Here is a 45,577-nt window from a genome sequence, read left to right as displayed (position 1 = left end):
GTTCTGCTTGTTTCTGCTTCGTGCTGAACCTTATCAGGCACTCTTTCGCTTTCGCAATTCGCCGCTCTCGCGTTTCCTTGCCAGCTCCAGAAGCCTTTCTTCCGGTCCTGCCCCGCAGACTTTATCAGAGCCACTCTCGCTTTACCAACTCGGCGCTTTCGCGCTTTCCGCTGGATTAGCAGCTGTGTTTCTGCTTTGTCTTTCAGTACTTTAGCGGAGCTATTCTCGCTTTCGCAATTCGGCGCTTTCCGCGCTTTCCTGCTGAAAGTTTGAAGCCTTATCCGCCTCAGTCCTGGAGGACTTTAGTGGCTTTCGCTCTAATCACCAATTCGGGAAACCCGCGGTGTTTATCGCTTCAACCGGTCCCACCCATGGCCGTGCTGGTCTGGTTGAACCAGACCCTGAGGTTCTTTCGCCGATTCGAAGATCAACATCTAGAACACCCTGGCTCGAGCGATGCTCGAAGAGTGGAGGTGGCCGCTCCGGGGCCGGAAGCCCGCCCGAAGACTCGCGCTTGCTTCCCGCCGCACCCTGGCGACTCGGAGAACACTACACACACCCTGACGCCGTTTCAAATCGCCAGGGCAACTTTTTTCGTGCGATGTTCTGGGCCCCACTCTAGACCCCCGACACAAGGCCCCGTGAGCCGTTTGCTCCACCCGGCACCAGGGGCCTCGTGAGCACCGGTCAGGCGGGCGTGAAGAGCTCGATCGGGTTGCCGGCCGGGTCCTCGACCACGGCCTGGGCGCCGCCCCGGCCATCGATGCGGCTGGTGCGTACCCGAGCTCCGGCCTCACTCAGACGACGGAGCTCCTGGTCGACATCGGCCACCTCGAGCTGGATACGGCTCCAGCCCCCGGGGCTCGGAACCTTGCCGTCGTCAGCGGCCTGCCCGGCGCCGCCGGCACCAGGGGTGTTCAGCATCAGCCGCAGCCCGTGACCCTCGAGCATCGCGAAGCCGCCGGCCCGCGGACCGACGTCCTCGAATCCGAGCTCGCGGTAGAAGGCGACGGCGGCGGTGATGTCGTCGACGATGTAGCGGAATCCTGGAATCATCTGTCTCTCCTCTCTGCAACACTACTGTTGCATAGTAGGCTCCGCACATGGCTTCTCGTCAAGGGCGTACGGATCCCCGAGTGGTGCGCAGCCGGGAGAGGGTGCTCGAAGCGGCGCTCGCGGAGCTCGCCGAGCGGGGATACGGCGGCTTCAGCATCGACGGGGTGGCGACCCGCGCCGGCGTCGCCCGGAGCACGATCTACCGACTGGGGCACGACCGACTCAGCCTGGTCGCCGCGGCCATGGAGACGCTCAACGTGCAGCCACGCCCGGAAGCCGGCGGGCAGGACCCTCGCGCCGACGTGGTCGCGATCGTCGCCCATCTCGCCTCTGCCATGCAGTCGTCACTGATGTCCGACTGCCTCCCCGCCGTGCTCGACGGCGCCGAGCGCGACCCGGGCCTACGGGAGCTGCACCACCGGTACAGCGCGCAGCGGCGTACGCGGCTGGTCGATGCACTCACCCGGCTGCGGGAGTCGGGGCAGGATGTCGGGGATCCGGAGCGGGCGGCGGAGGCGTTGGCCGGCGCGGTGTTCTATCGGCGGCTGATGACGCCGGTGCCGCTGCGTACGGAGGAGGTCGAGGGACTCGTCGCGACCGTTCTCGGGGAGAAGTGAACCGGCGGCCGGCTCAGCCGACGCCGATGTGCTGGTAGTCGAGGTCGATCAGGGCGACGGCACGGTCGCCGTACGCATCGACCTCGCGAGGATAGGGCGCGCCGGTGTATCGGGTGGCGAGCTCGTCGATGATCTCCCAGCGCGTGTCGTCCTCGACCCAGCCGACGACGCGGCCGCGGAGGATCACCGGCATGAAGTCGTTCTCCGGCGGCGCCAGGGAGAGCGCGATCCGCGGGTCGGTATGGAGATTGCGGTACTTGCGGCCGCGGTTTCCGGTGAGGAAGACGACGTGGTCGCCGTGGGTGCCGATCCAGACCGGGGAGGTGCGCGGGGCGCCGTCGGGTCCGATGGTGGCGACATGGGCCAGGGCGGTCCCCTCGAGGAAGGGGCGTACGTCGGGGTTGATCATCGGTCTTCTCCTTGCTGTGGGTCAGCGGATGACGCGGTAGTGGAGGTGGGTGACGCCGGGTGCGGGGACGACGTCGACGATCTCGAGCGAGATGTGCTCGGGGAGCTCGTTGAAGAAGCGGCGGCCGGCGCCGAGGAGCACCGGGACCTGGTGGAGGACGATCTCGTCGACGAGGCCGGCTCGCAGTGCTTCAGTCACGACGCCACCGCCCATGAGTCCGACGTCCTTGCCGCCGGCCTGCTCCTTGGCGAGGGCGATCGCGTCCTCGATGGTGGTGGCGAAGGTCTGCCGGGCGTGGGTCGCAGGCGCCGGACGATGGGAGAGGACGACCAGCGGAGCGGTGGGATGCGGTGCTCCTCCCGTGTCCCAGCCGGAGTCGTCGTAGGTGTTGCGGCCGGCGAGGCTGACCCCGTCGCGAACGGCCAGGGCGTCGAAGACGCGGGCGCTCTGCTCGGAGAGCTTGAAGCCGTCGAAGACCTGACTGGGGGTGTCACCGTCGAAGTACCAGTCGAAGAGGACGCCACCGTCCCCTAGGCCGCGACCGGGGCCGGGGCCACGTCCGGTGATGAAGCCGTCGACTGAGACCGAGAGTGCTGCGAGGACCTTGCTCATGATCGCTCCCTGAGGTCGGAGTTTCCTGAAGAGACTCTGTGACCGTAACACTCTGAGTTCCTTCAAGGAACCCCAAATGGTAGATTCGGGTCATGCAACGTACGAACTTCGGTGACATGGCCTGCTCGATCGCGCGGACGCTCGATGTAATCGGGGAGCCGTGGTCGCCTCTCGTGCTGCGCGACATCTGGGTCGGTATGAACCGCTTCGACCAGATCCAGGCGGATCTCGGGATCTCGCGGAAGGTGCTCACCGAGCGACTCGGGCATCTGGTCGAGCACGGGGTGCTGGAGAAGCAGGCGTACGACAACCGGCCGCGCTATGAGTACGTGCTGACGGAGAAGGGGCGCGAGCTCGTCGACGTACTGATGGTGATGGTCGGGTGGGGTGACAAGTGGCTCGCGGGCGAGGCCGGGCCGCCCGTGCTCTACCGCCATCACGCGTGCGGTGAGATCGGGCGGGTCGATCTGCGGTGCTCCCACTGCGGCGAGCCCATGCATGCCGATGACATCGACGTGCTGCCCGGGCCGGGCGCTGCTGCTCCGGAGCCGGCCTCAGCGGGGTAGCGGACCGGTGTAGGCCTGCCGCGCCGTCTCCACGGCCGGCATGTTCGCCTCCGACCAGTTGCCGACGGCGGCGAAGACCGGCTGGAGGCTGCGGCCGAGGTCGGTGATGTCGTACTCCACCCGGGGTGGCACCTCGGCGTGGTAGCGGCGCTCGACGAGGCCGTCGCGCTCGAGCTGGCGCAGGCGCTGGGTCAGCACCTTCGAGGAGATCGTGCCGAGGCGGCGCTCCAGCTCCACGAAGCGCTGGGTCCCGAACTCGTGCAGCGTCCACAGGATCGGGGTGGTCCATCGGCTGAAGATCAGCTCGACCGCCGGGGTGATCGGACAGGCCGCCACCGGCTCGTCAGTGCTCGGACGCCAGGTCATCTCGCTCCAATACTTACCTTGGGGAACCCACTGTATCGAGGGATCTAACGTCGTTCCATCACCAGATCCCAATCACGAATGGAGACCTCGATGATCGTCATCACCGGAGCGACGGGGAATGTCGGGCACCCGCTCGTCGAGCTGCTGGCCGACGCCGGGCACGCCGTCACGGCAGTCTCGCGCGCGACGTCCGCTGCACTGCCCTCCCGTCCCGGAGTCGTCACCGCGGTGGCCGACCTCTCGGACGTCGCGACCCTGGCGCCGGCCCTCGCGGGTGCCGAGGCGCTGTTCCTGCTGGTCAGCGGCGCCGGCGCTCACGTCGACGGGCCGGCGCTGATGAAGCATGCCGAGGCTGCAGGCGTACGCCGTGTGGTGCTGTTGTCCTCGCAGGCCGTCGGCACCCGACCGGGGACGCCGTCGCACGCACCGCTCGCCGAGCTCGAGGAGGCGGTGCGGGGCTCGGCGATGGAGTGGACGATCCTGCGCCCCGGCGGCTTCGCGAGCAACGCGCTCGCGTGGGTGCCGATGATCAAGGAGATGAACGCCGTCCACGCGCCGTACGGAGATGTCGCGCTTCCCGTCGTCGATCCCCTCGACATCGCCGAGGTCGCCGCGGTGGCTCTGACCGAGGACGGTCACTCGGGGCGGATGTACGAGATCACCGGTCCCACCGCGACCACGCCGCGGCAACGGGTCGAGGAGATCGCCGCGGCGACCGGGCGTCCGCTGGAGTTCGTCGAGCTGTCCCCGGAGCAGGCACGCCGCCAGATGTCGGCGTTCATGCCGCCGGAGGTTGTCGAGGGGACGCTCGCCATCCTCGGGCACCCCACCGCCGACGAGCAGGCGGTCAGCCCGCACGTCGAGGAGGTGCTGGGCCGGCCGGCACGCGGTTTCGGGGAGTGGGCTCGGCGGTTCGCCGCTGCGTACGCCTGAGGTCAGCTACCGCCGGCGGCGCTCAGCTCCTTGAGCGCAGCGCCGTCGATGCGGTGGACCTCCCACTCGTTCTGCGGGACCGACCCGAGGGAGCGGTAGAAGGCGATCGACGGTTCGTTCCACGTCAGCACCCACCACTCGAGGCGGCGCCAGTCGTTCTCGACGCAGATCTCGGCGAGGCGTACGAGGAGGGCCTTGCCGGCGCCGGCGCCGCGGTGGGCGGGGTCGACGAAGAGATCCTCGAGCCAGATGCCGTTGCGGCCGGTCCAGGTGGAGAAGGTGACGTACCAGACCGCCATGCCGATGATCGTGCCCTCGACCTCGGCGATGAGGCAGCGGGTGGTCGGGGTGCCGGACTCGGGGAAGAGCGCCGCGGTGAAGTCGGCCTCCGTGGCCTCGACGGCGTCGGGCTCCTTCTCGTAGACGGCCAGGGCATGGACGAGGCGGAGGATCTCGGGTACGTCGGCGGGAGCTGCATCGCGGATGGTGACGGTCACGGATCGATCCTAGGACTACTCGCCAGTTCAGGAATGCGCATTCCAGTGAGACGCAATCGCAATCGCGGTGCAACAAAGGCTTCCTACGTTTCGGGGCGTCCCCAACAGATTGGATACCCCCACATGACGCAGACTCAGTCACGTCGGAACTTCCTGCGCAATGTCGGCCTCGCCGGTGGCGCGGGAGTCATGTTGCACAGCATGGGTGCTCTCGGGCTCACCTCGGCTCACGCCGCGGAGACCCCCAGCTTCACTCCTCCCAAGCCTTCCGATCTCGCCCGGGCCGGCAGCAAGTCGGTGGTCATCCTCGGCGGCGGCATCGCCGGGCTCACCGCTGCGTACGAGCTGCTCAAGGGTGGCTACAAGGTCACCGTGCTCGAGGGGCGCGAGCGGCCGGGCGGTCGCAACTTCACCGTGCGCGGCGGGACCCGGGTGACCGATCTGAACGGGGTCACGCAGGTGGCCGGGTTCTCCAAGGGTCAGTACATGAACGCGGGGCCGGGGCGGCTGCCGCAGAGCCACATCACGCTGGACTACTGCAAGGAGCTGGGCGTCCCGATCGAGGCGTTCACCAACCAGAACGCCAACGCACTGCTCTACTACCCCGGCGACCACGGCATCGGCGCGGTGCAGATGCGTCACGCGAAGGCGGACACGTACGGCTATGTCTCCGAGCTGCTGGCGAAGGCGACCGACAAGGGTGCCCTGGACGAGGAGCTGACCGCCGCCGACAAGGAGGCGCTGATCGCCTTCCTGAGGAACTTCGGCGACCTCGGCTCCAAGGCGGAGGGGTACGCCTACACCGGCTCCAGCCGCGCAGGCTACACGGTCGAGCCCGGGGCCGGGCAGGAGTCGGGCACCGAGGTCGCACCGAACTCGATGAGTGCCGTCCTCGCCGCCGGGCTGGGTCAGTACTTCTCCTTCGAGTTCGGCTACGACCAGGCGATGATGATGTATCAGCCGGTCGGCGGCATGGACGCGATCCCCAACGCCTTCGCCCAGGCCATCGGGGCGCGCAACATCCGCTACGGGGCCGAGGTCATCGAGTGGAACAACACCTCGACCGGCGTCTCGGTGGCCTACAAGGCTCGCGGCAGGACCGAGACCATCAAGGCGGACTTCGCGATCAACTGCATGCCGCCGAACATCGCGGCCAAGGTCCAGCACAACCTCGGCGCCGACATCACCGCGAGCCTGAAGTCCTTCGGGCCCTCGAACGCCGGCAAGATCGGGATCGAGTACGACCGGCGCTGGTGGGAGGAGGACTTCCGGATCTACGGCGGCATCACCAACACCCGCCTCGACCTGCGCAACCTGTGGCACCCGTCGTACGGGTTCAACGGGGACAAGGGCACGATGATCGGCTACTACAACACCGGTAGCGCGGCCGACACCTACGGCGCGCTCAGCCCCGCCCAGCGGCTCTCGCGAGCGGTGGACATGGGCAAGCAGATCTTCGGGGACGTCTACGGCAAGGGCATCACCGCCTCCTACAGCCAGGACTGGAAGTCGCAGAAGTTCTCCGAAGGAGCCTGGGCCTACTCGACGACGGCCGACACCGATCCGCTCTACACGCGGCTGCTGGACGCCACCGGCAACACGTACTTCGCCGGTGACCACCTCAGCCACTCCGTGGCCTGGCAGCACGGCGCGATCACGGCCGCCCGGGCAGCCGTCGAGAAGCTGCACGCGCGGGTGACGGCATGATGTCGCCGCGTACGAAGGTGGTGGCTGTGGTCGGGTTGACCGCGGCTCTGGTCGCTCCGACGGCGGCTGTCGCCGGGAGCAAGTGGTCGGATTTCCCGCCGCGTGGTGGGGAGACGATCTCGGTGCTGCCCGCAGGGCAGGACAACCCGTCGATCGCCAACGGCGTCGCGATCGGGCCGGAGGCCGCGATCTACAAGACGAGCGGGCTCGGTCCGTCCCGGCTCAACACCACGGCGAGCGGCGAGGCGGCCTACATCGACACCGCGGTGTTCCCGGGTGGCGAGCTGCCGCCGGGCGTGACCATCACCGAGGCCCAGGGGATCAACGTGCTGCGCCGGATCGGGGAGAACCTCGAGGCGGCCGGGCTCTCCTACGACGACGTGATCACGATGCGCGTCTTCCTGCAGAACCCCGCGGGCGAGGCGAAGATGGACTTCGCGGGCTGGAACCGGGCCTACCGGCAGTTCTTCGCGAACACGTCGGTCTCGACCGGCGAGGCGATCCCGGTGCCGTTGGGCACAGCTGCGCCGGCGGCTCCGATGGTCGTCAATCCTGCCCGGCCGTCGCGGTTCGCGCTCGAGATCGAGAACCTGCCCGTCGACGGATGGCTCGTCGAGGTCGAGGTCGACGCGGCCTACCCGGCGAAACGGAGGTAGCTCCTCCACAAACGAGATCGCCCTCTCCGAGCAATGCTCGGGGAGGGCGATTCTCGTGCAGCTCAGACCGTGGTCAGAGCTTGGAAAGCTTGGGGAAGGGGCTGGCAATACGCACCAGTCGGGGACCGAAGTCGACAGTGACTGCGGCCGTTTCTTTGTTGACGACCCGACCCAGGCCGAAGGAGTCGTGGGAAACCAGGTCCCCTGACTCGAACTGCTCAATGACCGGCTCGGGATCTGCCTTGAAAGGACTCGCGGCGAAGTGTCGCCGCCGGGGGGTTGAGGTAGTCATCCCTTCGAGTATGTGGCCTCAGACACGAATTAGGGAATGCACAAGATGGTCACAATGACCCATCAGATCGTTTCAGGCCGGCGTGTAGTCGGCCTTGTCGTAGCTGGCGCTGCGGCGGTAGTGGGCCGAGATGCTGGGCCAGTTGGTGGTGATGCGGCCGTTCCGCTCGCGATACCAGGAGGTGCATTTGCTCCAGACGCTGTCGGCCAGCTTGTCCTGGATCCGCGCGTCGTAGGCCTCCTCGACCTCCGCGCGCACCTCGAGCGGGCCGGCGTCGGCGACGTGGTCGGCGTACCGGCCGAGGTAGCGGGCCTGGGTCTCCAGGAAGAAGATGATCGAGCCGCCACCGGTGTTGGTGTTGGGGCCGTACATGATCAGCAGGTTGGGGAAACCCGGGACGGTCATGCCGTGGTAGGCGTGGGCGCCGTCCTTCCAATGGGTGTGCAGGTCGCGGCCCTGGGTGCCGGTGATCGTCATCGGGGCGAGGAAGTCGGTGGCCTTGAACCCGGTGCCCCAGATGATCACGTCGACCTCGTGGTGCTGCCCGTCGGCGGTCGTCACGCCGGTCGGGGTGAGCTCGACGATGTCGTCGGTGATCACGTCCACGTCGGGCTGGGCGAGGGCCGGCAGGTAGTCGTCGGCGAAGAGGATGCGCTTGCAGCCGAACGGGTAGTCGGGCCAGACCTTCTCGAAGAGGCCGGGCTTCGCCGCGGTCTGCGCCTTCATGTGGCGCTTGGACCAGGCCCGCATGACCGCACCGAACGGCTTGACGTGGAAGGACGTGGTGAGCCACTCGGCCTGGACCCAGATCTTCGCGCGGTTGAGGAGCTGCGGGATCGGACTGGCGGCGTCCGTGCGCTCGAAGTCCTTGCGCGGGACGATGTAGGGCGCCGAGCGCTGGAAGAGGAGCACCTGCGCCGCGTCCTTGCGCACCTCGGGCACGAACTGGATGGCGCTGGCGCCGGTGCCGATCACCGCGACCCGCTTGTCGTGGAGGCTCACGTCGTGGTTCCACTCGGCGGAGTGGAAGGCCTCTCCCCGGAACGTGTCGGCGCCGGGGATGTTCGGGATCGAGGGACGGGAGAGCTGGCCGACGGCGGGGACGAACAGGTCGACCGTCTCCGTCTCGCCCGTGCTGAGCTCGAGCTGCCAGGTCTTCGACTCGTCGTCCCAGCGGGCGGCGGTCACCTCGGTGTGGAACCGGATGTGGCGGCGTACGTCGTACTTGTCGACGACCCGGTGGATGTAGTCGAGGATCGCAGGCTGGCGGGAGAACTTGTGGGGCCAGTGCGGGTTGGGCTCGAAGGAGTAGGAGTAGAGGCTGGAAGGTACGTCGCAGGCGGCGCCCGGGTAGGTGTTCTCGCGCCAGACACCGCCGACGTCTCCGGCCTTCTCGAACACGACGATGTCGTCGTGGCCGCGCTTCTTGAGCTCGATCGTGGCGGCCAGGCCGCCGAAGCCGGTGCCGATGACTGCGATGCGCAAGAGATCCTCCGAGGGCGGGAGCGACGGTGTGACCTGGACCATACCGGGAGAATGTGAATCTGCGCGACAGGACCGAAAGGTAAGAAGTGGGACGCCCGCTCGTCTTCCTGATTAGGTTCGGCTAACCTAATCGCATGATCGTCTGCCAGTGCCGAGTCGTCACGGACCGTGACGTCGACGCCGCGCTGGCCGACGGGGCGCGCACGGTCAGTGCGATCTGCCGCTCGACGGGAGCCGCTCAGGACTGCGGCTCGTGCATCTTCTCGGTGAAGAAGCTGGTCAGCCAGCATCTCGAGCAGGAGTGCTCGCACCTCGTGGCCGACGGCGCCGCGAGCTGACGTACGCAACCGGTCACAAACTGAGTCTGTCCTCACTCCCGGGGTGCCGTGCGAGTATCGGGACAGATCCCGTTACCGGAGGTACGTCATGCAGCCAGTCGATCCACGCGTCGTCGAGCTCCTCAACGAGGCGCTCACATTCGAGCTCACGGTCACCAACACGTACTTCCTGCATGCTCGGATGCTCGACAACTGGGGCCTGCCCAAGCTCGGCAAGGTCTTCTACGACCTCTCCATCGACGAGATGCGCGACGCCGACGACATCATCAACCGGATCCTGATGTTCGACGGCCACCCCAACGTGCAGCGCCTCAACGCCATCCAGGTCGGTGAGACCGCCGAGGAGATGCTCTCCCTGGCCCTGGCGAGCGAGCGCGCCGCGGTCGCGCAGTTCAACGTCGGCGCCAAGGAATGCCACGAGCTCGGCGACCACGGCACCGCTGCCGTCTTCGAGGAGATGGTCCGCGACGAGGAGAAGCACGCCGACTGGTTCGAGGCCCAGCTCGACGCGATCGATCGCGTAGGGCTCCAGGCCTTCCTGGCTCAGCACGTCGGTGCGGGCGAGGGACCCGGCTGAGCCGAGCCCCTCTGTCCCTCTGCCATCCGGTCAGGCAGGCACCGCGTCGTCGATGCAGAGGATGTTGTCCTCGCTGTCCTTGAACCAGGCGGCATGCCCCGCCTCACCGAGGCCGGCGACGTCACCGTCCCAGGTCATTCCGGGCATGTCGTAGTGCTCGAAGCTGACCCCCTTGGCGCGAAGGGCTTCGGTCTCCTTGCGGACGTCGGCCACGTGGAACTGGGCGATCGTGTGCCCGGCCTTGCCCGCCTGCTCGGTCTCGTAGAGGTGGAAGGACGTCCCGCCGGCCGTCGTGTAGACCAGCCAGCCGTCGCTCTCCTCGCTCGGCTCGAGCCCGAGCTTGTCGGCGTAGAAACGGCGTGCCCGCCCGAGGTCGGCGGCCGGGATGTTCGCCCTCACACTGCTGTCGGTCAACATCGCGGGCCTCCTCAGGCGCTCTCGAACCAGGGGCGGTGGAGGTCGTAGTAGGTCGCGCCCTGCATCGCGTAGTCGAGCTCGCGGCGTACGTCTTCCGGGGGCTCGATCTGCTCGCCCTTGCGGGCCTCGGCCTCGCTGGTGAACGCGATGGTCTCGACGAAGCTGCCGTCCGCCTCGATCGCGAGGGTGCCGCCGAGGATCTCGGGGCGCATCTCGTGCAGCTGGGTGGTGTCGGTCGTCATCATCGCCTTGAGCCGGCTCGGGTCATCGACCTTGCCACGGATGATCTGCACGAACCCGGCGTCGTCGGAGCCGCCGTCGAAGAGCAGCGTGACGTCGTCGCAGTCATGGAACTCCATCGGCCCGTCCATGACCTCGGCCATCTTCGCGGCCCACTCCCCCTGCTCGGGGCGGTCTGAGTTGGCCATCGCCGCCTCGCGGGACTCGAAGCGGACCACCCCGATGAGCTGGCCGTCGTCGGTGAATCCGTAAGTGCCGCCCAGCCACCCGGTCGCGCCCGGCGCCAGATCGCGCCGCCACTCGTCGAGCAACTGGTGGGCCTCGTCCTGCTTGGTGCAGGGGCCCTGAATCATCTGGATGAACATCGCTGCCTCCTCGGTCGTCGTGTGCCAACAGACCGGTCGAGGCAGGTCTTGGGCCCCGGCCGGGCCCACTCGCAACGTACGTCCGAAGAGTCGCCCCGCACATACCCCAAACAGGCGGTTTTGAAACGACGCCGTCAGTCGACGTCGACCCAGTCGAGGGTGCGGTCGACGGCCTTCCGCCAGCCGGCGGTCCCCGCCTCGCGCTGCTCCTCGCTCCAGGCCGGCGTCCAGCGCTTGGACTCGTTCCAGTTCTGGCGGAGCTCGTCGGTGTCCTTCCAGAAACCGACGGCGAGCCCGGCGGCATAGGCGGCACCGAGGGCGGTGGTCTCGGCGACGACCGGACGGCTGACCTCGACGCCGAGGACGTCGGCCTGGATCTGCATGCACAGCTCGTTGGCGGTGATGCCGCCGTCGACCTTGAGGACCTCGAGGCGTACGCCGGAGTCCTTCTCCATCGCTTCGGCGACGTCACGGCTCTGGTAGCAGATCGCCTCCAGGGCCGCGCGGGCGATGTGGCCGCTGTTGTTGAACCGGGACAGGCCGACGATCACGCCGCGGGCGTCCGAGCGCCAGTAGGGGGCGAAGAGACCGGAGAAGGCCGGGACGAAGTAGACCCCGCCGTTGTCCTCGACCGTCTTGGCCAGCGCCTCGACCTGCGTGGCGTTGCTGATCACCCCCAGCTGGTCACGCAGCCACTGCACGGCGGAGCCGGTGACGGCGATCGAGCCCTCCAGGGCGTACGTCGGTGGCTGGTCGCCGAACTGGTAGCAGACCGTCGTGAGGAGGCCGTTCTGGGAGCGTACGAGCTCCTGGCCGGTGTTGAGGAGGAGGAAGTTGCCGGTGCCGTAGGTGTTCTTGGCCTCGCCGGCGTCCAGGCAGACCTGGCCGACCATCGCTGCCTGCTGGTCGCCGAGGATGCCGGTGATCGGGACCTCTCCGCCGATCGGACCGCTCTCCAGCGTGGTGCCGTAGGCGTTGTGATCGGAGGAGGGCCGGATCTCGGGGAGCATCTGGCGCGGGATGTCGAAGAAGCCGAGGAGCTCGTCGTCCCAGTCGAGGGTCTCGAGGTCCATCAGCATCGTGCGGCTGGCGTTGGTGACGTCGGTGACGTGCACTCCCCCGGCAGGGCCACCGGTCAGGTTCCAGACGATCCAGCTGTCGGTGGTGCCGAAGATGGCGTCGCCGTTCTCCGCTGCCTCGCGGACACCGTCGACGTTCTCCAGGATCCACTGGATCTTGCCTCCGGCGAAGTACGTCGCGGGCGGGAGCCCTGCCTTGCGGCGGATGATGTCGCCACGCTCGTCCTTGTCGAGGGCGGAGGCGATCCGGTCGGTACGGGTGTCCTGCCAGACGATCGCGTTGTAGTAGGGCCGTCCGGTCCTCTTGTTCCACACCACGGTGGTCTCGCGTTGGTTGGTGACGCCGAGCGCGGCGATGTCCTTGTCCGTCAGGCCCTTGCTCCCGAGCGCGATCTGGACCACCGCCCTGGTGCGCTCCCAGATCTCCACCGGGTTGTGCTCGACCCAGCCGGCCTTCGGCAGGATCTGCTGATGCTCCAGCTGGTGGCGAGCCACCTCCTTGCCGCCGTGGTCGAAGATCATGCAGCGGGTGCTCGTGGTGCCTTGGTCGATGGCTGCGACGTAGTCGGGCATATCGTCGGTCCTCTCTGCGTCGGGAGATCTTCCCTATCCTTTCACCCTCCTGCTCCGCGGCCCTGAAAACGCGAGTTCGACACCGGCGAGGCGCAGGTCGCGCTCCGGGGCCGGTGGCGTCACCCGGGTGAACAGACGAACCGTCGCGTACGCAGCGGCGAACCAGCCCACCAGCAGCCCGAGCATCGCGAGTCCGGCGCCGACTTCGAAGAGCGCCAGGCCGGTTGCGGAGGCGAGGGCGCTGCTGCCCGTCGCGACGGTTCCGATCGGGAACGTGAATGACCACCAGGTCGGTGCCATCGGGAGACCGTCGCGGATCTGACGTACGGTCAACGCGAGCGCCAGGATGGTCCACAGCACCGTGAAGCCCCAGACCGGGACGCCGTAGCAGACCGCGAGCATGCTGAGCGAGTGGCCGTAGTCCGGCACCACGGCGGGCGCGAGCTCGCCGAGATGGTGGACCGCCGTGGTCGACTGGCCGAGGAAGCCCAGCACGATCCAGACGGTGGGCAGTGTCGCGGGGGCGAGGGCACCGTGGCGGACGAGTCGCTGCCAGAGCTGGTTGAGCACGAGGAACCCGGCGACGACGGTGAGACCGAAGAAGGCGTAGCAGACCATGAGGAGTGTCTCGCGTGCCTGGCCTGCCGCGAGGTGCGGCACCAGGGCAGCGCCGGTCGTCGCCGACACCATCGGCGGTACGACCGGCATCAGCCAGCCTCCCGTGGCGCTGTCGTCGCCGACCTGGTGCCGGGTGATCGCCCGGTAGGGCACCGCGATCGCGGTCCAGAGGCCGAGCACTGTGCCGGCGGTCCACAGCACAGCCGCCAGGCACAGCGCGATCGAGTCACCGAGGACCTCACGACCGACGCCGACCGCGCCGGCGCCGACCGTCATGAGCGCCATGGCCGGGGCGCCGTAGAAGTGGGACAGCACCGGGTCGTCGTACTGGCGGCGGAGCAGCGAGCGCTCCTTCCGGATCGCGGTCAGCATCACCGTCGCCGTCGTCACCAGGAGGAGGCACGCTGCCAGCCAGAACACCAGCGCGACCGGCGTCGCCCCCGGCACGTGAAAGGGCAGACCGGGAAGGACGAGGGCGACGATGCCGGTGCCCATGGTGGCGGTGTACCAGTTCGGGCCATAGGGGATGCTCATGAATCCATGCTCGGCGCCGCGGCCGGACGCCGGTAGAACCCCTTTCGCTGTGGAGTCACAGGGATATCCTGTGACCATGCTGCCCGATCTTCCGTCACTCCGCCTGCTGGCCGACCTCGCCCGCCTCGGGAGCATCGGGGCCGCCGGACGCGCGGCGGGGATCTCACAGCAGTCCGCCTCGCAACGGCTGCGGGCGATGGAGACGCAGGTCGGCCTGGTTCTCGTGCAGCGGGCCCATCGAGGATCAGAGCTGACCCAGGCCGGGAAGCTGCTGGTCGAGTGGAGCGGTGACCTGCTCGAACGCGCCGACGAGATCGAGATCGCCCTGCAGACGCTGCGCCGCGGTCGCTCCGACGAGCTGCACGTGCACGCGTCGATGACGACCGCGGAATACCTGCTGCCGCGCTGGCTCGTCCGCCTGCGCCAGCAGCGGCGGGTGGCGGTGAGCCTGCGCGCCGCCAACTCCGAGGACGTCGTGGCCGCCGTACGCCACGGCGAGGCGGACCTGGGCTTCGTCGAGGGCCCGGTCGCCACCGACGGCCTCTCGACGGCCCTGGTGGGGAACGACGACCTCGTGCTGGTCGCGGCGCCCGACGATCCCTGGGCACGACGCCGTTCGGGGATCAGCGCACGCGAGCTCGCGACACGTCCGCTGACGTGTCGCGAGCTCGGTTCGGGCACCCGCGCGGTCGTCGAGTCCGCGCTGGCCGCCGTCGGTGAGCGCCTGGCCGACCCGGAGGTCGAGTTCGCGACGAACGCCGCCATCCTCGCCGCGGTACGTGCCGGTGGGTCCCCGGCGTTCGTGTCGAGCCGGGCGACCCAGGCCGACCTCGACCTCGGCATCCTCGTCAGCGTCCCAGTCGCGGAGCTCGATCTGTCCCGGGAGTTCCGGGCTGTGTGGATCGGCGGCTCGCGCCCTCCCGCCGGTCCCGTTCGCGACCTGCTCGGGATCGCCGGCGCCTGAGCCGGGTCTCGTGGCTGTTCAGGCCATGGACCGAGGCTGGTCCTCGACCACGTTGCCGGCCCGGCGCGAGGCCAGCTCCTCGGCCAGGATCGGCACCCCGACGTTGCACGAGTGAATGCCGACCACGGTGGCGAGCTTGAGCACCTCGAGGATCTCCTCGCCGGTGACGCCCAGCTCCAAGGCGGCCCGGATGTGGCGACGTACGCCGGGGGCGTACATGTGTGTGCAGGCAGCGTCGACCGCGATGCAGAGCAGCTCGACGACCTGCGGTGAGAGGACGCCGTTGCGCCAGGACCGGGTCGCCAGTGCCAGATAGTCCTCGGTCCACTCCGGATCGAGCTCGGCCAGCTCGTCCCACAGGGCATTCCACTGCCCGGATGCACGCATCGCCGATGCCACACCGTTCGGAGGCAGCTCGTCGGGTCGGCCCTCGGGCCGCTTCCCCGATCCGCTCACGACCGCACCAGCTCGGTCCCGCCCGCCCGAGCGGAGCGATGGATCAGGTCCGCCACGAAATCGTCGACCTCGGGCCATGGGCCGTAGCCCGAGGCGGGATTGAGGTGACCGACCTCGCCCAGGTCGACGAGGCGCGAACCCCAGGTCTCGGCCATACCGGCAACCCGCCGAAAACCGGCCAGCGGATCGTTCCGGCTTGCTGCGACCGTGGTCGGGAAGGGCAGCCGACGTCGTGGCACCGGGGCCCAGCCGTGGGCACGGAGCTCCGGCAACGTGGGATAGCCGTTGGGCAGCGGCACCTCGAAGTCGGGTGGCGCCGCCAGCAGCGCGGCCCGGACGGGCCGCGTCGCGGTCTGCGCCCAGTGCACCGCGATCAGGCAGCCGGCGCTGTGGGCCACGAGGACCACTGGTTCGTCGATCTCGTGGAGCACCTCGTCGAGGGCGGCCACCCGCGCGGCGAGACTCAGCTCGTCGCGCTCGAGGGGCGGCACGATGCGTACGTTGTCGAGCCTTTCGGCGTACAACGTCTGCCAGTGGTCGGCAACGTGGTCGCGGAGCCCGGGGACGATCACGATCGTCGGGGAGTTGGCAGAGGTCATGGGTTGCTCCTCACGGTTCGGAGGTGAGTCAGGGGGTGGTCGTGGCCGTCACGGCCTGCAGCCGTCGTACGCCTGAGGGGTGCAGGCGACGGCCGAGCAGGAGCACCGCGATGGCGGGCAGGTAGACGACCGGGGCGAACTGCAGGGCGGAGAGCAGGCCGAGCCGATCCGCCAGGACGCCCACGACGAACGGCCCGAGGGCCAGGCCCAGAAGGTTGTTGGAGAGGGTCAAGGTGCCCATCGCGGTGGCCCGCACGGAGGCGTGGGTGAGGCTTGCGACCATGGCGGCGGTCGGGCCGGAGGAGCCGGCCGCGAAGAAGGCGCCCACACCGACGAGCACCGACGACGCCGTCCCGGCCTCGAGGTGGAAGCCGATCGGGAGACAGACCAGCGAGATCGTGCAGAACGCGACCGCGGCGAGCCATTTGTGGGTGACGTCGCGGCGGCCCACCCGGTCGGTGATCATCCCGCAGACGACCATGCCGCTGCCGATCAGCAGGACGAAGACCGCGGCGGCCGCGGCGGCTCGGTCGGTGGCCATGTCGTGATAGCGGTTGAAGTAGCTGGGCATCCAGGCGAGCATCACCGCGGCGGTGAACATCTGCAGGCCGCCACCGACGTACGCGCACAGCACCGCGGGATTGGTGTAGAGGCTCGACAACGGTGCCCGCAGCCGAGGCGCGGACGTCTCCGGTTCGGCGGCCTTCTCCGCACTGTGCGCGGCCACCCTTCGCTCGGTCACCACGAGCCGGAAGACCGCGACCAGCAGCAGCCCGAAGACGCCCATGGCGACGAAGGACCATCGCCAGCCGACCTGGACGGCGATGACGCCGCCCAGGACGACCCCGACGACGGAGCCGAACGAGCCGCCGGCCATGAAGGCACCGCTCAGGGTCGCATGCAGCCGCGGCGCGAAGACACTGAGCACCAGCGCGATGCCGACGCTGCCGTAGGCGGCTTCGCCGACGCCGACCAGGAACCGCGCGCCGAGCATCTGCTCATAGTTGGCGGCCAGCGCGCAGAGCAGGGTGGCCACGCTCCACAGCACCGCCATGATGACCAGGCTCCGAACCCGGCCCCAGCGATCCGCGACGATGGACAGCGGCAGCGTGAGCAGCCCGACCATGAGCGCGACGACGCTGCTCAGCGAGGCGAGGTGCGAGTCGGAGAGAGCCCATTCGGCCTTGAGCACAGGAAACACCGCGCTCAGAACCTGGCGCGACATGTAGTCCGAGAGCAGCAGCCCGAAGGCGAGGGCGAACACGATCCAGGCGTACGTGGTCGTCCGGGTCCGGCCCGAGGCCGGCGCCGGGACGCTCACATCATTCTGCGTCGTCATGGCCTGTCCCTACGCGTGCTGGGTGAAGCCGACCTGGCCGGGACGGCGGTTCGGCGCGTAGCCCAGCTTGGCCAGGGTCTCGTCGGCATCCGCGTACGTCTGGCCGATCCGGTAGATGTCGTGAGCGTCCTTGGCGTCGGCGACCTCGCGGCCGAGCTCGTCGGCGATCCGCACAAGCTGCCTGATCTGCTCGACCGAGGTGTGCTTCTCCCCCTTGCGGCCCCAGATCGTGTCCTCGTTGCCGCACCGGGTGTGCAGCCCCATCGCGATAGCCATCGCGTTGACCGGAAGTACGCTGCGCATGAGCGTCTCCAAGGTCAGGCACGCACCGTCGGGGACCCGCTGGATGAAGTTCATGATGTTGTAGGGGTTGGGGCCGTCGAAGCCGCCGCCGATGCCGACCCAGGTCAGGTTGAGCGGCCCGGTGTAGACGCCGCGGCGGATCAGTCGCTCGACGGTCTCCAGCTGGGGGATGCTGGAAAGCTGAAAGTGCGGCTGGATGCCGTTGGCCTGCAGTCGTCGCAGGTGCTCCTCGACCCAGGCGGGACCGGCCGGGACCGTCATCTCGCGGTAGGCCTCGGCGAGCTCGGGGCGCTCCATGGAGGTGCCGGCGATGTCGTCGGCGGTCATCAGCTCCATGATGTTCATCTGGCTGGTGTTGATCGCGATGGTGACCTGGTCGGGCTTCGGGTCCAGCTCGGCGAGCATGTGCCGGGTGTCGTCGGAGAGCCACTTGGCGTCTGCACCCTCGCCCTCGGGGGCGAACGAGATCGAGCCGCCCACCTGCAAGATCATCTCCGGGACGGCCTCGCGCAGGCCGGCGAGCAGCTCGTTGAACTTGGAGAGGCGCTTGGAGCCCTTGCCGTCGAGCTCGCGGACGTGGATGTGGAGGACGGTGGCACCGGCCTCGAAGCAGTCCACCGCCTGCTGGATGTGCTCCTCCATGGTCAGGGGCAGGTCCTCGCGGAAGTCGTCCGGCTCCCACTCGGGGCCGTACGGGGCGGCGGTGATGACCAGCTTGTCCTGGAGCTCGGGGAACAGGGCGTCGTCGTGGAAGTGCATGATCGGTCTCTCTTTCGGGTGAGGTGGTGTCGATTCGGGCAGAGCTCGGAGGAGCTCAGAAGGGGCGGTCGCCGACGATCCCGGCGCGCTCCATCCGCCGGACGGCGGGCCAGTAGTCCTGGACGGCGTAGTGCTGGGTGGACCGGTTGTCCCAGATCGCGAAGCTGTTCTTGGTCCAGCGCCAGCGCACCTGGTACTCGGGAATGCCTGCCCGGCTGGTGAGGTAGCGGAGCAGCTCGCCGGCGCCCGGCGCGTAGTCGATGCCGGTGCGTACGTTCTCGGCGGTGTGGAAGTTGGTCAGGTGTGTGGTGAAGCTGTTGACGAACAGGATCTTTTCGCCGGTCTCCGGATGGGTGCGCACCACCGGATGCTCGGCGTCGGGAAACCGTTCCTTGAGCGCGAGCCGGTCCTCGATCGGCAGGCGGGCGCCGAAGGTCGCCTCGATGCTGTGCCGCGCCCGGAGGCCGGCGATCTTGGCCTTGACCTCCTCGGGCAGCTGCTCGTAGGCGAGCGCCATGTCGACCCAGATCGTGTCCCCGCCGACCTCGGGTCCCTCGATGCAGCGCAGGACTGCTCCCATCGGCGGGTTCATCCGCCAGGTGGCATCGCAGTGGTAGGCGTTCTCGAACCGCTCGGGCGGGCTGTCGAGGTCCTTGTAGATCCGGACCAGGCCGGGATGGTCAGGGTCGGAGCCGACGACCGGGTGGTCCTCGAGCCGCCCGAACCGCTCGGCCAGTGCGACGTGGTCGGCGCGAGTGATGTCCTGCTCTCGGAAGAAGACGACCTTGTGGCGCAGCAGCAACGCCTTGAGCTCGCCGAAGAGGGCGTCGTCGTGGGCGACCTCGGCGAGATCGACTCCGGACAGCTCCGCGCCGATGCTGCAGGTCAGCGGCTCGACCGCGAACCTGGAGCCGGGCTCGTCGGCCGTCGCGAGGCGGTCGGGGTAGGTGGTGGACATGGTTTCTCCCCTGTCTGTGGGTAGGGCTGTCTGTGGGTAGGGCTGACCGCCGGCGTGGCGGGGCCACGTCGTGTGCGGTGTGGATGGATGTCGGCCAGGGCCTCAGACCTTGAAGACCGAGGAGCCGACGGTGCGGCCGGCCTCGAGGTCGTGGTGGGCCTCGACGCAGTCGGCCAGGTCGTAGCGCTGGTTGATCTCGACGCGGATCCGGCCGGATCCGACGTGGTCGAAGAGCTCTCCGGCCAGCGCGGCGCGCTCGGCCGAGTCGGCGATGTAGTCGGCCAGCGCCGGCCGGGTGACGAACAGGGATCCCTTGACGGCGAGCTTCATCGCGTCGATCTGGGGGATCGGGCCGGAGGCCGTGCCGAAGCAGACCAGTAGGCCCCGGCGGGCCAGCGAGTCCAGGGATGTCTCGAAGGTGGTCGCACCGATGCTGTCGTAGACCACCGGCACGCCCGCGCCGTCGGTGAGGCGGCGTACCTCGGCCGCCACATCCTGCTCGCGGTAGACGATGACCTCGCTGCAGCCGTGGGCGCGAGCGACCTCGGCCTTCTCGTGCGTCGAGACGGTCCCGATCACCCGGATCCCGAGCAGCGCGGCCCACTGGCAGAAGAGCAGACCCACCCCGCCGGCCGCGGCGTGGAGCAGGACGGTGTCCCCGGCCTCCAGCGGATGGATGCGACGAAGCAGGTAGGCGGTCGTCAGGCCGCGCATCGTCATCGCCGCCGCGGTCTCGAAGTCGATGTTGTCGGGAAGCCTGATCAAGGAGTCGGCCGGCATCACCCGCTCGGTGCTGTACGCACCCAACGGGCTGCCGGTGTAGGTCACCCGGTCGCCCAGCTCGAAGTCGGCGACCCCCGGCCCCACGGCCTCGATCACCCCGGCGCCCTCGACACCGAGGCCGTTCGGGAGCGGAGCCGGGTAGAGCCCGGTGCGGAAGTAGGTGTCGGCGAAGTTGAGCCCGACCGCTGCATGGCGGATCCGGACCTCGCCCGGCCCGGGGTCGCCCACCTCGACGGGCACCCAGCGCATGACCTCGGGGCCTCCGGTGTTCTCGATCCGTACGGCATGTTCCATGTGAAACCTCCTCCGACCAGCAATGTGACGCACGCAACACTAGGGATCGAAGTCGGTCGTCGCTTATCCTGACGGGACATGTTGCTTGTCATTCAGGGACACCCGGAGGACGTGTGAAGCCACTCGCTCGCTATGCAGCCCTCAACGGGTACGCCGACCTCAGCAGGTCGCTCGGGCTCGATCCGAGCGACCTGCTCAGGCGCTGCGGCCTCGACCCGGCCGGGCTCGGAATGCCGGACCGGTGGGTTCCCGCGGTCGCCGTCGCCACGCTCCTGGAGCTGTCGGCGCGGGAGTCGAACCACGCCGACTTCGGGCTACGGCTCGCAGAGCTGCGCCGATTCTCCAACCTGGGACCGGTCAGCCTGGTCGTCCGGGAGGAGCCGGACGTACGCAGCACCCTGCGCATCCTGAGCCGCTACGAGCACATGTACAACGAGTCGCTGCGCACCCGGCTCACCGAGTCCGGCGGGACAGCGACGATCCGGGTCGACCTGGACCTCGGGGAGCCGGGGGAGTCACGCCAGGCGATCGAGCTGGCCGTCGCTGTGCTGCACCGTCTGCTGAGCGGATTCCTGGGTTCTGGGTGGCGCCCGCTCGCGGTCTGCTTCGCCCACCATCCGCCGGCTGACATCGCGACCCATCGGCGCATGTTCGGCACGGCGGTCACCTTCGACCACGAGTTCCACGGCCTGGTCTTCTCCGCGGCGGACCTCTCGACCCCGAACAGGATGGCCGATCCGGGCCTTCACCAGTACGCCCACCAACTCCTGGAGTCGCTCGAACCCTCGCGCGTGGGGACGGTGCCGGACCGGGTTCGCGAGCTGATCGAGGTCTTGCTACCGACCGGACGATGCTCGATCGAACAGGTAGCGCGCAGTCTCGGAGTCGACCGCCGCACGGTGCATCGGCGGCTCGCGGCGTACGACCTGACCTTCTCCTTACTGCTCGACGAGACCCGCTCAGCGCTCGCCGAGCGGATGCTCGCCGGCGGGCGCTACACGCTGACCGAGATCTCCGAGCTCCTGTCCTTCTCGGCCCCGAGCAACTTCACCCGGTGGTTCCGCGGCAGGTACGGCTGCAGCCCGAGCAGCTGGCGCTCGGACCAGTCGCGGCGTACGTCGCCTATTCCTTGATGCGCTCGAGCTTGGTCCAGCCGGTGTAGCCACGCTTCTCGACCAGGCGCATGAGGTCGCGGGCGACGGGGACCTGCTCGACGAACATGGCGTCGAGCAGGGCGGCGAGCTCGTCGGGCATGGCCTGGTCGCCGTCGACGTAGGCGGCCCAGTCCTCGTCGGATACCGCGTCCATCTGAGCGACGATCTGGTCGGCGATGGTCTCCAGACGGGGGTCGCCGGGCTCCCAGTCGAGCATGGCCTCCATCTCGCGATAGGTCTCCACGACGGAGGGGTCGTCGAGCTGGCCGACCTTGTTGCGGATGAAGGCCTCCATGCTCTGCGGCTGCTGGGCGGCGACGAGGATCCAGGCGTCGCGTTCACCCTCGATCATCCGCTCCGGGATGCCGAGCTCCCGCATCCGTTCCAGGTAGGCGACCGCCTCGGGCGGGAGGGCCAGCCCGTCGCCGTGGACGAGCCGGGCGATCCGCTCGCGGTGGCCCTGGCGCTCGCGGATCTCGAGCCGAAGGCGCTTGTCGATCTCGGCGACCGCGGTCTTGAAATCGTCGTCGCCGGCGTCCAGCAGCTCCTTGACACGGGAGAGCGGGACGCCGGCGTCGGCGAGGATGCGGATCTTGATCAGGTCGACCACAGCAGCGGCGTCGTAGCGTCGGTAGCCCGAGTGGTCGCGCTCGGGCTCCACCAGCAATCCTTTGGCGTGGTAGTGGCGCACGGCCCGAACGGTGACCCCGGCGTAGGACGCCAGCTGGCTGATCGTGAGCATCCCCGAATGGTGCCCTCGACCAGCCGTCGCTGTCTTATGAATTTGTCGGATAGTTCGGATGGTTCGGATCGGTCAGGCGAACTTGCGGCGGTAGGCGCTGGTGGCCAGGACGTACGCGACGACCAGGAGGCCGACGCACCAGGCCAGTGCGATCCAGAGCTCGTTGCCCAGCTCCTGACCGGAGAAGATCGCCCGGATGGAGTCGACGATCGAGGTGACCGGCTGGTGCTCGGCAAAGGCTCGCACCGGGCCGGGCATGGTGTCGGTCGGCACGAACGCCGAGCTGAGGAAGGGCAGGAAGATCAGCGGGTACGAGAACGCGCTGGCTCCCTCGACCGTGCCGGCGGTCAGGCCCGGGATCACCGCGAGCCAGGTCAGCGCGAGGGTGAACAGGGCCAGGATGCCGACGACCGCGAGCCAGTCGAGCACGCTCGCGCCGGTGCGGAAGCCCATCAGCAGGGCGACCAGCACCACCACGACCAGCGAGATCATGTTCGCGACCACGGAGGTGAGCACGTGACCCCACAGCACCGCGGACCTGGCGATCGGCATCGACTGGAACCGGTCGAACATGCCGCCGTTCTTGTCCTGGAACAGACGGTAGGCGGTGTAGGCGATGCCGGAGGCGATGGTGATCAACAGGATGCCGGGTAGCTGATAGCTGACGTAGCTCTCGTGCGAGCCGGTGTCGATCGCGCCGCCGAAGACGTACACGAACATGAGCATCATCGCGACCGGTGTGATCGCGGTGGTGACGATGGTGTCGGGGCTGCGGCCGATGTGTCGCAGGGAGCGGCCGAGCAGGACGGCGGTGTCGCCGAAGAATCGGGTGGTCATCGTGACTCCTTCACGTTGTTCGTGCTGGCGGACGTGCCGTTGGACTTGCTGGTGATGGCGAGGAAGATCTCCTCGAGGGACGGCTGCTTCTCGACGTACTCCTGCTTGGCCGGCGGGAACATCGCCTTGAGCTCGGCGAGGGTTCCGTTGGCGATGATGCGGCCCTCGTGGAGGATCGCGATCCGGTCGGCGAGCTGCTCGGCCTCTTCGAGGTACTGGGTGGTGAGCAGGACCGTCGTGCCGCCGTCGGCGAGCTCCTTGACCGCCTGCCACACCTCGATCCGGGCCTCCGGGTCGAGACCGGTGGTCGGCTCGTCGAGGAAGATCACCGGCGGGTTGCTGATCAGGCTCATCGCGATGTCGACCCGGCGGCGCATGCCACCGGAGTACGTCGCGACCTTGCGGTTGCCGGCCTCGGTGAGCGAGAACCGGGCGAGGAGCTCGTCGGCGATCGCGCCCGGGTTCTTCTGGCGGAGCAGCTTGGCGATCAGGATGAGGTTCTCGCGACCGGTCAGGATCTCGTCGACGGCGGCGAACTGGCCGGTGAGGCTGATGGAGCCACGTACGTCGTTCGCCTGAGTCGCGACGTCGAAGCCGTTGACCGTCGCCTGGCCGCCGTCCGCCTTGAGCAGCGTGGCCAGGATCTTCACGGTCGTGGTCTTGCCGGCGCCGTTGGAGCCGAGGAGGGCGAAGATGCTCCCCTTCTCGACGCTCATGTCGACGCCCTGGAGGACGTGTACGTCGCCGTAGGACTTGGTCAGTCCGGCGATCTGGATTGCTGGTGTCGGGTTCATGTCGAATAGCGTCGAGGGTTGACGCTGGGTCAAGGTCAAGCGGAAGTTTCGATCTTTTTCCGCTGGGACTGATCGGACCCGACAGGAACGCGAAATGCGCTGGTCGCGGGGGGTCAGCCCTTCTGCAGGCGGCGCCAGCCGCCGGCCCGGTTGTTGGCGACGATGGCGCGCAGCAGCTCGGTCAGCGCCGGACGGTCGATCGGGTCGTCCCGGTAGATCTGGATGGCTCGCCCGGTGGCGTTGCCGTGGCCCTGGTTGATGATCCCCGCCGGATCGGGGACGGTCGGGTCGTAGAGGAACAGGTTGACGTGGTCCTTGGTGGCGAGAAGCGCGCACACGTTGCCCTGCAGCACGAAGTAGGGCTGGACCGTCCGCTTGATCGTCTCCTCGATCTCGGGGTCGGCGTCGTGGATGATCTCGCGCAGCTCGCGGCAGATGTCGCGCTGCCACTCCGGCAGACCGTCGAGGTAGCTGTCGACGCCGGCATGGGTGCGGATGGCCATGATCGCAATGTACGCCCGGCTCTCGGGCGCCCGGCAAGCCAAATACACATGTCGATAAATCATCCCTTTGACTTCAAGTACTTGAAGTTCTTAGCGTCGTTGGCGTGACTGCATCAACGACTCGGACGTACACGATCCGAGAGGTGGCGACGCTGACCGGACTGCCGGCCAGCACCTTGCGCTACTACGAGACGATCGGGCTGATCTCGCCGGTCAGCCGCGGCGCCAGCAGCGGCCACCGGGTCTATGACGAGACCGACCTGGACCAGCTGACCGGCGTCGCCTGCCTGGCCGCGATCGGCCTCTCGATCGACGACATGAGGACGTACGTCACCAACAGCCGCCTCGGTCGCGACGGTGCCGCCGAGCAGATCGACATGCTCACCGAGCACGCCGCTCACCTCGCCCGCGAGGCCGAGAACCTCGAGCTGCGTCGGACGTACGTCGGTCTCAAGACCGACTACTGGCGAGCCGTCGCAGCCGGCGACGAGGCACGCGCCGAGGAGATCGGCGCGCAGGCACACACGCTGGCCGATCAGATCCGCGGCCGCGAGAACCACTGATCCACACCCATCTCAGACTCAGGAGAACCTCCATGCGCGTCAACGCGTACGCAGCACCTTCCGCCGGCGAGCCGCTGGCCCCGACCACCATCGAGCGCCGTGAGGTGGGCGCCAACGACGTCCTCATCGCGATCGAGTTCGCCGGCATCTGCCACTCCGACATCCACACCGTCAACGGTGACTGGGGCCCGCAGCCGTTCCCGGTCGTCCCGGGCCACGAGATCGTCGGTCGCGTCACCGAGGTCGGCTCGTCGGTCACCAACCACCAGGTCGGCGACCGCGTCGGCGTCGGCTGCTTCGTGAACTCGTGCCGCGAGTGCGACAACTGCCGCAACGGCGACGAGCAGCACTGCTCGACCCCGGGCGGCGGCGTCGGGACGTACGCCGCGAAGGACCGCGACGGTTCGTTCACCCAGGGCGGCTACTCGACCCACGTCGTCGTCGACGCCCACTTCGCGCTCAAGGTGCCCGAGGGCATGGACGCGGCGGCCGCGACGCCGCTGCTGTGCGCCGGCATCACCACGTACGCGCCCCTGAAGAAGTGGGGCGCCGGCCCCGGCAAGAAGGTCGCGATCGTCGGTCTCGGCGGGCTGGGCCACATGGGCGTCCAGATCGCCCACGCGATGGGCGCCGAGGTCACCGTGCTCTCGCAGTCGCTGAAGAAGCAGGAGGACGGGCTGCGGCTCGGCGCGGACCACTACTACGCCACCTCCGACCCGGCGACCTTCGAGCAGCTGGCCAGCTCGTTCGACCTGATCGTGAACACGGTCAGCGCGAAGATCGACCTCGACGCCTACCTCGGCCTCCTCGCCGTGGACGGCACGATGGTCAACGTCGGCGCCCCCGCGGAGCCGCTGAGCGTCAACGTGTTCTCGCTGATCACCAACCGGCGCAACTTCGCCGGCTCGATGATCGGCGGCATCGCGCTGACCCAGGAGATGCTCGACTTCTGCGCCGAGCACAACATCGGCTCCGAGATCGAGGTGATCTCGGCAGACCAGATCAACGAGGCGTACGCCCGGGTCCTGGCCTCCGACGTGCGCTACCGCTTCGTGATCGACACGGCCACGCTGGCCTGATCCGTCACGACCACGCGAGAGCGGCAGCCGGATCCAGGCTGCCGCTCTCGCCCGTTTTCCAGGGTGTCGTCTATCTCCAGTGCGCCGGGCGGGCGAGGCCGTCCGGCAGGCGCGTGCTCGCGTCTCCACGCATGGCGTTGACCTGCGCCTGGCCGAGGAAGAGCGCGCGGGTCAGGTCCGCACCGGCGACCGCGGCATCGCGGAGGTCGGCGCCGAGCAGGTCGGCATCGGCCAGGTCCACGCGGCTCAGGTCGGCGGAGATGAGGAGAGCGCTCCGCAGGTCAGCGCGCCGCAGGTCTCGCCGGCGCAGGTCCCGGCCGACGAGATCGGCACCGCTCAGCGCAGGGCCGGCGGGGCGGCGTACCTCCGCACTCACCTGCCGGAGCGCAGTCCCGACGACCGTGCGGAGCGCAGGGATGTCGGTGGCGAGGACCTGCTCGGCGGCGCCGCCCGCCGCCGCGGACACCAGCTCGGTCGCGTCGGAGAGGTCGGTCGCGGTGCCGCGCCATGCCGCCTCCTCGAGCAGGGCCAGCATCTCGTGCAGCTGCCGCATCACGTCGAAGACGTCGAACATGCTCTGCCGCAGGTCTGGCTCCGTACGCCAGTCCGCGCCGCCGAAGGTCACCTGGGTGACCTGCTGACCAGCGCCGGAGCACTCGAAGACCGTGCACCCGGTGTACCCGCGGTCGCGCAGCCGGTCGTGGATCCCGCACCCGAAGTCGGGGCCGAGGTGACGGCACGGATCGCCGGCCGCCTTGTCCTCGGGGAAGTCCGCCGAGCGGGTGAAGGACAGTGCGACGCAGCACAGGCCAACGCATCGTGAGCAGTCCGAGCGGTACGCGGAGTCGGGGCGGGTCACCTCCCCATCCTCCCTCAGCGCCGGTCCGGCGGTGACACGGCCGCGATGCCACGGACCGCGTGCTCGAGGGCGTGCCGAGCAAGCGGGTCGGTGATGCGGTCGGCGTTCAGCAGCAGTGCCCCGGGCAGGGTGACCACGCAGTGGCGCACACTCGTGACGGCGGCACGGTCGTGCCGCTCCCACAGCGCGGAGGCGAGCTCGACGAGGAGCGCACCGAGCTCCTTCTGGAGGCCGAGCAGCTGCGTACGTCCCTCCTCGTCGAGCTCCGAGGTCAGCAGATCGTCCGCGGTCGCGGCCAGCAGGAGCCGGGCGCCGTCCTCGTTGTCCGTCGCGTACGCCGCGGGGGCGAGTGCGGCCGCGACAAGCGCCTCGGTCGCATCGCCCTCCCGCATCGCCTCCGCCACACGGTCGCGCTGGAACGTGAGGAAGCGGCCGGCTTCCTCGGCCCAGACCCGGGCCAGGAGGCCGTCGCGCGACCCGAACGCGTGGTAGACCGCTCCGTTGGACGCACCCGACGCCGCGCTCAGCGCTCGGATCGTCAGGCCGTCGACGCCTCGCTCGATCCAGAGATCCCGGGCATGCGCGAGAAGGTCGGCGAGGTCGTACTGCCGTGGACGCCCCATGCCGGGATCAGACAGGGTCGCCGTTGCCGGCGCCGAGCGCCGTGACGACATCTGCGAACATCCGGGCCTTGATCGTGCCGAGGGTGGCGCGGTCCTTGCCCGCCAGATCGCGTACGAAGCCGGCGGCCGCCTCGAACAGCTTCTCCGACGAGGCGGTGGCGTCGACTATGCCAACCGCCGCAGCGTCAGCTCCGCCGTAGCGGCGCCCGGTCGCCATCGCGTCGAGCGCCGTGCGCGGTGTCAGCTTGCTCGTGACGAGGGCATTCATCCCCACGGTGAAGGGGATGTGGATGTCGACCTCGGGGAAGCAGAAGTAGCCGCGGTCCTCACGCATCACGCGGTAGTCATGGGCCATCGCCAGCATGGCACCCGCGCCGAACGCGTGTCCGTTGACCGCGGCGACCGTCGGGACCGGCAACGTGAGGATGCGCGCGAAGAGGTCCTGGACCCGGGCGACGTACGCATCGTGCTGGTCGAAGTTCTGCCCCAGCCACTCCAGGTCGAGCCCATTGGAGTAGAACTTGCCGCCGCCGATCGTGACCAGCACCGCCGGCTCGGTCGCCGACTCGATCTGGTCGAGCGCCGAGCCGACCGCCTCGAGCCAGTCGGGCGAGAAGCGGTTCTCGTCGTCCCCGAGGTCGAGTGTCCATACCGGTCCGTCGCTGGAGATGGTGACCACGATGCTGCTCCTTCGTTCGAGACCCGTACGTCATCCCGCCGGGTTGGGCTGCTCCGACAGTAACAGAGCAGCGCTCTGAAATCCCCCTCGGGACTAAGGTGAGAGACATGAGCATCCCGGTCGCGCTGCCCGATCTCGCCTCGACCCTCGAGCGGTTCGGCAGCGGCTTCCTGCTGACCACCGCGGGCGAGCGGATCAAGGTCGTGGTCGTCGACCCGGTCGTCGAGGGCTCGACGCTGCGGATCTCGGATCCCGGCGGCGGCACCCGTGCCAACCTGGCCGCGAACCCGGTCCTGACCCTGACGTACGCCCCGCTCACGCCGCGCGACCATGCGCTGATCGTCGACGGCACCGGCCGTGTCGAGGGATCCGACGTCCTCGTGACGCCGACCGGCGCCGTGCTGCACCGGCCGGCATCGCACGCCTCTGGACCCGTGCCCGAGGACGGCTGCGGACAGGATTGCCGACCGGTCGACCCGTCGCGTCCGTAGGCTCGACCCCATGGAGACCTCGCCCACCGTGCTCGTCACCGGCGCGACCGGCTTCATCGGTCAGCGGCTGGTCGCGGAGCTGACCCGACGCGGCACCACGGTGCATGCGATGACCCGGCGCCCGGACGACTACGACGGCCCCGGCGTACCGGTGGGGGCCGACGTCAACGACCCCGCCACCCTGACGACCGCGCTCGACGGTGTCGATGTGGCGGTCTATCTGGTGCACTCGCTCGACCACGACGACTTCGAGGAGCGCGACGCCCGGGCCGCACGGTCCTTCGGGGCCGCCGCAAAGCGGGCCGGGGTGCGCCAGATCGTCTACCTCGGCGGCCTCGGCGACGATGACGGGGACCTCTCTCCCCATCTGCGCTCGCGCCGCGAGGTCGAAGCCCTGCTCGGCGAGGCCGGCGTCCCGGTCACGGTGCTGCGGGCCGCGATCGTCGTCGGGCACGGCGGCGTCTCCTGGGAGCTCACCCGGCAGCTGGTCAAGAACCTCCCCGCCATGGTCGTGCCGAGGTGGACCGCCACCCGGACCCAGCCGATCGCCGTCGACGACGTGATCCGCTACCTCGCGGGTGTCATCGACAACGAGGACGCGGTCGGCGAGATCTTCGAGATAGGTGGTCCCGAGGCGATGACCTACGTCGACATGCTGACCGTCGCTTCCGAGGTGGCCACCGGCCGAACGACCCCCATCGTCCCGGTGCCGGTGCTGACGCCTCGACTGTCGTCGTACTGGCTGGCGCTGGTCACCGACATCGACCTGACCACCGGGCGCAACCTGATCGACTCGATGAGCACCGAGGTGGTCGCGCGGGACCGGCGCATCCTCGAGGTCGTACCCGGCGAGCCGTTGCCCTATCGCGAGGCCGTGCGACGCGCCCTGGCCGAGCGGCTGGCCGAGGGCAAGGGGGTCTGAGTCCTCAGCCGAAGAGCAGCGGCAACGCCAGCAGCATCGACAGCGACCACGCACAGTGGGTGAGGATCGGCGCGAGTACGCCGCCGGACGCGCGCCGTTCGAGCCCGACCACGACCCCGAGCAGGATCGCGGCGAAGGCCAGCATCACGTTGCCCGTCGCGAGCGTCGCGATCACGTAGGCCACCGACGTCCAGGCGACCGGATGGCGAGGTAGGGCGGCGTAGACCGCGCCGCGGAAGAACAGCTCCTCGGCCACCCCGTTGACGGCCGTCACCACGACCAGGATCGGGAGCGAGCCCTGGTCGGCGAAGTCGAGCACCGAGCGGACCTGCCGGTCCAGCCACGGGATCTCGCGCACGACCAGGCCGCCGATCACGAAGACCCCGGCCAGACCGAGGCCTAGCAGGATCGGTGGCAGCACGGGGCGTACGAACCGGCGCTCTCCCTGCCCCCGCCGGCGCCAGGCATCGATCCGGCCGAGATGGAGCGGCCCTGACGCGAAGGCACCGACGGCCCACACCCCGGCGAGAGCGAAGGTCGCCGGGTAGAACCAGACGCTGCCCGGCTCGATCCGCAGCGAGACCCCGAGCACGACCGCGCCGAGCAGGACGAAGCCGACCGTCACCAGCTGGCGGCGACGTAGCGCGGCGTCACCCTGCCGGTGATCGCGCGGGACGACGTCCCACAAGGACCTGCGCACCCAGCGGCGCACGGCACTCCCCTCGCTCCGGTGACGGCTGCGTTCACCGTCCAACCTAGCGGGCGATCGAAGCACCGATCAGATGATCGCGACGGCGTTCGCGGGTGAGCCGGTCGCGCCGGTGACGTTGAGCGGCTTGACGCTGAGGAAGGCCTCCCACCGCTGCAACGCGTCCATGCGGCGGGCCAACGGGCCGAGCCGCCACAGCTCCCCGAGCGGCATGCCGAGCTTGGCCAGGAACTCCTGGTGCATCATGCCGCGGTCGTTCGGCGCCGACTGGACGAAGGGCGAACCCGGCACGGGCGGCAGGCACTCGACGGCGAACGTGTCCGCCGCGAGCAGGGCGAGACCGGAGTCCCAGGCCCAGTCGAGCACCTCCTCGCTCTGCTCGATGCCCGTGGCGCGGCCGAGGGCCTGCTGAGCCAGCTTCTGCTCGGCGGTGAGCTCGAGGAACCACTCGCACCACCCGGTGTGGAGCATGACGATGTCACCGGCACGCAGCTCGATCGCCTGCGCGGTGAGGGCCTGGTCGATGTAGTCGTACGGGATCGGCTGACCGGCCTCGTGATCGAGCGTCTCCTCGCGCCGGGCGAGGAGGCCGGCGATGTCCACCAGGACTCCCCGGCTGACGATGGGGCGATCTGCCCAGACCTGGATGCCGATCTCCTCGGTCCCCGGGATGACCAGCTCGTCAGCGGTGCCGGCGTAGAACCCGACGTCGTCGGCCCGCCGGTGACGCAGCCCGTCGATCTGGGTCGAGGACTGCAGGTAGTAGCCGTCGAGGTAGTCGTCACGGTGCGCCGGGTGGTTGCCATAGATGACGTGCTCAGCCGGTTTCCTGGTCCGGGACATCCCGGGCGTGAACGCGTTGATCGGGTAGTCCAGCCCGAAGGCCTCGCCCAGCTGGACCAGACCGGCCGCGGCCACCACGGCCTCCTCGTCCGCGAAGGACGGCGTGCCGCGCCACGGGTCGTCGAAGAGCTCCCAGGAGGTGCCGCGCAGCGATCCGGGCCGGTCGTGGAGCTCGGCCCTGCTCGGGCGGTCATGCGTGGTCATGGTGGTGTCCGTTCGTCTCTCAGACCGGCTGGATGCCGTGCCCCCACGCGGCTCGCCTCAGTATCTCGCGCTTCGCCCTGCCCTAGGGTCATTTCTGTGCCCGACAACTGGCTGAACGAGACCCGCGAGTCGTACGACACCGATGCCGCCGGCTATGCCGAGAAGGTACGCGGCCTGCTGGACGACCGTCCGTACCTCCGCGCCGGCCTGGCGGTGTTCGCCGAGGCTGTGCGCGAGGGCGGGCCAGTGGCCGATGTCGGCTGTGGCCCGGGGTACGTCACTCGGCATCTGCGCGACCTCGGCGTCGACGCGTTCGGGATCGACCTCTCCCCCGAGATGATCGCCATAGCCCGGCAGGACCATCCCGACCTCGGGTTCGAGGTCGGGTCGATGACCGATCTGCCATTGGCGGACCGATCTCTCGGCGGCGTACTCGCCTTCTGGTCGGTCATCCACATCCCCGACGCGGCGGTGCCCGGAGTGTTCGAGGAGTTCCGGCGGGTGCTGCGGCCCGGCGGTTCGGTGCTGGTCGGGTTCCATGTCGGCGACGAGACTCGGCGCTCGACCACCGGCTACACCGGGCGCGCGATCAACGTCGACACCCATCGCCGTACGCCCGAGCAGATCTCGCAGTGGCTGCGCGAGGCCGGGTTCAGCATCGAGGCCGAGCTCCTCATGCGGCCCGATGACGATGTCCCGGGCGCGATCGTCTTCGCCCAGAAGCCTCTCTCGGACTGATCAGGAACGAAGAAGCGTACGGAGCCTCTGCCTCCTTAGGCTCGTCTCAACGGACCCGATAGGAAGGAAAGACCGATGGCGAAGAGCACCACGTTCACCGAGGAAGAGAAGGCAGCCATGAAGGAGGCCGCGGCCGAGCGCCGTACGGCCGCCAAGCGTGGGACCGGCAGCAAGAAGGCCGAGGCCGACCTCGCCGACTGCCTCGAGAAGATCGAGGCGATGGACGACAACGACCGCGCGATCGGCGAGACGCTCCACCGGATCGTCACCACGCACGCGCCCGACCTCGCCCCGAAGACCTGGTACGGCATGCCCGCCTACGCCAACTCCGACGGCAAGGTCGTGGCGTTCTACAAGTGCGCCGGGAAGTTCAAGATGCGCTACGCCGAGGTCGGCTTCCAGGAGTGGGCGAACCTCGACGACGGCGACATCTGGCCGACCGTCTTCGCCGTCACGTCGATGACCCCGGCCGTCGAGGAGAAGCTCACCGAGCTGGTGAAGCGAGCGGTGCGCTAGCCGGCGTGATGCTCGCGGTAGCGCCGGTAGAGCCGTTCCAGGAACCCATCGAGCTCGGCGGCCATCTCCTCGTCCAACGTGGGAAAGGAGAAGGTCGCCTTGCCTGTACGCCGCGTGCGGAACGCCTCCGACGAGCCATCGAGCGCCTCCGGCCAGGTGTCGACGGCGATCGCGTAGAGACTCACCTTCTGCGAGCTCCGCTTGACCGCCGCGAAGTAGTCATGGGCGCCCGAGCCCGGCCAGCGCAACGACGGCATCCCGTAGATCGTCGCGTCCTCGAGCTCGTTGCGGTAACGGGCGAGAAGCGCCCAGATCCGGTCTTCGGCGGCATCGAGGTCGGCCATTGAGCGAGCGTACCGAACGCGCGGCGCTCGCCGAGGCGCTCAGCGGCGACGGAAGAGCCGGAACCGACGGCGTCGCCGAGCGTCCGTGCGTGCCGGTTCGCGAGGTCTCCTCTCTCGCGCCGCGCGGCGGGCGGCCCATTCGGCGACCGTGGTGTCGGGGTCGCGTGGCATCGTGATCAGCGGCGGGCCCGCCGGCGGTTCATAGCGGGCGCGGATCACCTGCGCGTTGAAGTCGTCGATCTCGCGGCGTACGGCCTTCTCGTCTGCCAGCTCATCCAGGCGCGCGTCCAGCGCGGCATCGTCCTTGCGGAGCTGGATCGACGGTGGCAGCAGCACAACGTGCTCACGCTCGATGAGGCTCCTGATCCACCACTCCGGATCGTGCTGGTCCGGTAGGTCGATCGGCTCACCGCTGCCGGGCAGGTCGTCGAAGTCGCCGCGTGCGATCGCCTTCCGGACCTGGAAGTCGGCGAGGAGGGCGACGGCGACCGCGTCGTCGATCGCGAAGGCGTACGGGTCGTGGGGCATCACCGTTGGTCACCTCCCTCTGCGGATATAAGTCATGTGTATTATGTCACGCGTATTGAAACGAGAAGGGACCGAGGGATGCCGAAGCAGGTCGACCACCGCGAGCGACGAGAGGCGATCGCGCACGCGCTGTGGCGGGTGGTCGAGCAACAGGGCTGGCCGCGAGCGACCATGCGCGAGGTCGCCCGCGAAGCAGATGTCTCTCTCGGGCAGCTTCAGCACTACTTCTCGTCCCGGGCCGCGATGCTGACCTTCGCGATGGAGTTCGCCGCCGAACAGACCTCGGACCGGGTCGCGCGCGCCCTGACCGGGGTCGCGCAGCCTCCACATCCCCGCGACGTACTCCGGGTGGTGCTCACCGAGATGCTCCCGCTGCACCCCGATGCTCGCGCCACCAGCCGGATGAACGCGGCGTACGTCCTCGAGGCGCTGCACGACCCCGAGCTGCGCGAGGTGGCCGGCGTCGGCCTGCGCCAGGGTCGCGACACGGTCGAACGTCTCATCCGAGAGGCGATGGCCGATGGGCACATCTCCGCCGACCGCAACCTCGCGATCGAGACGGACCTCATCCTCTCGCTGACCGGATTCACGCCGCTGCTGGAGCTGGGCGTGATCGAACCCCAGGCCGCGCTCGCGGCCATCGACCAGCACCTGGACCGGCTCTTCTCGCCCCCATCGTGACCGTCGGCCCGGACGTACCGCGAACCCGGGAGTCACAGATCTCACCGCTGTCCGGTCTACCGAGTGCACCGTTCATCGAGGAGGACTCCCATGTCATTGACCGTGCTTCAGGAAGCCAAACCGCCCTTCATCCCGGAGGGGGCGCACGCGATGACGATCGTCATCGAGTACCCGCCGGGCGACCCCGGCACCCCGCCGCACCGCCACTCCGGGCCGGCCTTCGGCTACGTACTGGAGGGCGAGATGGTGTTCGAGCTCGAGGGCGAGCCGCCGCGGGTCGTCCGTGCCGGCGAGACCTTCTGGGAGCCGGGCGGGGACGTCATCCACTACCAGGACGGCAACAACCGCGACGACATCTCGGTGCGGTTCACCGTCACGATGCTCTGCGAACCGGGCAAGCCGATGCTCGAGTTCGTGTCCGAGCAGGAGCTCCAGGCGAAGGGCTGGTCGCGGAGCTGAACTGAGCTGACCGGGCCCGCACGGCACACGCCGTGCGGGCCCGGTCAGCTGCGATGCCAGTCGCCCAGCTTGGCCGGGTTGAGCACGATCCACAGCGTCGCGATCTCGTACCCGGCCGTCTCTGCACCGATGACCGCGACGGCGCGAGAGCCATGGCGCAGGACCAGCCCGGCGCGGCCGTTGACGGACTCGACTGCCAGGTCGACACCGGTCTGCCCGCACAGCGTCGTGACCAGGCGGGCGACCTCTGCCTGACCGTGCAGAGGCCAGTCAGGGGCGGGTACGAGTCCGCCGGCGTCGCAGGTGCCGACGACCTCGACGCCCAGGACGGCGGTGAGTGCGGTGACGTCTCCCCTGCCACAGGCTTCGGCGAACCTGCGGACGACCAGGTCGTGTCGATCGAGCGGACCCCAGGATGTACGCACATCGTGCCCCGTTCTTTCGAGGTCGCCTGGTGTGTCCGTCGGCGACTCAGCCTGCGGCGGACACGCCCTTGTTCTTCTCGGGGTTGACCAGCCAGAACACCTGATCGATGCCGTCGGCGGTGGCGTCGATGGTGACCAGGCCGTACGCGGAGCCGTCGCGGACGAGTACGGCGGACGTCTGTCCGTTCGTGGTCGTCCAGCGCACCCCGACGCCCTCCCAGAACCAGGTGGAGATCGCCTTGAGGAACTTCGCGACCCGTTCGGCGCCGACGAGCGGCGTACGGGCGACACCCGTCCGGCCGTTGCCGTCGGACAGGCTGGTCACGTCCGGCGTGAAGAGTCGCTCCAACGCGGCCAGATCGCCGGCGCGGGCAGCGGTGAGGAACGTGGTCAGCAGCTCCCGCTGCTCTTCCGCGGCCACCGGTGCCCGCCGCTCGCCGGCGATGTGCTTGCGTGCCCGGCTGACCAGCTGACGTACGGCAGGTTCGGTCGAGGACAGGATGTCCGCGATCTGCGCGTAGGAGTATTCGAAGGCTTCTCGCAGGACGTAGGCGGCGCGTTCGTTCGGGGTGAGCCTCTCCATCAGCAGCAGAGACGCGAACTGCAGAGCCTCGGCCCGCTCGGCGCCCAGGTACGGGTCCGCCCCGGTGTCAACCGGTTCGGGCAGCCACGGCCCGATGTAGGTCTCACGCCGTTTCCGCGCCGACTGCAGGACGTTGATGGCCAGCCGGGTGGTGGTGGTCGCCAAGAACGCCTCCGGGTTGGCCACCGTGGACCGGTCGTACGCCTGCCAGCGCAGCCACACGTCCTGCACCAGATCCTCGGCCTCGGTGACGCTGCTGAGCATGCGATACGCAATCCCGAACAGGCGCGGTCGCACCCGGGTGAAGACAGCGGTCGCCGCCTCGAGATCCTCAGCGTCACCGAGATCACGCACCTCGGAATCCGTCATCCCACGCCCCCACCGTCGCGTCTCGGTCGCCGTCCGGCACCAGCCAAACTCTAGAGGCTCTCAGAGTGCCGCCGCGCGACGATCGTGATCGGTCGTGGTCACTTCGCCGGCGGCGGGTTCAGCGGCAGCCAGTCGGCGAACCGGGTGGCCGCCAACTGCGCGTCGGGGCCAGGCAGGAGCATGTCCTTGTCCAGCAGGGCACCGAAGTAGCGCGCCTCCGGGTCGGTGACGACCTCGCGGGCGTCACCGCGGTAGCTCAGCCCGGTGCGGATCAGCTCGTCGAGACCGAACTGCTCGGGCCCGGCCACCTCGAGCGTGCCGTTCAGCGGCGTACCCACGGAGACTCGGCCGACCGCGGCGGCCACATCCTCGCCTGCGATGGGCTGGATCCGCGCGTCGGACAGACGGACCGTGTTTCCCTCGGTCGCCGCTTGGGCGATGCTGCCCACGAACTCGAAGAACTGCGTGGCGTGCACGATCGAGTACGGCCGTCCGGACTCCTTGATCAGCCTCTCCTGCTCGATCTTCGCGCGGAAGTAGCCGCTCTCGGCGAGACGCTCGGTGCCGACCACCGACAAGGCCACGTGGTGTCCGACCCCAGCCTTCTCCTCGGCGGCGAGGAGGTTCCCGGTGGACGTACGGAAGAAGTCCAGCACGGCATCGTCGGCGAACGAGGGCGAGTTCGAGACGTCCACCAGGACGTCAGCGCCCTCCAGCACCTCGGCCAGCCCTTCGCCGGTGAGGGTGTTCACGCCCGAGTTGGGTGACGCGGGCACCGCTTCGTGGCCGTGCTCGGCCAGCTTCCGGACGAGCTTCGAGCCGATCAGGCCAGTTCCGCCGATCACGACGATCTTCATGGTGTTCCTTCCATCTCGCGTTCCGGCCGATCCGGAACGCCGCTCATCAGTGAGGACCGGACAGGCCTGCGGTTTGTGACAGCAGGTTCGACGGCGGATGCGATCGGCCGTCCTCTTCCGGTCGTCGTCACAAACCGAGGGCCGATCCGGTCCTGAAAGGAGACACCGACTGACGAACCGAGGTACCTCATGGACACCCGTGGCGCCCACGCCATCGACACGATCGACGATCTCCGCCGCCACCTGCAGTGGGCGATCGAGCTCGAGCACGCGACGATTCCTCCCTACCTGTGCGCGCTCTACTCCCTGGACCCGGCCCGCAACCCCGAGGCCGCCCAGGTCGTGGGCACGGTCCTTGCCGAGGAGATGATCCATCTGGCGCTGGCCGCGAACCTGCTCAACGCCGTCGGCGGCTCTCCCGTGCTGGACGCGCCGGAGCTGCTCCCGGCGTACCCCCATCCGCTGCCCCACGGCGACCGGTCCGTCCACGTCCATCTCGTCCCGTTCGGCCCCGAGGCGCTCGAGCTGTTCCTGCGCATCGAACAGCCGGCGTCCGTCGACGCACCGCCGCAGGGTGACGAGTATCAGACGATCGGGCAGTTCTACGCCGCGATCGAGGCCGGCCTGCGCACCCTGTGCGACCAGCTCGGCGAGGAGAACGTGTTCAGTGGCGACCCGGCCCGGCAGATCGGCGAGTTCCACCTCAGGGGTGGAGGTGGCGAGGTGCTGCCGGTCGTCGACCTGAAGTCCGCTTCGGCCGCGCTGGCGGAGATCGTCGAGCAGGGCGAGGGCGCCGCGCGTACGAACGTGTGGGACGGCGATCGCGACGTCTTCCACCCGGACAGGGACGAGGTCGCGCACTACTACAGGTTCCAGGAGCTCCGCCTGGGCCGCCGCTACCAGACCGGGGACACACCGCAGTCCGGCCCGACCGGCAAGGAGATCGCGATCGACTTCGACGGTGTGCTGCCGATGCGGCCCAACCCGCGTACCGCGGACTATCCGGAGGGCAGCCCCATCCGCGTCGCCCAAGAGGAGTTCAACCAGACCTACAGCCTGGTTCTGTACCTGCTCGAGCAGGCCTTCAACGGCGATCCCAGCCAGATGCAGGACGCTGTCGGAGCCATGTTCGGCCTGCGCAAGCAGGCGATGGCGCTGATGAAGATGCCGACCGGTGACGGGACGACGACCGCAGGTCCGACCTTCGAGTACGTGCCGCTCGAGCAACGGAGCTGAAGCACCCCGTGGGGGTCGCCGGAGCGCGGGCGGCGGTGCGCCGCGGCGGCCCTCCCCGGGCCACACCCTCGCGCCTCGTTGCCACCCGCACGCGACACTGGAGCGATGAGTCTCTCGATCCACCCCGGATCCATCAGCGACACGAGTCGCTGCGTCGACCTGTGGACACGAGTGATCGTCGCGCGAGACGGGTCGGACGTCGCCGCCGAGGTTGCCCGGCGAGCGCGAGCGGCGTTCACGGAGCCGACCATACGCTTCGCCGTCGCCGGGTCGGCGCCCGACGGATTCGCGCTCACGGTCACCAGGGAGAACGGCGTCGCGCTCCTGTCCCGGGTCTGCGTCGACCCGTCGGCCACCTCGCGCGGCATCGGCGCGGCCCTGGTCGCCGACGCGGTCGAGCATGCACGGAATGCCGCGTTTCAGCGCATCGAGCTGGATGTCCGGGAGACGAACGCACGCGCCATCGCACTCTATGAGCGGGCGGGCTTCTCCGCCGTCTCCGACCCGTGGGACTACGACGGGGGCGACCGTGTCGTGACGTGGTCTCTCGATCTGACGATCGCGAAGCCTTCCAGGTGAGGTGGACCGACCTAACAAGGGCGACCCGCGAGGAGATCGTCGGTGTCGTCGATCGCTGTCCCACTCCTCAACCGGCTGGTGTCGCGGCCGGGGGCCTCGCCGTAGCGACGGCGGTACTCGCGGTTGAACTGGGTGGCGCTGTCGTAGCCGACTCGGTGCGCGACCGTCGCGACATCGTCAGCTCCCGAGACCAGGAGCAGCCGCGCCTGGTGGAGCCGGATCTGCTTCTGGAACTGGATCGGGCTGAGCGCCGTGATGCCCTGGAACTTGCGATGGAATGCGGAGACGCTGAGCCCGCAACTGCTGGCGAGGTCGTCGACGCGGAACGATTCGGCGAAGTTCTCGGTGATCCACCGCACCGCTCGGCTGATCTGGGTGGTGCAGCTGTCGGCGATCCCGATCTGCGCCAGGTTCCCTCCGAGCGGGCCGGTGAGCAGTCGCCAGAGGATCTCCCGCTCGACCATGGGCGCCAGCACCGCCCGGTCCTGCGGCCGGTCGATGAGGCGCACCATCCGCACGACGGCATCGACCAGCTCGGGCTCGGCGTCGGTGACACCGACCGCAGGAGGGGCAGCACTGTTCCGCACGGCCACAGCGCCCGGCGGCGACTCCAGCAGCAGTGACGCGATGGTGGCGGGACGCAGCACCAGCCCGAATCCGAGCGCGGGCCGGTCCGGAGAGGCCTCGCTGTAGTGACCGGTGATCGGGACGTCGACGGAGGCGACGAGGTACTGCCCGGGACCGTACTCGAGAACGCGATCACCCACCGAGATCCGCTTGCGCCCCTGGGTGATCAGCGCGAAGACCGTGCCAGAACCGTTGGTCGACGGCGCCTCCACCGCATCGGCGCGGGCGAGCAGCATCCCCTCGATCGGGGTCGTCTGGTCAGGACGCGCGTGCTTCTCGATCCGTCGGCGCAGCTCCTCGAGCGGGGTGTCGGTCACGTGACGAAGGTACGTCGCCCACCTGGCCGTCGTCGCCTGGTTCTGCTTCTTCTAGCAGGATCAGGCAATCATCTGCCATGTCTGGTCTCACGCCGCGCGGTCCCGGACTGGTTCGCTGAACGGGTCGAAAGAGCCCGCGCCGATCGGTGCGGAGCAGACCACCGGAAAGGCGACAGCGATGAACATCGAGTACGGATTCCAGGCCACCATGACCGCCAAGGAGGGGAAGGCGGACGAGCTCGTCGACCTTCTGCTCTCCGGTCCCACTGTCGGGCCCTCGGCACACGAGGGCTGCCTGGTGTTCCTGGTCAGCCGGTCGGCCACCCAGCACGACGTGGTCCACCTCGTCGAGGGCTGGGTGAGCGAGCAGGTGCACCACGACGTCTTCGACGACCCCGAGTCGCAGGGCTACATCGCCCGCTGTGCCGAGCTCGTCGCCGACTCGCAGTACACCGACTTCGTCCCGCTGGGCGGCAAGGCGAATCTCGCCCACGCCACGTCCCCCTCCGCCACCGGACGGTGACCGCGATGGACAGCGCAGCCGCCATGACGACCGCCCGGCCGAGCCTCGATCCCGAGCTCAGCGCCCTGCTCGCCGACATGCCCGACGTACCTCCCCTCAGCGCGGAGACCCTTCCCCTGATCCGCCCGTTCGCGACCGTCGACGCGGACGTCGCGCTTGCCGGGCACGACCTGAGCAGACGCGACATCACCGTCCCCGGCTTCGACGGCGTACCCATCCCTCTCACAGTCCTCACACCGGCCAGAGGCGGCGAGCGCCGCACGCCGGCTCCGTGTGTCTACTGGGTGCACGGCGGTGGGATGGTCATGGGTGACCGCTTCTCCCAGATCGACATCCCGCTCGACTGGCTCGAGAGCTTCGGCGCCACCGTGGTGTCGGTCGACTACCGCCTCGCGCCCGAGGCGTCGGGAACGACGCTGGTGGAGGACTGCTATGCCGGCCTCGGCTGGGTGGCCTCGCACGCGGACGAACTCGGCATCGATCCTGCTCGCATCATCGTGGCCGGTACTAGTGCCGGTGGCGGGCTCGCGGCCGGCACCACCCTGCTCGCGCGCGATCGACAAGGCCCGGCGATCGCAGCTCAGGTCCTGATCTGCCCGATGCTCGACCATCGCAACACGACGGAGTCCAGCCGTCAGTTCACGGGTCCCGGTGTCTGGTCCCGCGAGGCGAACGAGCTCGGCTGGCGATCGGTCCTCGGCGACCTTGCCGATCGTGGCGATGGCGGGGTGCCCGGCTACGTCTCGCCTGCGCTCGCCGAGGATTTCGCCGGGCTGCCGACCACCTATGTCGACGCCGGCAGTGCCGAGGTCTTCCGCGATGAGAATGTCGCGTACGCGTCCCGTATCTGGGCAGCGGGCGGGCAGGCCGAGCTCCACGTCTGGGCCGGCGGCTTCCATGGTTTCGATGCGCTCTTCCCCCAGGCCCAGGTATCGCAGGCAGCACGCGCCGCCCGAAGCGACTGGCTCTCGCGCGTACTCCGCGACCCGAGGCTCACGAGCTGATGGCCCCCGCACTCGCGCACCGTCGCCGCAGCCTGGCGGGTCGCTCGCCGGCCGAGCAGCACCGAACGGTAACCCCGCTGGAGCTGCTGTACGACCTGGTGTTCATCGTCGCCTTCGGGCAAGCGGCTGACGAGCTGGCGCACCACGTCGCGGCCGGCCGGACACTCGCCGGGGTCGTCGGATTCAGCCTCGGGGTCGTCCTGATCTCGTGGGCCTGGGGCAGCTACACCTGGTTCGCATCGGCGTACGACGAGGACGACTGGATCTGCCGGCTCACCACCATGGTGCAGATGGTCGGCGTCGGCATCGTCGCGCTCGGGTTGCCCGAGATGTTCGCCTCGCTCGCAGGGGCCGAGAACGGCGGCTACGGCATCGTGGTCGGCGGTTACGTCGTCATGCGCGTGCCGATGGCCGTCCAATGGTTGCGGGCGGCGCACAGCGACCCGGCACGACGGCCGGCGCTGATGACGTACTTCTGGACCATCGCCATCGCCCAGGCCGGATGGACGTTGCTCGTGGCGGCCGCCCTTCCGCTCCCCGCTGCGGCAGTCATCGGAGTGGCGCTGCTCGCGATCGAGACGGTCGGGCCGGTGATCGCGCAGCGCGGGAAGGGCGGGACTCCCTGGAACGCCGACCACGTTGCGGAGCGCTACGGCCTCCTGGTCATCGTCGCCCTCGGCGAGGTCGTCTTCGGCACCGTCGCCGCGGTGTCGGCAACAGTGCACGGTCCCGCGGGCTGGAGCATCGATGCGGCCGTGACCGCGACCGCGGGGATCGGGCTCGCGCTCGCGATGTGGTGGATGTACTTCACCGTGCCCTCAGGACTCGTCCTGCGAGTCCACCGGGAGCGGGTGTGCTTCTGGTCCTACGGACACCACGTCATCGTCGGCGCGATCGTGGCCGTCGGTGGCGGCCTGCACGTCGCCGCACTCCGCCTCGAGCACGACTCCGAGATCGGGACCGTGCCCACCATCCTGACGGTGGCGATCCCCCTCGTCATCTTCGTCTGGATGCTCTACGCCCAGTGGAGCACCCTGGTCAGAAGCGGCAACCGTCGTCACGTCGGCCTGATCATCGGCACCTCTGCGATGACCGTCCTGGCGGTCGTCCTGGTCGCAGCGGGCGCTTCCATCGCCGTGGGCCTGGCGGCGATCGCGGTAGCGGCCGTCATCCCCATCGCTGGATTCGAGCTCATCGGGCACCGCGATCTCGCGGCTGCCCTCGCCCGCACGCTCTCAGCAGATCGGCACGTTGACCGTCGATGTGAAGTGGAACGAGGTGGCTCCGCCCAGGTCGAGCCAGGTGCCCGAGGGGGTCGTCGCAACGCGAATGACGTATTCGGTGCACCCTGGGCAGCGGCCTACGTGGCCCGGCTCGGGTCCGTAGACGACGAGTTGGGCCAGCGTTGTCGACAGGCCACAGGCTCGGCACCGCACCTGGGCGGTGGTGTGTGGATGTTGGCTTGATCGCGAGCACGGATCATGGACATGAGAGGAACGACACCCGAGCCGCCCGCGACGAGGAGGACAGGTGAAGGGTCGTCCTGATCCCACACGAACCAGTGGCCCAGAGGGCCTCGGATCTCGAACTGGTCGCCGATCATGGCGGTATCGGTGAGGAAGGCAGACACCTCGCCTCCGGGCAGGCGCTGAACGGTGATCTCGATGACGCCGTCGTCGGCCGGCGCCGCGAGTGAGTAGCTACGAACGGCCTGATAACCGTCCGGGGCGGTCAGCCGCACATCGACGTGCTGCCCGGGCAGGTGACCAATCCATTCGTCGACCCGCAGGGACAAGGTGTAGGCCGTGGCCGTCTCCGCGCGGCTCGCGGTCACGGTGGCGCTCTGCCAGCGCCGCGCTCCTAGTCGCCCTGGTATCGCTGTTCGCGCCATGGGTCGCCGTAGTCGTGATAGCCGAGCGACTCCCAGAAGCCCGGGTCGTCGTCCTCGACGAGATCGAGGCTCTTGATCCACTTGGCGGACTTCCAGAGGTATAGGTGCGGGACCAGAAGCCGAGCTGGTCCACCGTGCTCGGCGGGAAGGTCCTCACCGTCGTGTTCGTGAACGATCCAGGCCTTGCCGTCGAGCAGGTCCTCGAGCGGGAGGTTCGTGGTGTAGCCGCCGTAGGAGCGTGCAAGCACGTACTCGGCGGCGGTGTCGACGTCTGCCAGAAGATCGTCTATGGCGACACCTCTCCAGGTGGTGTCCAGTCTGCTCCAACGAGTCACGCAGTGGATGTCGACCGTGATGTCCTGCGCGGGCATGGCCAGGAACTCGTCCCATGTCCAGGATCGCCGGGCCTGGTCTCCGTCCCTGACGCTGAACGTCCACTCGTCGCTTCGTATGGCGGGTGTCGGGCCGGCGGACAACACTGGAAAGTCGCCGGTCAGGTATTGCCCAGGAGGCAGTCGGTCGTCCATCGCAGGGTGCCTGCCCGTGAAGCCGCGCGTCACGTGCACCATCTCAAGCCACCTACCCTTCCTTCGGTGTCAGAGGCTCAGCGGCTGTCGGGCGCCGCGTCCCAACTGCAGCGTAGTTCGAAAGCTCGGCCCCGGTGGTGGGAACGAGCTCGGCGTTGCCGGCCAAGGCCTGGTGGGCTGGAGTTCGGGGTCAAACGGCTGATGCCCTGGGTCTACAGCACTGTCGAGATGGAGCCCACATGCACGATGGATTTGCCGAGTCACCCCGGTTGATCAGCCGGCGATCGTGAGGTCAGTGAGCTTGACCGGGTCGAGGATCAGGTCGATCTCGGTGATTCGCTGTCCCTGCACGGTCACCCCCACGACAGCCAGGACATCGCCTGCGCGCTGGGCGATGAGGCCGGCGGAACCGTTGACCAGGGCAGGCTGACACAGCGTCGCGAAGCGGGGACCTTGCACCGCGGTGTGACGGGCGACATCGTCTCTTCCCACGAGGAGTGCGGGAGCGATCCCGGCGCGTGCTCCGGCGTCGACGAGGAACACGACCTCCGGATCGAGCACCTCCAGCAAACCCTCGAAGTCGCCGGCGCGGGCTGCGGCGAGGAACGCGTCGACCAGCCGACGTTGCGTGGGGAGATCTGCGTCTGGCACGGAGTTCGTACCCTGAACGCGTCGGCGGGCCCGGCTCGCCAGTTGACGTGCCGCGACCGGTGTGCGATCCACGATCGGGGCTATCTCGTCGAATGGGACCCCGAACATGTCGTGCAGGACGAAGGCCAACCGCTCTGCTGGTTCCAGGGTTTCCAGGACGACGACGAGCGCAAGGCCCACCGAGTCCGCCAGCAGGCTGGCTTGTTCGGGATCCTCCGACCCGCCTGTCGACGCCATGGGCTCGGGGAGCGCATCTACGGGGCCCTCGGGTCGTGCCTTGCGGGCCCGGAGCATGTCGATGCACACCCGTCCGACCAGAGTGACGAGCCAGCCGCTCATGCCCTTGATCGCTGCACCGTCCGACTTGGTCGTACGGATCCACGCCTCCTGGAGAGCATCGTCGGCCTCGGTCAACGAGCCGAGCATGCGGTAGGCGACCGCCCTCAGGCGGGGCCGATGCTCCTCGAATCGCTGGGCGAACCAGTGCATCGCAGCGGTTCTGTCATCCGGACAGGTCTCGTGCTGCATGACTCAGCCCTCGCCCGCAAGCCGGTTCGACCGTAGATCCCGGTTGAACGCATCGTGGGCGACATACATCATGATGAAGTCGACTTCACCGGGCAGATCCGTCTCGCCACCGTTGGAGGCTGTCGCCGAAGACATCCTCGACTCGACGTCCGGCGGTCCGTGACCGATGTGGCTGATCATCGAGCCTCCTTGTCGTGGTCACCGGGGACGAGCAGAACGACGAAGGCAAGGACGGCGGCGAGGGTGCGGGTGGCGTGGGCCAGTTGCCAGGTGTCGCGGACAGTCTTCCAGTCGGCAGGCGGTGACTGCGGGTGCCAGTCGAGCTGGTCGGCGTTGATCGGGAGATTGACCGATACCGTGAGGATGAGGATCGCTACGAGGAGGGTCAGGCCGGTGGCCGCCGGCCATCCGGGGCCACCACCACGGAAGGTGCGAAGAAGGAGCGCTGCGGTGATGAGGACCGCTGGCAGGAGGGTGGCCGTCGCCAGCTTGTCGAGGTTCTCGAGTTCGACCAGGCGGACCTCGGTGTAGACGGTTGCAGTGGCGTCGCGCAGAGAGAGCTCCAGGACCAGGACTGCCACCAGGAAGCCGGCGAACAGGCCCGTGAACAGGAGCGAGGCGCGGCGCAGGAGGGCCGTCATGACCAGTCCTTCACGTGGTCGGCGGCCCAGTCGGCGAAGGCGCGGGCAGGCCGGCCGAGAACGGTCTCCACCTCGGTGGTGACCGCCGGTTGGCGGCCGGTCTCGCGCTCGTAACGGGACAGGAGGGCACCGACGAAGCGCTCGTCGAGACCGCTGCGG

61 protein-coding genes and 1 pseudogene (1 of these 62 only partly in view) are annotated in these 45,577 nt (G+C 68.8%); 23 read left to right on the top strand and 39 right to left on the bottom strand.

Annotation, left to right across the window (positions count from 1 at the left end; translation table 11 throughout):
- Positions 1–214, top strand: a 214-nt coding sequence (locus ABTX24_RS05020) for a hypothetical protein (protein ID WP_350837850.1), incomplete at its 5' end; no start/stop codon positions are given.
- A 473-nt stretch (positions 215–687) separates the two neighbouring features.
- Here ABTX24_RS05020 and ABTX24_RS05015 read toward each other — a convergent pair.
- Positions 688–1,056 (bottom strand): VOC family protein, encoded by a 369-nt coding sequence (locus ABTX24_RS05015; protein ID WP_350837848.1) that lies wholly within the window; start codon positions 1,054–1,056, stop codon positions 688–690.
- 47 nt (positions 1,057–1,103) lie between these two features.
- On the opposite strand from ABTX24_RS05015, the gene ABTX24_RS05010 reads away from it, so the two are divergent.
- Positions 1,104–1,673 (top strand): TetR-like C-terminal domain-containing protein, encoded by a 570-nt coding sequence (locus ABTX24_RS05010; protein WP_350837846.1) that lies wholly within the window; start codon positions 1,104–1,106, stop codon positions 1,671–1,673.
- 13 nt (positions 1,674–1,686) lie between these two features.
- On the opposite strand, the gene ABTX24_RS05005 is transcribed toward ABTX24_RS05010, so the two are convergent.
- Positions 1,687–2,082 carry a TIGR03618 family F420-dependent PPOX class oxidoreductase gene (locus ABTX24_RS05005; protein ID WP_350837844.1) on the bottom strand — a complete coding sequence of 132 codons (396 nt, stop codon included), beginning with the start codon at positions 2,080–2,082 and terminating at the stop codon, positions 1,687–1,689.
- 21 nt (positions 2,083–2,103) lie between these two features.
- Complete coding sequence (locus ABTX24_RS05000; protein WP_350837842.1) at positions 2,104–2,694, bottom strand: dihydrofolate reductase family protein; 591 nt, start codon at positions 2,692–2,694, stop codon at positions 2,104–2,106.
- Positions 2,695–2,786: 92 nt separating this feature from the next.
- On the opposite strand from ABTX24_RS05000, the gene ABTX24_RS04995 reads away from it, so the two are divergent.
- The gene (locus ABTX24_RS04995) at positions 2,787–3,260 is read left to right on the top strand and encodes a winged helix-turn-helix transcriptional regulator (protein ID WP_350837840.1); all 474 of its coding nucleotides are present in this window, start codon (positions 2,787–2,789) and stop codon (positions 3,258–3,260) included.
- Here ABTX24_RS04995 and ABTX24_RS04990 read toward each other — a convergent pair.
- Positions 3,249–3,626 carry a winged helix-turn-helix transcriptional regulator gene (locus ABTX24_RS04990; RefSeq protein ID WP_350717688.1) on the bottom strand — a complete coding sequence of 126 codons (378 nt, stop codon included), beginning with the start codon at positions 3,624–3,626 and terminating at the stop codon, positions 3,249–3,251. The two genes, ABTX24_RS04995 and ABTX24_RS04990, sit on opposite strands and share 12 nt — an antisense overlap.
- Positions 3,627–3,716: 90 nt before the next feature.
- On the opposite strand from ABTX24_RS04990, the gene ABTX24_RS04985 reads away from it, so the two are divergent.
- Positions 3,717–4,559: an NAD(P)H-binding protein gene (locus tag ABTX24_RS04985; RefSeq protein ID WP_350837838.1), complete on the top strand. Its 843-nt coding sequence runs from the start codon at positions 3,717–3,719 to the stop codon at positions 4,557–4,559.
- Between the two features lie 2 nt (positions 4,560–4,561).
- Here the strand turns inward: ABTX24_RS04985 and ABTX24_RS04980 are convergent, their stop codons facing one another.
- On the bottom strand, positions 4,562–5,056 hold the full coding sequence (locus ABTX24_RS04980; protein ID WP_350837836.1) for a GNAT family N-acetyltransferase: 495 nt from the start codon (positions 5,054–5,056) through the stop codon (positions 4,562–4,564).
- A gap of 123 nt (positions 5,057–5,179) precedes the next feature.
- Between ABTX24_RS04980 and ABTX24_RS04975 the strand changes: the two genes are divergently transcribed.
- A complete protein-coding gene (locus ABTX24_RS04975) occupies positions 5,180–6,763 on the top strand; it encodes a flavin monoamine oxidase family protein (protein WP_350717682.1) in 1,584 nt (527 codons plus the stop codon).
- Between the two features lie 26 nt (positions 6,764–6,789).
- On the top strand, positions 6,790–7,419 hold the full coding sequence (locus ABTX24_RS04970) for a Rid family hydrolase (RefSeq protein WP_350837834.1): 630 nt from the start codon (positions 6,790–6,792) through the stop codon (positions 7,417–7,419).
- Positions 7,420–7,492: 73 nt separating this feature from the next.
- Here ABTX24_RS04970 and ABTX24_RS04965 read toward each other — a convergent pair whose 3' ends face one another.
- Both ABTX24_RS04965 and ABTX24_RS04960 read right to left on the bottom strand, forming a co-directional pair.
- Positions 7,493–7,711, bottom strand: coding sequence for a hypothetical protein (locus tag ABTX24_RS04965; RefSeq protein WP_141790972.1), 219 nt, complete (start codon positions 7,709–7,711; stop codon positions 7,493–7,495).
- Positions 7,712–7,783: 72 nt separating this feature from the next.
- Positions 7,784–9,196 (bottom strand): flavin-containing monooxygenase, encoded by a 1,413-nt coding sequence (locus ABTX24_RS04960; RefSeq protein WP_350837832.1) that lies wholly within the window; start codon positions 9,194–9,196, stop codon positions 7,784–7,786.
- Between the two features lie 134 nt (positions 9,197–9,330).
- Here ABTX24_RS04960 and ABTX24_RS04955 point away from each other — a divergent pair, with 134 nt between their 5' ends.
- Both ABTX24_RS04955 and bfr read left to right on the top strand, forming a co-directional pair.
- Positions 9,331–9,534 (top strand): (2Fe-2S)-binding protein, encoded by a 204-nt coding sequence (locus ABTX24_RS04955; protein ID WP_160026189.1) that lies wholly within the window; start codon positions 9,331–9,333, stop codon positions 9,532–9,534.
- 88 nt (positions 9,535–9,622) lie between these two features.
- Positions 9,623–10,111, top strand: coding sequence for a bacterioferritin (gene bfr / locus ABTX24_RS04950; RefSeq protein WP_160026188.1), 489 nt, complete (start codon positions 9,623–9,625; stop codon positions 10,109–10,111).
- A gap of 30 nt (positions 10,112–10,141) precedes the next feature.
- On the opposite strand, the gene ABTX24_RS04945 is transcribed toward bfr, so the two are convergent.
- The 4 genes from ABTX24_RS04945 to ABTX24_RS04930 form a co-directional block, all read right to left on the bottom strand.
- A complete protein-coding gene (locus ABTX24_RS04945; RefSeq protein ID WP_350837829.1) occupies positions 10,142–10,528 on the bottom strand; it encodes a VOC family protein in 387 nt (128 codons plus the stop codon).
- 11 nt (positions 10,529–10,539) lie between these two features.
- Positions 10,540–11,133: a hypothetical protein gene (locus ABTX24_RS04940; RefSeq protein ID WP_160026187.1), complete on the bottom strand. Its 594-nt coding sequence runs from the start codon at positions 11,131–11,133 to the stop codon at positions 10,540–10,542.
- Positions 11,134–11,267: 134 nt separating this feature from the next.
- On the bottom strand, positions 11,268–12,785 hold the full coding sequence (gene glpK / locus ABTX24_RS04935; RefSeq protein ID WP_160026186.1) for a glycerol kinase GlpK: 1,518 nt from the start codon (positions 12,783–12,785) through the stop codon (positions 11,268–11,270).
- 33 nt (positions 12,786–12,818) lie between these two features.
- Entirely contained in the window at positions 12,819–13,937 is a 1,119-nt protein-coding gene (locus tag ABTX24_RS04930; RefSeq protein WP_350837827.1) for a TDT family transporter, read from the bottom strand.
- 76 nt (positions 13,938–14,013) lie between these two features.
- Here ABTX24_RS04930 and ABTX24_RS04925 point away from each other — a divergent pair, with 76 nt between their 5' ends.
- Complete coding sequence (locus ABTX24_RS04925; RefSeq protein ID WP_350837825.1) at positions 14,014–14,901, top strand: LysR family transcriptional regulator; 888 nt, start codon at positions 14,014–14,016, stop codon at positions 14,899–14,901.
- An 18-nt stretch (positions 14,902–14,919) separates the two neighbouring features.
- On the opposite strand, the gene ABTX24_RS04920 is transcribed toward ABTX24_RS04925, so the two are convergent.
- The 6 genes from ABTX24_RS04920 to ABTX24_RS04895 all read right to left on the bottom strand — a co-directional run bounded on the left by ABTX24_RS04920 (position 14,920) and on the right by ABTX24_RS04895 (position 20,392).
- Complete coding sequence (locus tag ABTX24_RS04920; protein WP_350837823.1) at positions 14,920–15,357, bottom strand: carboxymuconolactone decarboxylase family protein; 438 nt, start codon at positions 15,355–15,357, stop codon at positions 14,920–14,922.
- Positions 15,354–15,956, bottom strand: a complete 603-nt coding sequence (locus ABTX24_RS04915) for an RBBP9/YdeN family alpha/beta hydrolase (protein ID WP_350837821.1) — start codon at positions 15,954–15,956, stop codon at positions 15,354–15,356. Before ABTX24_RS04915 ends, ABTX24_RS04920 begins: the two co-directional genes overlap by 4 nt.
- 28 nt (positions 15,957–15,984) lie before the next feature.
- Complete coding sequence (locus ABTX24_RS04910; protein WP_350837819.1) at positions 15,985–17,295, bottom strand: MFS transporter; 1,311 nt, start codon at positions 17,293–17,295, stop codon at positions 15,985–15,987.
- Positions 17,296–17,304: 9 nt separating this feature from the next.
- Positions 17,305–18,357, bottom strand: a complete 1,053-nt coding sequence (locus ABTX24_RS04905; protein ID WP_350837817.1) for a beta-keto acid cleavage family enzyme — start codon at positions 18,355–18,357, stop codon at positions 17,305–17,307.
- A gap of 55 nt (positions 18,358–18,412) precedes the next feature.
- Positions 18,413–19,315, bottom strand: coding sequence for a TauD/TfdA dioxygenase family protein (locus ABTX24_RS04900; RefSeq protein WP_350837815.1), 903 nt, complete (start codon positions 19,313–19,315; stop codon positions 18,413–18,415).
- Between the two features lie 102 nt (positions 19,316–19,417).
- Positions 19,418–20,392, bottom strand: coding sequence for a quinone oxidoreductase family protein (locus ABTX24_RS04895; protein WP_350837813.1), 975 nt, complete (start codon positions 20,390–20,392; stop codon positions 19,418–19,420).
- Positions 20,393–20,505: 113 nt separating this feature from the next.
- Here ABTX24_RS04895 and ABTX24_RS04890 point away from each other — a divergent pair, with 113 nt between their 5' ends.
- Positions 20,506–21,525 (top strand): AraC family transcriptional regulator, encoded by a 1,020-nt coding sequence (locus ABTX24_RS04890; protein WP_350837811.1) that lies wholly within the window; start codon positions 20,506–20,508, stop codon positions 21,523–21,525.
- Here the strand turns inward: ABTX24_RS04890 and ABTX24_RS04885 are convergent.
- From ABTX24_RS04885 to ABTX24_RS04870, 4 genes are all read right to left on the bottom strand, one after another.
- On the bottom strand, positions 21,515–22,288 hold the full coding sequence (locus ABTX24_RS04885) for a MerR family transcriptional regulator (protein WP_350837809.1): 774 nt from the start codon (positions 22,286–22,288) through the stop codon (positions 21,515–21,517). The two genes, ABTX24_RS04890 and ABTX24_RS04885, sit on opposite strands and share 11 nt — an antisense overlap.
- A 72-nt stretch (positions 22,289–22,360) precedes the next feature.
- On the bottom strand, positions 22,361–23,125 hold the full coding sequence (locus ABTX24_RS04880; protein WP_350717659.1) for an ABC transporter permease: 765 nt from the start codon (positions 23,123–23,125) through the stop codon (positions 22,361–22,363).
- On the bottom strand, positions 23,122–23,919 hold the full coding sequence (locus ABTX24_RS04875; RefSeq protein ID WP_160026175.1) for an ABC transporter ATP-binding protein: 798 nt from the start codon (positions 23,917–23,919) through the stop codon (positions 23,122–23,124). The genes ABTX24_RS04880 and ABTX24_RS04875 overlap by 4 nt, the downstream gene beginning before the upstream one ends.
- A 113-nt stretch (positions 23,920–24,032) precedes the next feature.
- The gene (locus ABTX24_RS04870) at positions 24,033–24,422 is read right to left on the bottom strand and encodes a DUF1801 domain-containing protein (RefSeq protein WP_350837806.1); all 390 of its coding nucleotides are present in this window, start codon (positions 24,420–24,422) and stop codon (positions 24,033–24,035) included.
- Positions 24,423–24,526: 104 nt separating this feature from the next.
- Here ABTX24_RS04870 and ABTX24_RS04865 point away from each other — a divergent pair, with 104 nt between their 5' ends.
- Positions 24,527–24,985: a MerR family transcriptional regulator gene (locus ABTX24_RS04865; RefSeq protein ID WP_350837804.1), complete on the top strand. Its 459-nt coding sequence runs from the start codon at positions 24,527–24,529 to the stop codon at positions 24,983–24,985.
- A 32-nt stretch (positions 24,986–25,017) separates the two neighbouring features.
- Complete coding sequence (locus ABTX24_RS04860) at positions 25,018–26,064, top strand: NAD(P)-dependent alcohol dehydrogenase (protein ID WP_350837802.1); 1,047 nt, start codon at positions 25,018–25,020, stop codon at positions 26,062–26,064.
- Positions 26,065–26,134: 70 nt separating this feature from the next.
- On the opposite strand, the gene ABTX24_RS04855 is transcribed toward ABTX24_RS04860, so the two are convergent.
- Genes ABTX24_RS04855 through ABTX24_RS04845 form a run of 3 tightly spaced genes read right to left on the bottom strand, consistent with a single transcriptional unit; the run spans position 26,135 to position 28,225 of the window.
- Positions 26,135–26,923: a pentapeptide repeat-containing protein gene (locus ABTX24_RS04855; RefSeq protein WP_350837800.1), complete on the bottom strand. Its 789-nt coding sequence runs from the start codon at positions 26,921–26,923 to the stop codon at positions 26,135–26,137.
- Between the two features lie 14 nt (positions 26,924–26,937).
- Positions 26,938–27,546 carry a TetR/AcrR family transcriptional regulator gene (locus ABTX24_RS04850; protein ID WP_350837798.1) on the bottom strand — a complete coding sequence of 203 codons (609 nt, stop codon included), beginning with the start codon at positions 27,544–27,546 and terminating at the stop codon, positions 26,938–26,940.
- Between the two features lie 7 nt (positions 27,547–27,553).
- Positions 27,554–28,225 (bottom strand): enoyl-CoA hydratase-related protein, encoded by a 672-nt coding sequence (locus tag ABTX24_RS04845; protein WP_350837796.1) that lies wholly within the window; start codon positions 28,223–28,225, stop codon positions 27,554–27,556.
- A 107-nt stretch (positions 28,226–28,332) separates the two neighbouring features.
- Here ABTX24_RS04845 and ABTX24_RS04840 point away from each other — a divergent pair, with 107 nt between their 5' ends.
- Together ABTX24_RS04840 and ABTX24_RS04835 are read left to right on the top strand one after the other, a co-directional pair.
- On the top strand, positions 28,333–28,716 hold the full coding sequence (locus ABTX24_RS04840) for a pyridoxamine 5'-phosphate oxidase (protein WP_160026168.1): 384 nt from the start codon (positions 28,333–28,335) through the stop codon (positions 28,714–28,716).
- Positions 28,717–28,726: 10 nt separating this feature from the next.
- Positions 28,727–29,638: an NAD(P)H-binding protein gene (locus ABTX24_RS04835; RefSeq protein WP_350837794.1), complete on the top strand. Its 912-nt coding sequence runs from the start codon at positions 28,727–28,729 to the stop codon at positions 29,636–29,638.
- 4 nt (positions 29,639–29,642) lie between these two features.
- On the opposite strand, the gene ABTX24_RS04830 is transcribed toward ABTX24_RS04835, so the two are convergent.
- Together ABTX24_RS04830 and ABTX24_RS04825 are read right to left on the bottom strand one after the other, a co-directional pair.
- Positions 29,643–30,350: a CPBP family intramembrane glutamic endopeptidase gene (locus ABTX24_RS04830; RefSeq protein ID WP_350837792.1), complete on the bottom strand. Its 708-nt coding sequence runs from the start codon at positions 30,348–30,350 to the stop codon at positions 29,643–29,645.
- Between the two features lie 66 nt (positions 30,351–30,416).
- Complete coding sequence (locus tag ABTX24_RS04825; RefSeq protein WP_350837790.1) at positions 30,417–31,394, bottom strand: cyclase family protein; 978 nt, start codon at positions 31,392–31,394, stop codon at positions 30,417–30,419.
- 96 nt (positions 31,395–31,490) lie between these two features.
- On the opposite strand from ABTX24_RS04825, the gene ABTX24_RS04820 reads away from it, so the two are divergent.
- On the top strand, positions 31,491–32,132 hold the full coding sequence (locus ABTX24_RS04820; protein WP_350837788.1) for a class I SAM-dependent methyltransferase: 642 nt from the start codon (positions 31,491–31,493) through the stop codon (positions 32,130–32,132).
- Positions 32,133–32,207: 75 nt separating this feature from the next.
- Positions 32,208–32,648, top strand: coding sequence for an iron chaperone (locus tag ABTX24_RS04815; RefSeq protein ID WP_160026163.1), 441 nt, complete (start codon positions 32,208–32,210; stop codon positions 32,646–32,648).
- On the opposite strand, the gene ABTX24_RS04810 is transcribed toward ABTX24_RS04815, so the two are convergent.
- Complete coding sequence (locus ABTX24_RS04810) at positions 32,645–32,992, bottom strand: hypothetical protein (protein ID WP_350837786.1); 348 nt, start codon at positions 32,990–32,992, stop codon at positions 32,645–32,647. The genes ABTX24_RS04815 and ABTX24_RS04810 overlap by 4 nt on opposite strands.
- Before the next feature lie 39 nt (positions 32,993–33,031).
- The gene (locus ABTX24_RS04805) at positions 33,032–33,520 is read right to left on the bottom strand and encodes a DnaJ family domain-containing protein (RefSeq protein ID WP_350837784.1); all 489 of its coding nucleotides are present in this window, start codon (positions 33,518–33,520) and stop codon (positions 33,032–33,034) included.
- Positions 33,521–33,598: 78 nt separating this feature from the next.
- On the opposite strand from ABTX24_RS04805, the gene ABTX24_RS04800 reads away from it, so the two are divergent.
- Together ABTX24_RS04800 and ABTX24_RS04795 are read left to right on the top strand one after the other, a co-directional pair.
- Positions 33,599–34,201, top strand: coding sequence for a TetR/AcrR family transcriptional regulator (locus ABTX24_RS04800; RefSeq protein ID WP_350837782.1), 603 nt, complete (start codon positions 33,599–33,601; stop codon positions 34,199–34,201).
- A 90-nt stretch (positions 34,202–34,291) separates the two neighbouring features.
- The gene (locus ABTX24_RS04795) at positions 34,292–34,660 is read left to right on the top strand and encodes a cupin domain-containing protein (RefSeq protein WP_160026159.1); all 369 of its coding nucleotides are present in this window, start codon (positions 34,292–34,294) and stop codon (positions 34,658–34,660) included.
- Between the two features lie 44 nt (positions 34,661–34,704).
- Here the strand turns inward: ABTX24_RS04795 and ABTX24_RS04790 are convergent, their stop codons facing one another.
- The 3 genes from ABTX24_RS04790 to ABTX24_RS04780 form a co-directional block, all read right to left on the bottom strand.
- Positions 34,705–35,085 carry a sigma-70 family RNA polymerase sigma factor family protein gene (locus tag ABTX24_RS04790; RefSeq protein WP_350837780.1) on the bottom strand — a complete coding sequence of 127 codons (381 nt, stop codon included), beginning with the start codon at positions 35,083–35,085 and terminating at the stop codon, positions 34,705–34,707.
- A 46-nt stretch (positions 35,086–35,131) separates the two neighbouring features.
- On the bottom strand, positions 35,132–36,037 hold the full coding sequence (locus tag ABTX24_RS04785) for an RNA polymerase sigma-70 factor (protein ID WP_350837778.1): 906 nt from the start codon (positions 36,035–36,037) through the stop codon (positions 35,132–35,134).
- A gap of 98 nt (positions 36,038–36,135) precedes the next feature.
- On the bottom strand, positions 36,136–36,894 hold the full coding sequence (locus ABTX24_RS04780; RefSeq protein WP_350837776.1) for an SDR family oxidoreductase: 759 nt from the start codon (positions 36,892–36,894) through the stop codon (positions 36,136–36,138).
- Positions 36,895–37,083: 189 nt separating this feature from the next.
- Between ABTX24_RS04780 and ABTX24_RS04775 the strand changes: the two genes are divergently transcribed.
- Positions 37,084–38,130 (top strand): ferritin-like domain-containing protein, encoded by a 1,047-nt coding sequence (locus ABTX24_RS04775; protein ID WP_350837774.1) that lies wholly within the window; start codon positions 37,084–37,086, stop codon positions 38,128–38,130.
- A 105-nt stretch (positions 38,131–38,235) separates the two neighbouring features.
- A complete protein-coding gene (locus tag ABTX24_RS04770) occupies positions 38,236–38,709 on the top strand; it encodes a GNAT family N-acetyltransferase (RefSeq protein WP_350837772.1) in 474 nt (157 codons plus the stop codon).
- Positions 38,710–38,720: 11 nt separating this feature from the next.
- Here the strand turns inward: ABTX24_RS04770 and ABTX24_RS04765 are convergent, their stop codons facing one another.
- The gene (locus ABTX24_RS04765; protein WP_160026153.1) at positions 38,721–39,653 is read right to left on the bottom strand and encodes an AraC family transcriptional regulator; all 933 of its coding nucleotides are present in this window, start codon (positions 39,651–39,653) and stop codon (positions 38,721–38,723) included.
- 178 nt (positions 39,654–39,831) lie between these two features.
- On the opposite strand from ABTX24_RS04765, the gene ABTX24_RS04760 reads away from it, so the two are divergent.
- The 3 genes and pseudogenes from ABTX24_RS04760 to ABTX24_RS04750 form a co-directional block, all read left to right on the top strand.
- Positions 39,832–40,176 carry a putative quinol monooxygenase gene (locus tag ABTX24_RS04760; protein WP_350837770.1) on the top strand — a complete coding sequence of 115 codons (345 nt, stop codon included), beginning with the start codon at positions 39,832–39,834 and terminating at the stop codon, positions 40,174–40,176.
- A 5-nt stretch (positions 40,177–40,181) separates the two neighbouring features.
- Positions 40,182–41,180, top strand: coding sequence for an alpha/beta hydrolase (locus tag ABTX24_RS04755; RefSeq protein ID WP_350837768.1), 999 nt, complete (start codon positions 40,182–40,184; stop codon positions 41,178–41,180).
- Positions 41,180–42,286, top strand: a pseudogene (locus tag ABTX24_RS04750) (low temperature requirement protein A); the annotation flags it as partial. The gene ABTX24_RS04755 and the pseudogene ABTX24_RS04750, both read left to right, overlap by 1 nt.
- A 129-nt stretch (positions 42,287–42,415) precedes the next feature.
- Here ABTX24_RS04750 and ABTX24_RS04745 read toward each other — a convergent pair.
- The 7 genes from ABTX24_RS04745 to ABTX24_RS04715 form a co-directional block, all read right to left on the bottom strand.
- Entirely contained in the window at positions 42,416–42,616 is a 201-nt protein-coding gene (locus tag ABTX24_RS04745; protein WP_350837857.1) for a DUF6510 family protein, read from the bottom strand.
- Entirely contained in the window at positions 42,541–43,071 is a 531-nt protein-coding gene (locus tag ABTX24_RS04740; protein WP_350837766.1) for an FAD-binding oxidoreductase, read from the bottom strand. The genes ABTX24_RS04745 and ABTX24_RS04740 overlap by 76 nt, the downstream gene beginning before the upstream one ends.
- The gene (locus tag ABTX24_RS04735) at positions 43,041–43,598 is read right to left on the bottom strand and encodes a sulfite oxidase-like oxidoreductase (RefSeq protein ID WP_350837855.1); all 558 of its coding nucleotides are present in this window, start codon (positions 43,596–43,598) and stop codon (positions 43,041–43,043) included. The genes ABTX24_RS04740 and ABTX24_RS04735 overlap by 31 nt, the downstream gene beginning before the upstream one ends.
- Before the next feature lie 273 nt (positions 43,599–43,871).
- Positions 43,872–44,738, bottom strand: a complete 867-nt coding sequence (locus tag ABTX24_RS04730) for a sigma-70 family RNA polymerase sigma factor (RefSeq protein ID WP_350837764.1) — start codon at positions 44,736–44,738, stop codon at positions 43,872–43,874.
- A 42-nt stretch (positions 44,739–44,780) separates the two neighbouring features.
- The gene (locus ABTX24_RS04725; protein ID WP_350837762.1) at positions 44,781–44,957 is read right to left on the bottom strand and encodes a hypothetical protein; all 177 of its coding nucleotides are present in this window, start codon (positions 44,955–44,957) and stop codon (positions 44,781–44,783) included.
- Complete coding sequence (locus ABTX24_RS04720) at positions 44,954–45,418, bottom strand: anthrone oxygenase family protein (protein ID WP_350837760.1); 465 nt, start codon at positions 45,416–45,418, stop codon at positions 44,954–44,956. Before ABTX24_RS04720 ends, ABTX24_RS04725 begins: the two co-directional genes overlap by 4 nt.
- Positions 45,415–45,577 carry the 3' end of an SDR family oxidoreductase gene (locus ABTX24_RS04715; protein ID WP_350837758.1) on the bottom strand. The gene runs 674 nt beyond the window's last position, so only the last 163 of its 837 coding nucleotides appear in the window; its start codon lies beyond the right edge, outside the window — the gene reads right to left on this strand; the stop codon is at positions 45,415–45,417. The genes ABTX24_RS04720 and ABTX24_RS04715 overlap by 4 nt, the downstream gene beginning before the upstream one ends.

This window comes from Nocardioides sp. NPDC127514 (assembly GCF_040302125.1).
Lineage (GTDB): Bacteria > Actinomycetota > Actinomycetes > Propionibacteriales > Nocardioidaceae > Nocardioides.
This window is presented reverse-complemented; position numbering and strand designations above follow the sequence as displayed.

Bases quoted from the DNA above. Each gene is read 5' to 3' on its own strand.
- ABTX24_RS04885 (WP_350837809.1), bottom strand. From the start codon at position 22,288: ATGCTCACGATCAGCCAGCTGGCGTCCTACGCCGGGGTCACCGTTCGG.
- ABTX24_RS04860 (WP_350837802.1), top strand. From the start codon at position 25,018: ATGCGCGTCAACGCGTACGCAGCACCTTCCGCCGGCGAGCCGCTGGCC.
- ABTX24_RS04930 (WP_350837827.1), bottom strand. From the start codon at position 13,937: ATGAGCATCCCCTATGGCCCGAACTGGTACACCGCCACCATGGGCACC.
- ABTX24_RS04910 (WP_350837819.1), bottom strand. From the start codon at position 17,295: ATGACGACGCAGAATGATGTGAGCGTCCCGGCGCCGGCCTCGGGCCGG.
- ABTX24_RS04965 (WP_141790972.1), bottom strand. From the start codon at position 7,711: ATGACTACCTCAACCCCCCGGCGGCGACACTTCGCCGCGAGTCCTTTC.
- ABTX24_RS04795 (WP_160026159.1), top strand. From the start codon at position 34,292: ATGTCATTGACCGTGCTTCAGGAAGCCAAACCGCCCTTCATCCCGGAG.
- ABTX24_RS04815 (WP_160026163.1), top strand. From the start codon at position 32,208: ATGGCGAAGAGCACCACGTTCACCGAGGAAGAGAAGGCAGCCATGAAG.
- ABTX24_RS04955 (WP_160026189.1), top strand. From the start codon at position 9,331: ATGATCGTCTGCCAGTGCCGAGTCGTCACGGACCGTGACGTCGACGCC.
- ABTX24_RS05000 (WP_350837842.1), bottom strand. From the start codon at position 2,694: ATGAGCAAGGTCCTCGCAGCACTCTCGGTCTCAGTCGACGGCTTCATC.
- ABTX24_RS04785 (WP_350837778.1), bottom strand. From the start codon at position 36,037: ATGACGGATTCCGAGGTGCGTGATCTCGGTGACGCTGAGGATCTCGAG.
- ABTX24_RS04755 (WP_350837768.1), top strand. From the start codon at position 40,182: ATGGACAGCGCAGCCGCCATGACGACCGCCCGGCCGAGCCTCGATCCC.
- ABTX24_RS04720 (WP_350837760.1), bottom strand. From the start codon at position 45,418: ATGACGGCCCTCCTGCGCCGCGCCTCGCTCCTGTTCACGGGCCTGTTC.
- ABTX24_RS04835 (WP_350837794.1), top strand. From the start codon at position 28,727: ATGGAGACCTCGCCCACCGTGCTCGTCACCGGCGCGACCGGCTTCATC.
- ABTX24_RS04925 (WP_350837825.1), top strand. From the start codon at position 14,014: ATGCTGCCCGATCTTCCGTCACTCCGCCTGCTGGCCGACCTCGCCCGC.
- ABTX24_RS04850 (WP_350837798.1), bottom strand. From the start codon at position 27,546: ATGGGGCGTCCACGGCAGTACGACCTCGCCGACCTTCTCGCGCATGCC.
- ABTX24_RS04780 (WP_350837776.1), bottom strand. From the start codon at position 36,894: ATGAAGATCGTCGTGATCGGCGGAACTGGCCTGATCGGCTCGAAGCTC.
- ABTX24_RS04725 (WP_350837762.1), bottom strand. From the start codon at position 44,957: ATGATCAGCCACATCGGTCACGGACCGCCGGACGTCGAGTCGAGGATG.
- ABTX24_RS04875 (WP_160026175.1), bottom strand. From the start codon at position 23,919: ATGAACCCGACACCAGCAATCCAGATCGCCGGACTGACCAAGTCCTAC.
- ABTX24_RS04895 (WP_350837813.1), bottom strand. From the start codon at position 20,392: ATGGAACATGCCGTACGGATCGAGAACACCGGAGGCCCCGAGGTCATG.
- ABTX24_RS04880 (WP_350717659.1), bottom strand. From the start codon at position 23,125: ATGACCACCCGATTCTTCGGCGACACCGCCGTCCTGCTCGGCCGCTCC.
- ABTX24_RS04945 (WP_350837829.1), bottom strand. From the start codon at position 10,528: ATGTTGACCGACAGCAGTGTGAGGGCGAACATCCCGGCCGCCGACCTC.
- ABTX24_RS04760 (WP_350837770.1), top strand. From the start codon at position 39,832: ATGAACATCGAGTACGGATTCCAGGCCACCATGACCGCCAAGGAGGGG.
- ABTX24_RS04975 (WP_350717682.1), top strand. From the start codon at position 5,180: ATGACGCAGACTCAGTCACGTCGGAACTTCCTGCGCAATGTCGGCCTC.
- bfr (WP_160026188.1), top strand. From the start codon at position 9,623: ATGCAGCCAGTCGATCCACGCGTCGTCGAGCTCCTCAACGAGGCGCTC.
- ABTX24_RS04730 (WP_350837764.1), bottom strand. From the start codon at position 44,738: ATGCACTGGTTCGCCCAGCGATTCGAGGAGCATCGGCCCCGCCTGAGG.
- ABTX24_RS04770 (WP_350837772.1), top strand. From the start codon at position 38,236: ATGAGTCTCTCGATCCACCCCGGATCCATCAGCGACACGAGTCGCTGC.
- ABTX24_RS04740 (WP_350837766.1), bottom strand. From the start codon at position 43,071: ATGGCGCGAACAGCGATACCAGGGCGACTAGGAGCGCGGCGCTGGCAG.
- ABTX24_RS04800 (WP_350837782.1), top strand. From the start codon at position 33,599: ATGCCGAAGCAGGTCGACCACCGCGAGCGACGAGAGGCGATCGCGCAC.
- ABTX24_RS04870 (WP_350837806.1), bottom strand. From the start codon at position 24,422: ATGGCCATCCGCACCCATGCCGGCGTCGACAGCTACCTCGACGGTCTG.
- ABTX24_RS04985 (WP_350837838.1), top strand. From the start codon at position 3,717: ATGATCGTCATCACCGGAGCGACGGGGAATGTCGGGCACCCGCTCGTC.
- ABTX24_RS04810 (WP_350837786.1), bottom strand. From the start codon at position 32,992: ATGGCCGACCTCGATGCCGCCGAAGACCGGATCTGGGCGCTTCTCGCC.
- ABTX24_RS04900 (WP_350837815.1), bottom strand. From the start codon at position 19,315: ATGTCCACCACCTACCCCGACCGCCTCGCGACGGCCGACGAGCCCGGC.
- ABTX24_RS04735 (WP_350837855.1), bottom strand. From the start codon at position 43,598: ATGGACGACCGACTGCCTCCTGGGCAATACCTGACCGGCGACTTTCCA.
- ABTX24_RS04775 (WP_350837774.1), top strand. From the start codon at position 37,084: ATGGACACCCGTGGCGCCCACGCCATCGACACGATCGACGATCTCCGC.
- ABTX24_RS04805 (WP_350837784.1), bottom strand. From the start codon at position 33,520: ATGCCCCACGACCCGTACGCCTTCGCGATCGACGACGCGGTCGCCGTC.
- ABTX24_RS05015 (WP_350837848.1), bottom strand. From the start codon at position 1,056: ATGATTCCAGGATTCCGCTACATCGTCGACGACATCACCGCCGCCGTC.
- ABTX24_RS04825 (WP_350837790.1), bottom strand. From the start codon at position 31,394: ATGACCACGCATGACCGCCCGAGCAGGGCCGAGCTCCACGACCGGCCC.
- ABTX24_RS04940 (WP_160026187.1), bottom strand. From the start codon at position 11,133: ATGTTCATCCAGATGATTCAGGGCCCCTGCACCAAGCAGGACGAGGCC.
- ABTX24_RS04990 (WP_350717688.1), bottom strand. From the start codon at position 3,626: ATGACCTGGCGTCCGAGCACTGACGAGCCGGTGGCGGCCTGTCCGATC.
- ABTX24_RS04905 (WP_350837817.1), bottom strand. From the start codon at position 18,357: ATGCACTTCCACGACGACGCCCTGTTCCCCGAGCTCCAGGACAAGCTG.
- ABTX24_RS04840 (WP_160026168.1), top strand. From the start codon at position 28,333: ATGAGCATCCCGGTCGCGCTGCCCGATCTCGCCTCGACCCTCGAGCGG.
- ABTX24_RS04995 (WP_350837840.1), top strand. From the start codon at position 2,787: ATGCAACGTACGAACTTCGGTGACATGGCCTGCTCGATCGCGCGGACG.
- ABTX24_RS04915 (WP_350837821.1), bottom strand. From the start codon at position 15,956: ATGACCTCTGCCAACTCCCCGACGATCGTGATCGTCCCCGGGCTCCGC.
- ABTX24_RS05010 (WP_350837846.1), top strand. From the start codon at position 1,104: ATGGCTTCTCGTCAAGGGCGTACGGATCCCCGAGTGGTGCGCAGCCGG.
- ABTX24_RS05005 (WP_350837844.1), bottom strand. From the start codon at position 2,082: ATGATCAACCCCGACGTACGCCCCTTCCTCGAGGGGACCGCCCTGGCC.
- glpK (WP_160026186.1), bottom strand. From the start codon at position 12,785: ATGCCCGACTACGTCGCAGCCATCGACCAAGGCACCACGAGCACCCGC.